Source organism: Streptomyces sp. NPDC056580 (genome assembly GCF_042793175.1).
Lineage (GTDB): Bacteria > Actinomycetota > Actinomycetes > Streptomycetales > Streptomycetaceae > Streptomyces.
Genome location: NZ_JBHTVE010000003.1, coordinates 1 through 57,671, shown reverse-complemented (window position 1 = coordinate 57,671; position 57,671 = coordinate 1). Strand labels below are relative to the sequence as shown.

Genomic DNA, 57,671 nt, shown 5'->3' with positions numbered 1-57,671 from the left:
CTGGAGGAGGCCGCGGCGGACGGCGGCCCGCCCAACCGGGGGCGCATCCGTTCGAGCCTGGACGACATCGCCATCGGCGCCCCGGCCGGCACCGGCAGTCTCGCCTTCACCCAGCAACTGGCGCACCTGCTGCAGCTGTGAAACGGCCGGGCCCCGCCGCCACGGGGTCCGGCGGCGCGTCGTCAGGCGCCGAGCGCCGCCCGGGCCGGCAGGCCCGCCGAGTCGTAGCGGGCCAGCAGGAGCCGTGCCACCTCGGGGGCCGGGCCCAGCACGTCCGCCAGGACGTCCGCGTCCGCCGCGCCGCGCGCGATGCGGTCCGGCAGGAAGCCGGGGGCGAGGACGTAGGGCGCCACGGCGACCCGTTCGCAGCCGAGGGCGCGCAGTTCGCCTACCGCGTCCTCGGTGCGGGGAAGGGACGCGGAGGCGAACGCGGGCCGCACGGCGCACCAACCGGTGTGCCACCACTCCCGCGCGATGTCGGCGATCACCGCGATCGCCTCCGGGTCGGAGGACCCCGCCGAGGCCAGCACGACCCCGGTCGAGGACTTGTCGGCGGGCGTCAGCCCCGCCTCGTACAGGCGCCGTTCCAGTGCCGACAGCAGCAGCGGCGACGGCCCCAGCACCTCGGCCTGCCGGATGCGCAGGCCGCGCGGCGCGTCCCGCAGGACCGCCGGGATGTCGGCCTTCGCGTGGAAGGCGCGGGTCAGCAGCAGCGGCAGCGCCACCACGTCCCGCACGCCCTCGGCGGCGAGTGACTCCAGTACCCCGTGCACGGACGGGATGTTGAAGTCCAGGAAGCCGGTCTCCACGCGCAGCCCGGACCGCAGCGACCGCACCCGCTCCACCAGGGCGTGCACGGTCGCGGCGTGCCGCGGGTCGCGGCTGCCGTGGGCGATCACCAGCAGAACGGGTCGGTCCGGCTTGCCGTACACGGGAATCAGCTCTTCACCAGGAGGCCTCGGCTGCGCAGCACCCACCGCTCGAGCGGGGAGAAGATGAGCAGGTCGATGGCGATGCCGACGAACAGGATCAGGAAGATCGCCTCGAACACCATGGACATGGAGCTGGCGTTGCGGCCGTTCTCCAGCAACGCGCCCAGGCCGATGCCGAGGTCGGGGGAGGAGGCGATGATCTCCGCCGCCATCAGCGAGCGCCAGGAGAAGGCCCAGCCCTGCTTCAGGCCGGCCAGATAGCCCGGCAGCGCGGCCGGCAGCACGATGTGCCAGGCGCCCCTCAGTCCTGTGGCGCCCATCGTGCGGCCCGCGCGCAGGAACAGCGGCGGCACCTGGTCGATGCCGGACACCAGGCCGTTGGCGATCGACGGCACCGCGCCGAGGAGGATCACCGCGTACATCATCTGGTTGTCCAGGCCCAGCCAGATCACCGCGGGCGGCACCCAGGCCACCGACGGCAGCGACTGCAGACCGGACAGCACCGGGCCGATGGCCGCCCGCACGAACCTCACCCGGGCCACCAGCAGGCCCAGCGGGGTGCCGATGGCCAGCGCGAACAGGAAGCCCAGCAGACCGCGCGAGACGCTGGTCCAGATGTAGCCGAGCAGCTTGCCTTCCAGCCAGGCACGCTTGAACTCGTCGCCCACGTCCGCGGGCGAGGGCAGCTTCGTCGGGTCGTCGACGATCTTCAACGAGATCAGTGCCTGCCAGACGGCCAGCACCACCACGGTGGCGACGATCGGCGGAAGGATCTTGCGGACGAAGGTCTGCCGGAGGGGAGCCCGGCCCGCGACGGAGGTCTCCAGGGCGTCAAGGCCCGCCTCGACGCTTCCCGCGTCCGTTGCGGCTCTCGTCTCAGTGCTGGCCATGGCGGCGGATCTCCCCACGTAGTACCTCGGTGATCTCCAGGGACAGTTCGGCGACCGGCGCGTCCTCGATGCGCCGCGGCTGCGGGATGTCCACCCGCCACTCCCGGGCCACCCGGCCCGGCCGGGACGACAGCAGCACCACCCGCTGCGCGAGCCGGACCGCCTCACGCACGTTGTGCGTGACGAACAGGACGGACACCCCCGTCTCCGCCCAGATCCTGGTCAGTTCGTCGTGCAGCAGGTCGCGGGTGATGGCGTCCAGCGCGGCGAACGGCTCGTCCATCAGCAGGAGCTGGCTGTCCTGTGCGAGCGCCCGGGCCATGGCCACGCGCTGCCGCATGCCGCCGGACAGCTCGTGCACCCGCTTGCCGTACGAGTCCTGCAGCCGGACCAGTTCGAGCAGCTCCTCGGCCCTGCCGCGCCGCTCGTTCTTCGGAACACCCCTGAGCCTGAGGGCGAGTTCGATGTTCTTGCCCGCGGTCAGCCACGGGAACAGCGCGTGCTCCTGGAACATCAGGGCGGGGCGTCCGTGGGTCGCGATGCTGCCGGCGGTGGGCCGGTCGAGCCCCGCCACCAGGTTCAGCAGCGTCGACTTGCCGCAGCCCGAGGCACCCAGGAGGGTGACGAACTCGCCGGGCGCGACGTCCAGTGTGATGTCGTCGAGGACGAGTTGCCGTCCGGCCGGCCCGGCGAAGGACTTCGAGACGTGCTCGATGCGGGCCGCGTACTCGGCTGCTTCTGCTTCTTCGGCCTTGGCGAGGGCGGTTGCCATGGTCGTCACCTCCTGGGAACGCTCGGATCCGGGCTCAGCCGACGCCGAGACCGGCGTCGTCGACGGTGCTCTCGCCCTTGGCCTTCAGGACCTTGTTCAGCGGGGCGAGGTCGTAGATGCCGTCCAGCTTCGGGTCCTGAAGGAGGCCCGCCTTGACCGCGTGCCGCGCCTCGGTGTCGAGGGTCGCGGCCAGCGGGTCGTCGGTGATCTGGATGGACTTCCAGGCCGGGTCGAGGACGCCGGCCGGCAGCTCCTTGCCGGAGTCGATGCCGAGCTGCTTGTTCGCCGCGGCCTTGGCCTCGTCCGGGTGGGCGTTGATCCACGCGTTGGTGTCGACCGAGGCCCGCAGCACCGCCTCGACGGCCTTCGGGTGCTCCTTCAGGAACCTCTGCGACACGATGATGTTCGTGATCACGAACTTCTTGCCAGGCCACAGCGACGCCTCGTCCAGCAGCACCTTGCCGCCCTCGGCGACCAGCTTGGACGCGGTCGGCTCCGGCACCCAGGCGCCGTCGACCGAACCGGACGCGAAGGCGTCCGGGGTCACCTTGTTGTCGGTGCGGACGACGGAGACGTCGCCCTTGCCGCTCTCGGCGTCGACCTTCCAGCCCTGCTCCGCGACCCAGTTGAGGAAGGCCACGTCCTGCGTGTTGCCGAGCTGAGGGGTCGCGATCCGCTTGCCCCGGACGTCCTTCAGGGACTTGATCTTCTTCGGGTTCACCACCAGCTTCACCCCGCCGGAGGCGGAACCGCCGACGATCCGCAGGCTCTTGCCGTTCGACTTGGTGTAGCCGTTGACCGCCGGGGACGGGCCGATCCACCCGATGTCGATGGAGCCCGAGTTCAGCGCCTCGATCTCGGACGGACCGGCGTTGAACACCTGGTAGTCCGCGCTGGTCGCGCCGAGCGCCTTCTGGAAGAAGCCCTTCTGCTTGCCCACCAGCGCGGTCGCGTGGGTGAGGTTGCCGAAGTAGCCGATCCGCACGGAGTCCAGGCCGTCGGTCTTCTGGGCTCCGGCGGCGATCCGGGCGTCCGCGTTGTCGCCCTTGGCCTCGGACCCGTAGCCGCAGGCCGCGAGCGTCAGCAGGGGGAAGGCGGCCAGCGCGGCCAGGCCGCGGCGAAGCAAGATGGAACCACTGGCAGGCACGGGAGGCTTTCCTCTCGTTGGCCCGGCGGTCACGGTCTCAGGCCGTGGCCGGGAGTTCGGCAAGGGGTCTTCGTCGCTGGGCGCGCGTGCGGTGCGCGTACGTCACCGCGCACATCGCGCCACTCCGCCCTGCCCGCTGCCCAGGGCGCCGCTGCCGACGCGGCCGCCCTCCTTGGCGAACGTCGAGTAGAAACCGAGTGAGTTCATGGTCAGAAGTCCCAGCCGTCCTCGTCGGACGGGTCCTTGACCGGCTCGGGGGCGGCGAACGACTCGCCGACCATGCCGGCGGTCAGCGTGGTCCCGTCGCTCGGGTCGATCAGGATGAACGAACCGGTGCGGCGCGAGTCGGCGTAGGAGTCGGCCGGCAGCGGTTCGGCGGTGCGGATCTTCACCCGGCCGATGTCGTTGGCGACGAGCTGCCCGGGATGCGGGTGCAGGGAGAGGTCGTCGAGCGTGAGCCGGGACGGGATGTCCTTCACGATCGCCTTGACGGTGCGGGTGCCGTGCTTGAGCAGCACCCGGTGCCCGACCGCCAGCGGCTGGTCGGCGACGTGGCAGACGGTCGCCTCCACGTCCTGGGTGACGGCCGGGGCGTCCTTCGCCGGCACGATCAGGTCGCCGCGCGAGACGTCCAAGTCGTCCTCGAGCAGCACGGTCACCGACTGCGTCGTCCACGCCACGTCGACCGGCCGGCCCAGCAGGTCGATGCCGGAGATCCGGGTGGTCCGCCCCGAGGGCAGCACGGCGACCCGGTCGCCGACCCGGAAGGTACCGGCCGCGATCTGGCCGGCGTAACCCCGGTAGTCCGGGTGCTCGGCGGTCTGCGGCCGGATCACGAACTGCACGGGCAGCCGCGCGTGGCAGTGCGCCAGGTCGTGGCTGACCGGGACCGTCTCCAGGTGCTCCAGCACGGTGGGGCCGCCGTACCAGTCCATGTTCGCGGACGGCTCCACCACGTTGTCACCGGCCAGCGCCGAGATCGGGACCGCGGTGACCTCCGGGACGCCCAGCTCGGTGGCGTACGCGGTGAACTCCTCGGCGATCGCGGCGAAGACGGACTCCTCGTACGCGACGAGGTCCATCTTGTTGACCGCGAGGACCACGTGCGGCACCCGCAGCAGCGCGGCGATCGCCGCGTGCCGGCGGGTCTGCTCGACCACGCCGTTGCGGGCGTCGACGAGGATCACCGTCAGCTCGGCCGTGGAGGCGCCCGTCACCATGTTGCGGGTGTACTGCACGTGGCCGGGGGTGTCGGCGAGGATGAACCGGCGCCGGGGCGTCGCGAAGTAGCGGTAGGCCACGTCGATGGTGATGCCCTGCTCCCGCTCGGCGCGCAGGCCGTCGGTGAGCAGCGCCAGGTCCGGGCCGTCCTGGCCGCGACTCGCGGACGCCCGCTCCACGGCCTCCAGCTGGTCGGCGAGGACCGACTTGGAGTCGTGCAGCAGCCGCCCGACGAGCGTGGACTTGCCGTCGTCGACGGAGCCCGCGGTGGCGAACCGCAGCAGGGTGGTCTCCGGGAGCGTCTCGGTCGTGGTGGTGCTCATGCTTAGAAGTACCCCTCGCGCTTGCGGTCTTCCATCGCGGCCTCGGAGAGCTTGTCGTCGGCGCGGGTCGCGCCGCGCTCGGTCAGCCGGGACGCGGCGATCTCGGCGATGACGGCGTCCAGCGTGGTCGCGTCGGAGTCGACGGCCCCGGTGCAGGACATGTCGCCGACCGTGCGGTAGCGCACCAGGCGCCGCTCGACGGTCTCGCCGTCCTTGGGGCCGCCCCACTCGCCGGCCGTCAGCCACATCCCGGCGCGCCGGAACACCTCGCGCTCATGGGCGAAGTAGATCTCCGGCAGCTCGATGCCCTCGCGGGCGATGTACTGCCAGACGTCCAGCTCGGTCCAGTTGGACAGCGGGAAGACGCGGACGTGCTCGCCCGGGGCGTGCCGCCCGTTGTACAGGTTCCACAGCTCCGGACGCTGCCGGCGCGGGTCCCACTGGGAGAACTCGTCCCGCAGGGAGAACACCCGCTCCTTGGCGCGGGCCTTCTCCTCGTCGCGCCGCCCGCCGCCGAAGACCGCGTCGAACCTCTCGCTCTGGATCTTCTCCGTCAGCGGGAGGGTCTGCAGCGGGTTACGGGTGCCGTCGGGACGCTCCTTGAGCACACCGCGGTCGATGTAGTCCTGTACGGACGCCACGTGGAGGCGCAGCCCGTGTTCGGCGACCACACGATCCCGGTACTCCAGCACCTCGGGAAAGTTGTGTCCCGTGTCCACATGCAGCAGCGAGAAGGGGATCGAGGCCGGGGCGAACGCCTTCAGCGCGAGGTGCAGCATCAGGATCGAGTCCTTGCCACCGGAGAACAGGATCACCGGGTTCTCGAACTCGCCCGCGACCTCGCGGAAGATGTGCACCGCCTCGGACTCCAGCGCGTCCAGGTGCGACAGGGCGTACGGAGTGTCCGTGCCCTCGCCACCGGCCGCGGTCTCGGCGACGGTCGTCATGCCAGTCCCCTCTCACTGAGCAGGGCATGCACCGAGGCCGCGGACTCCCGCACGGTCTGGTGCTGCGATTCGATCCGCAGGTCGGGTGTCTCGGGCTCCTCGTACGGGTCGTCCACGCCCGTCAGCCCCGACAGCTCACCCGCCGCCTGCTTGGCGTACAGCCCCTTCACGTCCCGCACCGAGCACACCTCGACCGGGGTGGCCACATGGACCTCCAGGTACGGCGTCCCGTTCCCGGCGTGCCGCTTGCGCACGGCCTCCCGGCTGTCCGCGTAGGGCGCGATCACCGGGACCAGCGCCTTCACCCCGTTGCGGGCGAGCAGTTCGGCGACGAAGCCGATGCGCTGCACGTTGGTGTGCCGGTCCTCGCGGCTGAAGCCGAGGCCCGCCGAGATGAACTCGCGGATCTCGTCGCCGTCGAGCACCTCGACGCGGTGGCCCTCGGCGCGCAGCCGGCCGGCCAGCTCGTACGCGATGGTGGTCTTGCCGGCGCTCGGCAGACCCGTGAGCCAGACGGTGGCTCCGGTGGTCACGTGGTTCTCCTGGGTGTCGGTGGCGTCGGTGCGAGCGGTGGCAGCCGGACCTGCGGGCGAGGTGTGGCCAGCTGTTCGCGCCGTCATCCGTGCAGCCCGCACTCGGTCTTGGCGCGCCCCGCCCAGCGGCCGGCGCGCGCGTCCTCGCCCTCCAGGACGCGGCGGGTGCAGGGGGCGCAGCCGATGGACGGGTAGCCGTCCGTCAGCAGCGGGTTGGTGAGCACGCCGTGCTCGGCGACGTAGGCGTCCACGTCTTCCTGGGTCCAGCGGGCGATGGGGGACACCTTGACCTTGCGCCGCTTCTCGTCCCACCCGACGACCGGGGTGTTCGCCCGGGTCGGGGACTCGTCGCGGCGCAGGCCGGTCGCCCACGCCCGGTAGCCCTTCAGGCCCTCCTCCAGCGGCCGCACCTTGCGCAGCGCGCAGCACAGGTCGGGGTCGCGGTCGTGCAGCCTCGGGCCGTACTCCGCGTCCTGCTCGGCGACCGTCTGCCGCGGGGTGAGGGTGATGACGTTGACGTCCATCACCGCCTCCACGGCGTCCCGGGTGCCGATGGTCTCCGGGAAGTGGTAGCCGGTGTCGAGGAAGACGACGTCCACGCCCTTGCGGACGCGGGAGGCGAGATGGGCGACCACGGCGTCCTCCATGGAGGAGGTGACGCAGAACCCGGCTCCGAAGGTGTCGGCCGCCCACTGGAGGATCTCCAGCGCGGAGGCGTCCTCCAGGTCCCGGCCCGCCCGCTCGGCGAGCGCCTTCAGCTCTTCCTCGGTGCGCTCCTGCTGAGTCGTCGTCATATCCGCTCGTCCCCTCCGTTGTCGGCCCGCTCCAGCCCCCGGGCGAGCAGCCCGAGGAACTTGAGCTGGAATGCGCGGTTGCACGCCGCGCATTCCCAGACGCCATGGCCCTGCTCGCCGGGACGCAGGTCCTCGTCCCCGCAGTAGGGGCAGTAGAAGGGCGCCGCCCGCTCACTCACGACAGCGCCTCCTCGGAAGCGCGGGCCGCCCAGGTGGCGAAGCGCTCGCCGTCCTCGCGTTCGGCCTGGTAGCGCGTGAGGACCCGCTCGATGTAGTCGGGCAGCTCGGCCGAGGTGACCTTCAGGCCGCGGACCTTGCGGCCGAAGGCCGCCTCGAGGCCGAGCGCGCCGCCGAGGTGCACCTGGTAGCCCTCGACCTGGTTGCCGTCCGCGTCCAGGACGAGCTGGCCCTTGAGGCCGATGTCCGCGACCTGGATGCGGGCGCAGGCGTTCGGGCAGCCGTTGAGGTTGATGGTGATCGGCTGGTCGAAGTCCGGCAGCCGGCGCTCGAGTTCGTCGATGAGCTGCGCGCCGCGCTGCTTGGTCTCCACGATGGCCAGCTTGCAGAACTCGATGCCGGTGCAGGCCATGGTGCCGCGCCGGAACGAGGACGGCCGGGCGGTGAGGTCCAGCGCCTCCAGGCCCTCCACCAGCGAGTCGACCTGGTCCTGCTCGACGTCCAGGACGATCATCTTCTGCTCCACGGTGGTGCGGACCCGGCCCGAGCCGTGCGCCTCCGCGAGGTCGGCGATCTTCGACAGGGTGGCGCCGTCGACCCGGCCGACGCGCGGGGCGAACCCGACGTAGAACCGGCCGTCCTTCTGCCGGTGCACGCCGATGTGGTCGCGCCACTGCCGCACCGGCTGCTCGGGCGCGGGGCCGTCGGTCAGCCTGCGGCCGCCCAGGTACTCGTCCTCCAGCACCTGGCGGAACTTCTCCGGGCCCCAGTCGGCGACCAGGAACTTCAGCCGGGCCCGGTTGCGCAGCCTGCGGTAGCCGTAGTCACGGAAGATCGAGATGACGCCCTCGTAGACGTCCGGTACCTCGTCGACCGGCACCCAGGCACCGAGCCGCACGCCCAGCTTGGGGTTGGTCGACAGGCCGCCGCCCACCCACACGTCGAAGCCCGGGCCGTGCTCGGGGTGCCGCACGCCCACGAAGGCGACGTCGTTGATCTCGTGCACGACGTCCAGCACCGGCGAACCGGAGATGGCCGTCTTGAACTTGCGGGGGAGGTTGGAGTACGCCGGGTTGTTCAGGACCCGGCGCTTCATCTCCTCCAGCGCCGGCGTGCCGTCGATGATCTCGTCCTCGGCGATGCCCGCGACCGGTGAGCCGATCATCACGCGCGGGGTGTCACCGCACGCGGTGACGGTCGACAGGCCCACACCCTCGAGCCGCTCCCAGATCTCGGGCACGTCCTCGATCCTGATCCAGTGGTACTGGATGTTCTGCCGGTCGGTGATGTCCGCGGTGCCCCGCGCGAACTCCTGCGAGACCTCGCCGATGACCCGGAGCTGCGCCGTGGTGAGCGCGCCGCCGTCGATGCGCACCCGGAGCATGAAGTACTCGTCGTCCAGCTCCTCCGGCTCCAGGATCGCGGTCTTGCCGCCGTCGATCCCGGGCTTGCGCTGGGTGTACAGGCCCCACCAGCGCATCCGGCCGCGCAGGTCACTGGGGTCGATCGAGTCGAAGCCCCGCTTGGAGTAGATCGTCTCAATGCGTGTCCGCACATTGAGACCGTCGTCGTCCTTCTTGACCTGCTCGTTGCCGTTGAGCGGGGTGAAGTGGCCCGCGGCCCACTGACCCTCGCCGCGGTGACGGCTCACCTTGCGGCGGGGCGCGGAGGCGGCAGGGTTCTGCGGGGTGGCGGCCATGGTTGTTACGTCCTTCGGGACAGGCGGAAAACGCGGCTCTGACCTGCGCATACGGGCGCATGGAGGCATGCGTGCGCGTCACTGCGCAGCAGGGGGAAAGGTGCGTGGAGGTCGGCGGTGCTGGAGCTGTCAGCTCGCCGGACAGATGGCGCTGGACATGCGGCCGAGGTCGACGTGCCGCCGACTCACCAAGGCAATTCCAGTTCCAGGCATGACGGAAGCGTGTCACGCGGATCTCCGGCCAGTCCACCGTTGTCCGCAATATGGACGGAACTATTCTGAATGGTGAGACAAGGTGCTCTGGGTCACGCTCCGGGGGTGTCGCGAGGTCAAGGGAACGGGCGGCCGGGGGTCACGCCCCGGGCCACGGGCCGGGCGTCGCCACCTCGGGCTCCAGTTCCACCTTGGTGTCGAACAGCCGGAAGCCGCGCCGCTGGTAGTTGTCCATGGCGAACTCGCCGTCCTTGCTGCACGTGTGCAGCCACACCCGCTTCGTGGGCGGCCGCCCCGGCCACCGCTCGGCCAGGTCCCAGGCGCGGGCCGCGCCGTGGGACAGCAGGTGGCCGCCGATGCGGCGGCCGCGGAAGGCGGGGATCAGACCGAAGTAGACGATCTCCACCACGCCCTCGTCCTGCGCCTCCAGCTCCACGTACCCGGCGGGGGTGCCGTGGTCGTACGCCACCCAGGTCTCGACACCCGGACGGCCGAGGAACTCCTGCCACCGCGCGTAGGTCCACCCGAGCCGGTCCGTCCAGCGGATGTCGCCCCCGACCGAGGCGTAGAGGAAGCGGCTGAACTCGGGGGAGGGAACCTCGGCGCGGACGATCCGGACGTCGCCCTCGGGGGCGGCGGCCGGCAGGAGGTCGGCCTGCGAGGTCTGTTCCAGGGACCAGGTGGTGACGGTGACGCTGCTCATGCGGGCCAGGGAACCATCCCACCGGCCCGCCTGTCGATCGGCCGGATCACAGGGCCCGGTCCGGGTCCGTCACCTCAGCGACCGGTCGAGCGCGGTCAGGGGCACCGCGAAGAGCATGTGGTCGGAGAGGGACCACACCTCGTCCGTCTGCGCCGAGTACGACAGGGAGCCCGACGACTCGGCCCAGCAGTGACGGGAGGAGTCGGCGCCGCAGCGCGCCGCCCTGGCGTGCGCGCTGTCCTGGCGCCACAGGCCGCCGTGCCCGTCTCCCGTGCCGGACGCGCGTCCCACGTACCAGGACGGCGAGCCCGCTCCGGGCCGCCGGTGGGACAGCGCGCCGCTGATGCCGCTCACCCGCGTCCGGTAGGCCTCGACGGCGTCCGCCCGCCCGGCGGAGTCGGTGGCGAGCAGTCCGCCGCGCGCGGGGTCGCTGTCGAACGCGTACCGCCACAGCCGGGCGGGCCGGTCGCCGCCGGGAGCGGTCCGCTCGGCGGCGACCAGGCTGTCCGGCGCGGTGCCGCGGTCCAGGGAGAGGGTGGCCGGGCAGGGCGGCCCCGAGGCGGTGCAGCGCCCGTCGGCGAAGCGGTAGGAGCCGACGGCGGGCATCACGTACCGGTAGCCGTCGGCGGACCAGCCGCCGGGCACCCGGCCGATGGCGGGCGTGTCCGCCGTGGTGCGCTGGATGCGGTCGAGGTCGTAGACGTAGAGCGCCTCGGAGCTGCCGGCGCGGGTGGTGACGAGCAGCTTGTCCTGGTACCAGACCATGCCGGACATCTCGGAGGACAGGCCGCGGTAGTCCCGGCCGCCGTCGACGGGCACCACCAGCAGCACCCAGCGGTAGACGGGCCGGGCGGGATCGTCCGCGTCGACGAAGGCGACCCGGGCCGGCTCCCGTCCGGGCCCGCCGGCGGCGGTCCTGGTCCAGCCGGTGAGGATCACCCGGTGGGTGCCCCAGACGCCGTCGTCGTCGGCGTCCGCGGAGGTGGTGACGGAGTGCGGCCGCCAGGAGGTGTCGGCGGTGTCGGCCCGGTCCCAGCAGTAGGCGCGGCCGGCGGGCGGGGCGACGGGCAGGCTCTCGCGGTCGTCCGCCGTGCAGTCCGCGGCCCCGCGCAGGGAGCGGTCGGCGCTCGCGAGGACGGCGCTCACCCCGACCGGGCGGCCCATGGACGCGGCGAGTCGTTTCAGGTCGCGGGCGGGCACCAGGTGTTCCTGGAGCCTGAGCCGGGCGGTGTCGGAGGCGGCGGTCAGCGGCTTGAGCGCGCCGGGGCTCTCGGTGACCTCCGCCTGTGAGGCGCTGATCAGCGTGGCCGCCGCGGTGAGCGCCAGCGCGGTTCCGGCGAGGACCGCGCGCAGGGCCGTGCCCCGTCTGCGCCGGCGGTGTCTGCCACGATGCCTCATGTCGCCCTCCTTCCGGGCTCCGTCGCCTCCGTGGCGTTCCGGCCGGTGCCGGGAGGCGGATCAACTGCGCCCGATGGTCCGTACGTTGACCGAGGAGCAGGTGGGGAGACCCACTGGGATGCTACGGCAGTAAGGGGCGGCGGAGGGTCAAGACCCCCAAATACGCGAAAGACACCCGCGCGAACCGGGCGGCCGGCCCGCGCCGCGGCGCCCGCGCGCGGCGTCCGCCACCGCTCGCCCGTCCCGTCAGCCGGCGCCCGCCGCCGCCCGCCGTCGCGCGGCCACGGCCGGGGCCACCGACTGGGGCAGCAGGTCACGGAGGTTGCCGGGCAGCAGCACCTCGATCTCGGCGTCCTCGCGGAAACGGTACGGCCGATGCTGCAGGAGGTCCCCCAAGTAGCGCCGTACCCTGGACATCTCGGCCCGCACCGTGACCGTTCTGGACGGATCGCCGAAGAGGTCCTCCGCGAGGGCGGCCGCGCCCCGCCCGCCGGGGTGTTCGGTGAGCACGTACAGCAACTCGGCGTGCCGGGGACTGAGTTCCCGGCTCCAGGAGCCGGCCGCCCCGGACACGGTCACCGAGGTACGGCCGGCCCGGCGCAGGTCCAGCCGGATCCGGCTCGCGGCGCCCGGCGGCGGCTCGTCCGCCACCCGCAGCAGCCAGCCCCCGGCCAGCGGCTCCACCGCGCAGTGGCCCAGCGGCGGCAGCCACCGGCGCCCCGGCGCCAGCGACTTGGGCAGGCTGAGCCGCCGCAGGTACGGCATCCCGGTCACGGCGGCCGCCCAGCCGTCCCGGTCCACCACCAGCGCCCGGCCGTCGAGCCGGGCCAGCACCGGAGCGCCCACCGCGCGCAGCCGCTCCAGCGAGTCCAGGTGCAGCTCCCGCAGCCGGGCCTCGGCGAGTTTGGCGACGGAGTCCACCCAGGACAGCGTCGCCGGATGCATGGTGCGCAGCGGGCCGCTGACGTCCACCACCCCGATGAGCCGGCCGTCCCTGGGATCGGCGATCGGTGCGCCGGTGCAGGTCCAGGAGGTGTGCGAGCGGACGAAGTGCTCGGCGGCGAACACCTGCACCGGCCGCCGCACCACCGCCGGGGTGCCCACGCCGTTGGTGCCGACGACGTCCTCCCGCCAGTCGGCGCCGAGTTCGAAGCCGAGGCCGTCGGCCTTGCGCAGCACCTGCGGCGACCCCTCCCGCCACAGCACCCGCCCCTCGGCGTCGGCGACGACCATGATGTGCTGGGCGACGTCCGCGACCGAAAGCAGTCCCTGGCGCAGCACCGGCAGCACGGGCCGCAGCGGTGACTCCTCGCGTCTGCGCCGGACTTCGTCGGCGGACAGCAGCCCGGACCTGAAGTCGTGGTCGGGGTCGACCCCGCTGCGCAGCATCCGCCCCCAGGACTGCTCGATCACCGGCCGGGGCGCGATCCGCGCACGCCGCCCGGCGAGTGTCGCCTCGCGCACCTCGCTCAGCATCCGTGCCGCCCGCGCCGTGTCCACGGCGGCCAGACGCGCCAGGTTCGTCGGCGGGTTCACCACTGGTGGTCCTTCCGGAAAGCCTCGAACACACTTGTCAAGCCGCACCGGGCGGCGCTTTCCGGTCGGCTTCGGTGCACATACTGCCGCCGGGGGCATGCCGGAGGCACAGACTCCGCGCACAGTCACCGATAAGTTGCAACCCCCTGCAACCCTGGTGAACCCGGCCAGGACGTCCGAGACTTGTCCACGGCGCCGCCCGAGGGCGGCGTTCTGGCCTTTCAACGGGCCTGTTCGGCGGGGGTGGTGCCGTGTCGGCGCAGCACCACCCCCGTCCGTTCCCGCGCGCGGCGCGGCGGCCGGATCAGGCCACCGGACGCGCCCGCTCCACCACCGGCGCCAGGTCCAGGCCCCCGGGCAGCGTGCCGAACGAGGCGCCCCGGTCGCCGCCGAGCCGTGAGGCGCAGAAGGCGTCGGCGACCTCCGGCGGCGCGAACCGCACCAGCAGCGACCCCTGGAGCACCAGCGCGAGCCGCTCCACGAGACGCCGGGCCCGGCCCTCGGCGCCTTCCATGTCGGCCAGTTCGGTGAACAGGCCCTTCACCGCCCGGTCCAGCCGGTGGTCGGCGCCGTGCGCCCGTCCGATCTCGGTGAGGCAGGCGTCCAGCGCGCCCGGCTCGCGCCGCAGCGCCCGCAGCACGTCCAGCGCCTGCACGTTGCCCGCGCCCTCCCAGATGGAGTTCAGCGGCGACTCCCGCACCAGCCGGGGCAGTCCCCACTCCTCGACGTACCCGTTGCCGCCAAGGCACTCGGCGGCCTCCACCGCGACCGGGGCGCAGCGCTTGGTGATCCAGTACTTGCCGGCGGGCACCGCCAGCCGCAGGAAGGCGCGCTCCTGCTCGCTTCCGTCGTCGTGGGCGGCGGCCAGCCGGAGCGCCAGCGTGGTCGCGGCCTCGGACTCCAGCGCGAGGTCGGCCAGGACGTTGCGCATCAGCGGCTTGTCGGCCAGCCTGCCGCCGAACGCCTCCCGGTGCTCGCAGTGGTGCACGGCCTGGGCCACCGCCTGCCGCATCAGGCCGGCCGAGCCGAGCGCGCAGTCCAGCCGGGTCGCGGCGACCATGTCGATGATCGTGCGGACCCCGCGCCCCTCCTCGCCGACCACGCGGGCCCAGGTGCCGTCGAACTCGACCTCGGCGGAGGCGTTGGACCGGTTGCCCAGTTTGTCCTTCAGCCGCTGGATCAGGAACACGTTGCGGCCGCCGTCGGCGAGGACGCGCGGCACGAGGAAGCAGGTGAGTCCTCCGGGGGCCTGCGCGAGCACCAGGAAGCCGTCGGACATGGGCGCGGAGCAGAACCACTTGTGCCCGGTCAGCTCGTACGTCCCGGCCTCGGCGAGCGGCCGGGCCCGCGTGGTGTTGGCCCGTACGTCGCTGCCGCCCTGCTTCTCGGTCATGCCCATGCCGAACAGGGCGCCGGCCTTCTCCGCGGCGGGCCTGAGATCGCGGTCGTAGACGGTGGACGTCAGCCGCGGCTCCCATTCGGCGGCCAGCGCCGGATCGGTCCGCAGCGCGGGCACGGCCGCGTGGGTCATCGACAGCGGGCAGCAGTTGCCCGCCTCGACCTGGGTCCACACCAGGAACGCGGCCGCCCGGCGCACATGCCCCGCGGGGCGGTTCCAGGCGGAGGTCAGCCCAGCCGAGACGCCCTTGCCGAGCATCCGGTGCCAGGCCGGATGGAAGTCCACCTCGTCGATCCGGTGTCCGTAGCGGTCGTGCGTGCGCAGCCGCGGCGGGAACTCGTTGGCCTGCGCCCCCCACTCCTGCACCTGCTGCGACCCGGCGGCCCGGCCCAGCGCGGACAACTCCGCGCGCACCTCGTCCAGCACCTCGGCTGCGGTGTGCCGCTCGACGGCCTCCACGAGGGCCCGGTCGGCGCCGAAGACGTCGTAGCCCACCAGCGCGGGCGGCTGGTTCGTCACCGTGTGCGTCGGGTTGCCTGCCATGACTGCGAACCTACCCGCGATCGCGCCGGTACTGCTTCCCGGAGCGCCGCCGTGCCGTTGTGGAACCGGCCGGGACCGGACCGCCACCCCCGGAAGGTGAGGGCGGTCCGGTACGGCGGATACCGTTAGGTCGTGCAGTCAGGAAGTGAATCCCCCGAGCGGCCCGCCGGCCGTCTCCACCGGGCCAGAGCCCTCTACCGGAACGTATCCAAGCGCAGGACGGCCTGGCTGCTTCTCAAGGACACCGTCAACTCGTGCATGGAGTACCGCATCCTGGGCCTGGCGGCCGAGGCGGCGTTCTTCACCCTGCTGTCGGTGCCGCCGCTGCTGCTGAGCCTCATCGGCCTCCTCGGCTACGTCGACGCCTGGACCGGCGCCGACACCATCCAGGGCGTGGAGCACAACATCCTGGAGGCCTCCCGGACCGTCCTGTCGGACAAGGGCGTCAAGGAGATCGCGGAGCCGATCCTGCGCGACGTGATGGCGGGCGGCCGGCCCGACGTCATCTCCATCGGCTTCCTGTTCGCTCTGTGGTCCGGCTCCCGCGCGGTGAACGTCTTCATCGACACCATCACCGTCATGTACGGCCTCGACGGCGTGCGCGGCATCGTCAAGACCCGGCTGATGTCGTTCCTGCTGTTCATCGTGGCCCTGCTGATCGGCTCGGTGGCGCTGCCGCTGATGGTGGCGGGACCGGACGCCGTCGTGCGGATCGTGCCCTGGTCGGAGACGCTCGTCCAGGTTCTGTACTGGCCGGTCGTGCTGATCCTCTCGGTCGTCTTCCTGACGACCCTCTACCACGTCTCCGTGCCCGTGCGCTCCCCCTGGATCGAGGACGTGCCCGGGTCCCTGGTGGCCCTCGCCATGTGGGTCCTGGGCAGCCTGCTGCTGCGCATCTACCTCACCCACACCATCGAGGGCGCCACGATCTACGGCTCGCTGGCCGCCTCCGTCGCCGTCCTGCTGTGGATCGGCGTCTCGGCCTTCGCCGTGCTCGTCGGCGCAGCGGTGAACGCCGCCATCGACCGGGTCTGGCCCGCCGCCGCCACGGCCGCCGCCCGCGAGGCGAACGAGCGGGTGCTGGACGCGCAGGTCGCCGAGTACGTCGCCCGGGCCGCCGCGGCACGCGAGAGCGACCCGGACGATCCCGACATGCCCTCGGAGTTCCCCGAGCGCTGGTCCCGCTTCCTGCCCCCGGATGACGTGACGGCCCGCCTGCGCAGCCACGCCAGGAACCCGCACCACCACGCCCACAAGGGGGACCGGGCGGCCGGCGGACCCCGCGCGGCCGGATCGGCCGGATCCGACGGGGTGAGCGGGGTGAACGGGGCGAACGGCGGTGACGCGAAGCACGGCGACACGCCCCCGCCCGGCGGGTGACCGCCGACGAGGGAGCACGGGGCGGTGCCCCTTCCGCCGTCCGCGGGTGGCTTTTCCGGCCGTGCGGGGTGCGGTCCGCGGGTGACCTTCCGGCCCTGCGGGGCGCGGACCGCAGGTGGCCCTCCCGGCCCTGCGGGGGCGCCGCCCGCGTGTGACCTTTCCGCTGCCAGGGGCGCCGCCCGCGGCGTAGCCTGGCCCCCGTGTACGAGGAACGGCCGTCCCGGCTCACCGGCGCCGTGGTGTGGCGCCTGGCCCCCGGGGACGCCGCCGCCCGGCCGGTGCTGCCCGACGGCTGCATGGACCTGCTGTTCAGCGAGGGCCGGCTACTGGTCGCCGGCCCCGACACCCGTGCCCACGTTCCACAGGGCCCGCCCCGCGCCTGGGTGGGCCTGCGCTTCTTCCCCGGCACCGCGCCCGCCCTGCTCGGCGTGCCGGCCACGGAACTGCGCGACACCCGCGTCGAACTGAACGACCTGTGGCCCGCCGCGCGGGTCCGGCGGCTGCGCGACCGCGTCACGGCGGCACCCGACGCGACCACGGCCCTGGAGGACATCGCCCTGGACCGGGCCGCCGAGTACGGCCGCCCGGACCCGCTGCTGCGCCAGCTGGTGGAGTCGCTGGACGCGGGCCGTCCGGTCGCGGCGACGGCCGCCGAACTCGGCGTCGGCGAACGCGCGCTGCACCGCCGCTGCCTGACCGCGTTCGGCTACGGCCCCAAGACCCTGGCCCGCGTCCTGCGCCTGCAGCGCGCCCTCGCCCTGGCCCGCTCCGGGGTCCCGTACGCCGAGACGGCGGCCCGCGCCGGCTACGCGGACCAGCCGCACCTCGCCCGCGACGTGCGGGACCTGGCGGGCCGGACGCTCGGCGAGCTACTCGGCGGCTAGGGGGCGCCCCTCCGCCTTGCGGTGCACGGCACGGACGCCGCGGGCTGATCCGACGCGAATCGTCAGACAGGCCCTAGCGGGGCGAACAGGTCGACGCCGTTGCCGTCGGGGTCGTGCACGACGGCGTACCGCTGCCCCCAGAAGGCGTCCCACGGCTTCAGCTCCCCGTGGTACCCGGCGCCCACCAGATCCTCGTACACGGCGTCCACCTCGGCCGGCGAGCCGCACCGGAAGGCGAGCGCGACCCGTCCGCCGGGGGCGGGAGGCCGCCACGCCGGGTGGAAGGACCGCACGGTCTCCTCGGTGTCCAGCGCGAGCACCAGCCCGCCCGGCAGCTCCGCCTCGACATGTGGCTGCGTCTCGGCCCCCTCGGGGAAGACCAGCCCGAGGCGGCGGTAGAAGGCGAGCGAGGCTGCCAGGTCGGAGGCCACCACGCCGATCACGGCGAATCGTGGAGTCATGGGCCCACGGTAGGCGGGAGCCGGCGCCCGGGTCTTGAAGGAATCGGACAGCACCCGTCGCACTGGCGGTCGCACCCCGGCAGGGCGGTCATCCGCACCGTGCGGAGCCCGGCGAGTGGGCAGGACGCGCCGTAGCGCTCGCTCCGTCCTGAGTGGCAGGTCCCCGAGTGCGGGCGACGCTGATGCGTCAGGCGCCCCTGGTCAGCTTCAGGAAGGCGGCCCAGGAGGCGTGGGCGACGGTGAGGTGGGGTGCGGCGGGGGTCTTGGAGTCGCGGATGTGGACGACGGTGGGGGCGGCGGCTACTTCGAGGCAGTTGCCGCCGTCGCTACCGCTGTAGCTCGACTTGAACCATCGAAGTACGGTGCTCATTGCTCTCCTAAGAGACGGTCCAGCAATTCCCGCGTGTCCTCGGGGGTGAGTGCCTGTGACCGCAGCATCGCACACCTTTGCGTGAGGATGGCCACCTCGTCGGGATCGGCGATCAGTTGGCTGCCGCGTTGGGTCTCCGTGTAGGCGAGCCGCTGGTGATCCGGGGTCTCCAACAGGACGAACGGGCCGTCGAGGGCCGCGTGGGCACTGCGCCCCAGCGGCAGCACCTGCAAGGCGAGGCCCGGCATCTCGGAGCACTGCCGCAGATGCCGGAGCTGATCGCAGTACACCTCTTTGCCGCCGAGGAAGTCACGCAGCACCGGTTCCCAGATCACGAAGCAGGCGATGGGCGGGTCCGTGCGCTGGAAGATCGCCTGGCGCTCGGTACGCGTTTGCACATACCGCTCGATCTCGTCCTCCTTCAGGACGGGAATCCGGCTGCGGAAGACCGCCTGCGCGTAGGCGGTCGTCTGGAGGAGACCCGGCAGCACCTGGTTCTCGTAAGAGGAGATGACGGTCGCCTCCCGTTCGCAGTCCAGGTACTCCTCCGCCCACATCGGAACCAGATCCACTTCCGGCATCCTGCTCAGGGCGACGGACAACGCGCCCCTCGTGTCGAGGAGTTCGTCGAGCTGTTCGGCGAGGTCCGGCTTCAGCGGACGTCTGCCCTGCTCGATCGACGCGATCTGCTGTTCGCCGACGACGAACCGCTCGCCCAGCGACCTCTGCGTGTACCCGGCGGCCTCGCGGTGGAGGGCGAGCAGCGCACCCACCATCCGCATCGCCGAGGCGTTCCTCCGTGCCCGTCGGCTCGTTCCCATGCGGTCGAACTCCCCATGTGTGTGACCGTGTTCACCAACCCGCACCCGTACAAACGAGCTGTACGGGCGCAGGTGGCGGCGGCCGCGGGCGGCCTGCCGCGGACGGGTCGCCGCCCGGCCTGGGCAGGACGGCGCACCGAGTGACGTTTCTGCGGTGAACCCGTTCGGCCATCGAGGTGAGTGGAGCGCACGCATTGCGGGGGCCGGCCGTCCGTCCGGGGGAAGCTTTCGGCTCGGTGAAGGGCCGCACCCAGGCCCGCGGCGATCGCGGTGGTCACGGCAGTGGTGCTCGGGGCCGGTGCCGTGACCGGCGGGGGGTCCCCCGGCCCCCCCCCGCCCCGGCGCGCGCGGGGTGGCCCGGGGGGTGGGGGGGGGGCGGGTGGGCCGTGACCACCGCGATCGCCGCGGGCTCTCGTGGGGATCCCGGGTCACTCGACTAGGTCTGCGCCCCATCCGACTCGTCCCGGATGACAAGGACATGACCGGTATTGCCCTGCCCATCACCGGGGGCGTCCAGCAGCATCCAGAGGTGGCGGTGCGGGGGGTCCGAGGCCATGGGGCCGCCCGGACCGCGGCTGCCAGGGGGACCACAGGGGACCCCGGCACTCCACCGAGGGGGAGACATGAACATCAGGAAGACCGTCACCGCGTCCTTATTCTCGGCGGTGCTGCTCGGCGGCGCTCTCGCCGCCGCGCCCACCGCCCAGGCCCAGACCGACGGCGGGACGGGGGCGCTGTCCTGCTACGGCAGTGCGAAGTCGTACTCCAAGCCCGCCGGGAACCGCTGGTACCCGCAGGGCGGTCCGTACCTGACGGCCACCACCAACTGCGCCGACATCAACATCAAGCCCAACAGCACCACCAGTATCGCGGTGTGCTGGCTGCCCAGCTCCGGCGGCTCGTACTGCCAGAGCGGGTTCAAGACCGCCCCGGCGGGCCAGTGGACCGTCGTCGCGACGGACGTCCTGGCAGGCACGCACTTCTACTTCGACTTCGGTTCCACGGCGGCGAACTCCGGAGTCTGGGCGGCCTGACCACCGCTCCGCGCACGTCCGCACGTCCGGACGTCCGCACGGCCGGGGGAGGCCGGTGAAGCCCCGCAGGGGAGCGCCGGCTTCCCCCTCCGGCGTCCGCCGCGCCCCGCCCGAACGCGTCCCGCCTCCCCCGTACGGCCCAGCCCGAACTCCGTGCACCGGAATACAGCCGCGCGGTGTGGTGCTCTGAAGTGAGCGGTGCTTGATCGGTGCCCGGGCGGCCGTACGGCACGGTCCGGGCGTGGTGAAGGGCTGGTGGGCGATGACGGCAGAGCAGCCGACGGGGCCCGTGGTCGGGACACCCCACGGGGCCGTACGCGGCCGGTACGAGCAGGGTGTCGCGGTGTTCCGGGGGATTCCGTACGCGGCTCCGCCCTTCGGTCCCCGGCGGTTCCGGCCGCCGGAGCCGCCCGACCCGTGGGACGGGGTGCGGGACGCCGGCGCCTTCGGGCCCACGGCGCCGAAACCGCCGTACTCCGAGGCGTTCGCCCGGTACCTGTCCGATCCCGTGGTCGCCGGCGACGACTGCCTCAACCTCAACGTGTGGACCCCGGAACCGGGTCCCGGCGCCCGTCTCCCGGTGCTGGTGTGGCTGCACGGCGGCGCCCTGACCAGGGGATCCTCCGCCGTACCCGTCTACGGCGGGCACGCGTTCGCGCGGGACGGGGTCGTCCTCGTCTCGGTCAACTACCGGCTGGGCGTCGAGGGTTACGGACTGTTCCCGGACGCGCCGCCCAACCCGGGCCTGCGCGACCAGCTCGCCGCCCTGCGCTGGGTCCACGACAGCATCGCCGCCTTCGGGGGCGACCCGGACAACGTCACCCTGTGCGGCCAGTCGGCCGGGGCGATCAGCGTCGGCGCCCTGATCGCGGCGCCCCAGGCCCAGGGCCTGTTCCGGCGGGCCGTGCTGCAGAGCGGCGCACCGGAGGTCTCCGAGCGCGACCGGGTGCGCCGCATGGTGCGCCGCATGTCCGGACGGCTGAAGATTCCGGCCACCGCCGAGGCCTTCGCCGCCGTCGACCGCGAGCTGCTGCTCCGCACCCAGGCCGAGGTGGGCCGGCTGAGCAGCCCCGTGCTGGGCGGCCCCGCCTTCGGCATCGTCGTCGACGGGGACCTCGTGCCCCGCGACCCGCTCAGGGCCCTGATCGACGGGGAGGCGGCCCGGGGCGCCGACCTGCTCATGGGCTGGACGCGGGACGAGTACCGGCTGTGGCTGGTGCCCGGCGGGCTGGTCGAGCGCGTCGACCGGCTGGGCACGGTCGCCCTGGCCGGGGCCATGGCCCGCTGTCACGCCGGTCACGAGGTGCCGCGCGGCTACCGCGCCGCGCGGCCGGGCGCCGGCACCGCCGAGGTCGTCGGCCAGATGGTCACCGACCACCTGCTCCGGCTGCCGCTGCACCGGCTCGCCGACGCCCGCCCCGGCAGCTCCTACCTGTACGAGTTCGCCTGGCCGTCCCTGCTCCCCGGACTCGGCGCCTGCCACGCGCTCGAACTCGGGTTCGTCTTCGGCACCGGCGAGGTGCCGGAGTCGGTCAAGCTGGCGGGGGTGGGCGCGCCGCAGGAGCTGTGCGACGCGATGCACTCGGCCTGGGTGCGGTTCGCCGCGACCGGGGACCCGGGCTGGCAGGCCTGGGACACCTCGCATCCGGTGCGGATCTTCGACGGCGGCGAGCCCTCAGTCGTGTACGGCCCGAGGGACGCCGAACTGGGTCTGTGGCGGGCCCCCACCGCCATCCCCGAGCCCGCGTCCGCCACCGGCGCCAGACCGCCGGGAGCCACCCGTGCCTCGGCGGTGAGACGCCTGCGCCGCTCGGTCGGCGCCCGACGCCGGTGACGCGGGGGGCGGGGCGGGGGCGCGGCGTGGAGGCCGGTCGCTGGCGACGTCCGGATGGCGCCCGGGACGACGCGACGGCGACGGCGTCCGTGTGGAGGCCCGCCCCCTGTTGACGCGCCGGACGAGGTCTGAGGCGGCGAAGCCGTCGCCGGGGGCGGTCGTCCCGCTCCCGGGAGCACAGCGCCCCGTTCACACCGTCCCGGCGATCGCGGTGATGTCCTCCGGTCCGACCCGGCAGCAGCCGCCGATCAGGCGTGCCCCCGCGTCCAGCCACGCCCCGACCTGGTCCGCGCCGAACCTGGACCGGCCGGTCCAGGCGTGCATCGGCGGGTCCCAGGACTCGCCGCTGTCGGGGTGGCAGCGCCCCGTTCACACCGTCCCGGCGATCGCGGTGATGTCCTCCGGTCCGACCCGGCAGCAGCCGCCGATCAGGCGTGCCCCCGCGTCCAGCCACGCCCCGACCTGGTCCGCGCCGAACCTGGACCGGCCGGTCCAGGCGTGCGTCCGCGGGTCCCAGGACTCGCCGCTGTTGGGGTAGACGACGACCGGCTTCCCGGTGACCCGGGCCGCGGTCCGGGCCGCGTGCGGCACCTCCTCCGGCGCGCAGCAGTTCACGCCGACCGCGATGATCTCGTCGGCGTCCGCCGCGGGCGCGAACGCCTCCTCCAGCGGCTGCCCGGCACGCGTACGCCCGCCCTCGACGGTGTAGGAGAGCCAGGCCGGCACCCCCAGCCCGCGCACCGCCCGCACCAGCGCCGCGCCCTCCTCCGCGTCCGGAACCGTCTCCAGGGCCAGCACGTCCGGCGCGGCGGCGGCCAGCACCTCCAGCCTCGGCCGATGGAACCGTTCCAGCTCCCCGGCGCTCAGTCCGTAGCGCCCCCGGTACTCGGAGCCGTCGGCGAGCATCGCCCCGTACGGACCGGCGGAGGCCGCCACCCACAGCGGGCGGGCCGCCCCGGCCGCCCGCGCCCGCCGGGCCGCCTCCCGGGCCAGCTCCACGCTGAGCGTCAGCAGCCGGGCCGCGCGCGCCCGGCCGATCCCGTGCCTGCCGAAGCCCTCGAAGGTGGCCTGGTAACTGGAGGTGATCGCCACGCTCGCGCCGGCCTCGTAGTAGGCGAGGTGCGCCTCGGTGATCGCCTCGGGCTGCTCGGCGAGCAGCCGTGCCGACCACAGCTCGTCGCCGAGGTCGTACCCGGCCGACTCGAGCCGGTTGGACAGGCCGCCGTCGAGCACGACCGGACCGGCGGCGAGGGCCTCGGCGAGGGCGGGGGTGGCGCCGCCGGGCGGGCTGCTGGTCATGTCCCGACGCTAGTCCAAGTACGCCGCGCTCACGGCGCGCGGCGGGGCGAGGGGTGGAAAGGGCTTGCTCCCGAGCGGTACGGTCTCGGGCGGCCGGGTCTCGGGTCGGCCGGGACGGCTCCGCCGGTACGAGCGGGAGCCGGTCCGGGGCGTCCGCCACCACCCGGCGCCGACGTCCGGTGCCCGGAAGCCGGGCGCGGACGGGACCGACCGCGCAGGAAGGAAGGCCACCGCCGTGATCCGACTGCCGCCCGACGACCGCTCGTCGAGCCCGTACACCGGTTACACCCGCGCCCACTGGGAGGCCGCGGCCGACGCCCTGCTCGCCGCCGTCGAGCCCTTCGCCACCCCAGACCGCGCGCTCTACCACTTCCCCGGCCGCCGCGTCAGCCACTCCGGCCGCCTCTCCGACGGGCTCGAAGGGTACGCCCGCACCCTGCTGCTGGCCGCCTTCCGCCGCGACGAGACCGCGCTCGGCCGCTACGCCGAGGGCCTCGTGGCCGGCCCCGGCGGAGTGTGGCCGCGGGTCACCGACCGGAGCCAGCCACTGGTCGAGGCCGCCTCGATCGCCCTGGCCCTGCGGCTGACCAGGCCCCTGCTGTGGGACCGCCTCGGCCAGGGTGTGCGCGAGCGGACGGCGGCCTGGCTGGAGGACGCGCTCACCGCCGAACCCTGGCCCTGCAACTGGGAGTTGTTCCCGGTCACCGTGGGCGGTTTCCTCGCGGAGGTCGGCCACCGCCCGGACGCGGCCCGCAAGGCGGTCGACCGGGGCCTGGACCGCATCGAGGGCTGGTACGCAGGGGGCGGCTGGTACACCGACGGCGACGGCCGCAAGTTCGACCACTACAACGGCTGGGCCATGCACCTCTACCCGGTGCTGCACGCCTGGCTGGCCGGCGACTCCGCACTGCTGGACCGCTACGGCGGCCGGCTCGAAGCCCATCTCGCCGACTACGCCCGCCTGTTCGGCGGTGACGGCGCCCCCGTGCACCAGGGCCGCTCCCTGACCTACCGGTTCGCGGCCGCGGCCCCGCTGTGGCTGGGCGCGCTGACCGGCCGCACGCCGCTGGCGGCCGGTGAGACCCGGCGGCTGGCCTCCGGAGCGCTGAGGTACTTCCTCGACAGGGGAGCCGTGGACTCCCGCGGGCTGCTGACCCTCGGCTGGCACGGCCCCGACGAGTCCGTCCTGCAGTCGTACTCGGGACCGGCCTCGCCGTACTGGGCGAGCAAGGCCTTCCTCGGTCTCCTGCTGCCCCCGGACCACGCGGTGTGGACGGCGCCGGAGCAGCCGGGACCGGCCGGGCGCGCCGACGCGGTGACCCCGGTCGAGGGCCCCAACTGGTTGATCCAGTCGACGTGTTCGGACGGTGTCGTCCGCCTGCACAACCACGGCAGCGAGGACGTCCGCTACGACCCGTACTACACGCGGCACGCGTACTCGACGGTCACCCGGCCCCGGAGTTCCCCGCCCGACAACACCGTCACGGTCGGCGGCGACCCCCTCCGTTCGGACATCGTGCCCCTGGGGGTGGGGGAGGACTGGGCGGCCTCCCGGTGCACGGCGGGCCGGGGGGCGTCGGTGACCAGCCTCGTCGTGGCCGACGGCGCGGTGGAGGTGCGGGCCCACCTGGTGACCGGAGCGGAACCGGGCGCCGAGGTGCGCGTCACCGGATGGGCCCCGGGGGAGGACGAGCGGGCCGAACTGGTCCCGGCGCACGGCCTGGCGGAGGAACCGGGACCCGCGCTGCGCGGCGTGACCGGTGACGGCGCCACCCTGTTCGTCGCCCTGGTCCGCCTCACCGCGGAAGCCGGCCCCGCGCCGCTGCCGGACCTGGTGACCGTGGAGACGCCGGAGCGGTACGACCTCACCGTCCGCTGGGCCACGGGCCGGCGCCGCCGGTTCCGGTTCGCGCCCGGGGGAAACTCGGTTGCCCCGCTCGACGGCCCTGCAGAACACTCCCCCGCATGACTTCCAGGATCCGTCATGTGACGATCGACAGCGCCGACGCACACGCCCTCGGCAGCTTCTGGTCGAAGGTGCTGGACCAGCCGCTGCACGAGGACGACCACCCCGGCGACCCGGAGGCGCTGATCGAGGGCGCGGGTCTGCTGTTCGTCACCGTGCCGGACCCCAAGACCGTGAAGAACCGGCTGCATCTCGACCTCCAGCCCCAGGACCGCACCCGGGACGAGGAGGTCGAGCGGGTGATCGCCCTCGGCGCCGGCCTCGTGGACGACCGGCGCAGGCCCGACGGCACCGGCTGGGTGGTCCTCGCCGATCCCGAGGGGAACGAGTTCTGCGTGGAGCGCGGCGCCGCCGAGCGCGCCGGGTAGGACGGCGCAGGACGCCGACGCGGTGGGCGACCTTTCGTGACCGCGTCCGCCCGCGCCCCCGGGGCGTCCCCGCTCAGTCTCCCGGCTTCGCCTCGCGGGGCCAGTGGGTGAGGGCGATGTGGAGGGCCTCCACCGCCTTGTCCCAGGAGGCCTGGACGTCCCGGGGGGAGCCGAAGCCGCCGGTCGACTCCAGGGCGCAGTAGCCGTGGAAGGTGCTGCGCAGCAGGCGTACGGCGTCGGTCAGGTCGGGCTCGGCCAGGCCGTAGGCGCGGAGCATGCCGTAGGTGATCTCGGCCGTGCGGCGCAGGGCGGGGGAGTCGGCGACCAGGCGCTGGTCGACGCGGATCTGGGTGGCCGCGTAGCGTCCCGGGTGCTCCAGGGCGTACGCGCGGTAGGCGCCGGCGAAGGCGGCCAGCGCGTCCCGTCCGGCCCGGCCGGCCACGGCGTCCGCGATCCGGTCGATCAGCTCGCCGCCCGCGTGCAGCGCCAGCCGGGTGCGCAGGTCGTTCAGGTTGCGGACGTGCGAGTACAGGCTGGCGTCCTTCACCCCGAAGCGCCGGGCCAGCGCGGAGAGCGTCACATTGGGGAAGCCCGCCTCGTCGGCGAGATCGGCGGCGGCCGAGACGATCCTGTCCACGGTGAGCCCCGCACGGGCCATGGGGCACCTCCTTGGCTGCCAAGCGGGCATCCTAGGGCATCCAGGCTGGGCGTCCAGGACGCGGTGCGCGTCCGGCGGCCCGTGCGGAACCGCTGGTCCGTCAGGCGGGAGCCTCCGAGAAGACGAACGAGAACCGGGCGGGCTCGGCCCGCAGGAAGTACCGCGGCAGCGGGCCCGGGCCGCAGGACTGGGACCCGAGGCCGTGCAGGCCGTGGTCGAGGTTGACCCACACCGTGTCACCGGGGACGAGGTCGGTCAGGTGGGCCGCCGCGTCCAGGTGCTCGGTGGTCCAGCGCCGGGCGGTGAGGGAGAACTCCGGGTCTCCCTCGACGCGCAGGCCGCCGAGCTCCGCCCAGCGGACGCCGGCCCGGGCGCCGTTCTCCTGCGGACGGACGTACGGCGTCTGCAGCTCGTCCACGCTCGACTGCCAGCGGCCGACCTGCGACGCCGTCACACTGTCCGGGTACGCCTCGCCGGGGCCGCCGCCGTACCACCGCACCCGGTCGGCCGCGGCCAGCCCGAAGCGGACGCCTAGCCGGGGCAGAGGTACCGTCCAGTCGCCGTCCGGGGTCACGGACACCGTCAGCCCGAGCCGCGTTGCGTCCGACGTCCAGCGGTACACGGCCGACAGCCCGAACTCCCGGGCCGCCGGCGCCACCCGCGTGCGCACCGTCAGCGCGTCGTCGTCCACCTCCACGGCGTCCAGCCGGTGGCGCATGCGGTGCAGGCCGAGCTCGCGCCAGAGCGGGCCGTGGCGGACGTCGCTCTGCCAGGGGGCGCCGTCGTCGTTGTCGGTGGTGGCCCGCCACACATCCAGGCGCAGCCCGGTGACCGCCACCGGGCCGATCGCGCGCAGGGCGCCGGTGCGGGCATCGAAGCAGGCCGGGCCGAGGGTGATCAGTGACCCGCCGCGCACCGGGCCGCCGGACACCGGGACCGAGGGGCGGGGGCGTGCGGACACCGCGAACTGGCCCCAGGCGACGACGTGTCCCTCCGGCGCCCAGGCGGTGCCGGCGGCGAGCAGCGCCCGTACCGTCCAGTGGGCCTCGCCCGCCGGGGCCGCGGCCGGCGGCTCCGGCAGCTTCACCTCGGCCGACTCGCCCGGCGCCAGCGGGGGCACCGGCAGGGCGCCGGACGCCACCGTCTCGCCGTCCACCTGGTAGGCCCAGGCGAAGGCCAGGGCCGAGAGGTCGGCGAAGTCGTGCTTGTTGGTGACGCGGACGCCGCCGAGGGGGCCGCCCTCGATCGCGACCGGCTCGATCACCTTCTTGTACTCCACGAGGCCGGGGGAGGGCCGCCGGTCCGGGAAGACCAGCCCGTCGCAGACGAAGTTGCCGTCGTGCAGCTCCTCGCCGAAGTCGCCGCCGTAGGCGTAGCCGAACCGCTCGTCCCTGATGCCGTGGTCGATCCACTCCCAGACGAAACCGCCCTGCAACCGCTCGTGCGCCTCGAAGACCCGCTGGTAGTCGGCGAGCCCGCCGGGGCCGTTGCCCATGGCGTGCCCGTACTCGCAGAGGAAGAAGGGCAGTTCGCGGCGCCGTCGGGCACCCCCGTCCAGGCCCCGGCCGATCCGCTCCACCTCGGCGTGGGGGAGGTACATCCGCGAGTACACGTCCGTGTCCCGGCAGTCGAAGTCGCTCTCGTAGTGCACCGGCCGGGAGGGGTCGCGGCCGTGGATCCACTCGGCCATCGCGGTCAGGCCGCGGCCGGTGCCGCACTCGTTGCCCAGCGACCAGACGACGACGGCGGGGTGGTTCTTGTCCCGCTCGACCATGCGGGCCGCCCGGTCCAGCAGCGCCGGGGTCCAGCGGTCGTCGTCGACGGGGTTGTCCCGCCAGCCCTGCTCGACGAAGCCGTGCGTCTCCAGGTCGCACTCGTCGACCACCCACAGGCCCAGCTCGTCGCACAGGTCGAGGAAGGCCGGGTGCGGCGGGTAGTGGGAGGTGCGGACGGCGTTGACGTTGTGCCGCTTCATCAGCAGCACGTCCTCCCGCATCGTCACGAGGTCGAGCGCGCGGCCGTGCTCCGGATGCCACTCGTGCCGGTTGACCCCCTTGAACAGCACGGCCCTGCCGTTGACCTTGATCAGCCCGTCCGCCAGCTCCACCGTGCGGAAGCCGATGCGCAGCGGCACCCGTTCGCCCCCGGTGGCCAGCACCCCGTCGTACAGCCTCGGGGTCTCCGCCGACCACGGCTCGACGGGCACCGTCACCGGCTCCCCGGTGGCGATGTCGATCCCGAGGCCGGGCACGCTCACCCGGCCCCGCGCGCCGGAGTCGACGCGCAGGGTGCCGGTGCCGGCCGCGTGGTCGTAGGAGGCGTGCACGAAGAAGTCGGGGGCGCTGCCCGCCGGGCGGTGCAGCAGCGTGACGTCACGGAAGACGCCCGGCAGCCACCACTGGTCCTGGTCCTCCAGGTACGAGCCCGACGACCACTGGTGGACGCGGACCGCCAGCACGTTGCCGGCCGGCTTCAGCAGCCGGCCGACCGCGAACTCGTGCGGCAGCCGCGAGCCCTTGAACTCGCCCAGCTCGGCGCCGTTCAGCCAGACGCGGGCGCAGGACTCCACACCGTCGAACCGGAGCACCGCACCGCCGTCCGACCGGTCCGGCCAGTCCGCGGGCAGGTCGAAGACGCGCAGGTGGTCGCCGGTCGGGTTCTCGGTCGGGACGCGGGGCGGGTCGACCGGGAACGGGTAGAGGTGGTTGGTGTAGGCGGGTGACCCGTGGCCCTGGAGGACCCAGTGGCCGGGGACGGCCAGCTCGGCCCAGCCGGACGCGTCGTACCCCTCGCGCGCGAAGGAGTCGTCCTCGGCGTCCGCGGTGTCCGACAGCCGGAAACGCCAGCTTCCGTTGAGGGAGAGGGACTTGGCGTCCGAGGCGGCGTACCAGGCCCGGGGCGGCAGCACCCCGGAGCCCGGTGAGACGTCCTCTACGTACTCGGTCTCGGTGCGGAAGGACATCGGTCTCCTCGCTCGTCGGGAGTCAGGTGGCCCGGAGCGCGGTCGCGGCGCGCCTGGCGCCGGCGCGCGGTCCGCCGGCGGACCGCAGCGCCCCCTCCAGCGCGAACGTGGCCGCGCCAAGGGACACCGGGTCGGTGGGGATCGGGGAGAGGACGATCTCGGCGGCCGCCAGCGGCCGCCGCAGCGCGCGCCGGGCCACGGCCGCGCGCACCCCGGCGAGCAGCGGCTCGCCCAGCCGGGACGCCACCCAGCTGCTCAGCACGACCACTTCCGGGTTGAGCAGGTTGATCAGGTCGGATATCCCGGCGCCCAGATGACCGGCGGTCTCGCGCACCACCTCGAGCGCCACGGGGTCCGCCGCGGCGGCCGCCGCGGCCAGGGCGTCGATGGTCGCCGTCTGGTCCCCGGGGTGCAGCAGCGGTGACCGCGGGCTCAGTTCACGCAGGTTCCGCATGATGCCGGGGGCGCCGACGTAGGTCTCCACGCAGCCGCGGCTGCCGCAGTGGCACAGCCGGCCGTCCGGCACGAGCGTGGTGTGCCCCCACTCGCCCGCGCTGTTGCTGACCCCCCGGTGCAGTCCGCCGCCGAGCGCGAGACCGGCGCCGACCCCCGTACCGAGGTTCACCACCACCGCGTCCCCACGGCCCCGCGCGGCCCCGAACCACAGCTCGGCCACCGTGCAGGCGCGCAGCGGGTTGTCCAGGTACAGCGGACGGTCGATGTGCCCGGCGAGCAGGTCGAGCAGCGGGACGTCGTGCCAGTCCCAGTTGGCGGCGTATTCGGCGACACCGCGGTCCCGGTCCACCTGGCCCGGCACGCTCACCCCGACGCCGAGCACCCGGGCCGGCTCGATCCCGGCCCGGGTCACCACCGTGCCGACGGCGGCGGCGACCCGGGCGGCCACCTGCTCCGGGGCGCTCTCGCCGGGCCGCACGTCCTCGTCGGCGCGGGCCAGCACGTTCAGCGCCACGTCGAACAGCTCGACGTGGACGTAGGTCTCCGCGATGTCCACGCCGATCAGCGCGCCGCCGGAGGCGTCGACGGCGACCAGGCCCCGGGGCCGGCCGCCGGCCGAGTCCTCGAAGCCGACCTCGGTGATCATGGACAGGTCCATCAGCTCGCCGACCAGCGTGGCGACGGTGGCCAGGCTCAGCCCGGTGGCGGCCGCCAGCTCCTGCCGGGAGGTGGGGGACCCGGCGATGATCTGGCGCAGCACCTCGTAGCGGTTCGCGGTGCGGATGTCGCGTGACGTGCGCTTCACGGGGGCCGCCCCTCCCATCGCGTCGGGCCGGACCGGGTACGGGACCGGCGCCGGCGCGGCGACAGGCTATGGACTGGCGGCGCTTTCGACAAGGGGTTGGGAAAGGGGGTGGGAAAAGCCGGATCCGGCCGGTCCCGCTGATGAAGCCGGGCGCCGTCGTCCTCACCCTGGACCCGGCCGCCGCGACGCCCACCGTGTGCACCGTCTCGTGGAGCGCCTCGGTGAGCAGCGCGCCCACCATGCAGGACGCGGAGCTGGACAACGTCATCACGCATGCTCAAGACCAAGCGGATCAACCGCTGACCCCACCGCCGCACGATCTCCTCGGCCCTCCGCCGCCCCCTCGGGGGCGGCGGAGGCGCCCGGGCCCTTTCCCGGGGAGGGCGCCCGCGGGCTCAGTCCCCCAGGATCTCCCGGACGAAGGCGTTGCTGAACTTGCCGGTGGGGTCCAGGGACCGGGCCAGGGCGCGGAAGCCGGCCAGGCGCGGGTACCGCCGGCGCAGCTCGGCGGGCGGCACGGTGAACACCTTGCCCCAGTGCGGGCGCGCGTCGAACGACTCCAGCGCCTCCTCCACCCGGCGGACCACCGGCAGCACGGCCGCAGTGTCCTCGATCCAGGTGAAGTGCAGCGCCACCGAGTCCCGGCCGTGCGCCGGGCTGAGCCACTGCGGGTCGGCGGCGACGGTGCGCACCTCACAGGTCTGCAGGACGCCGGCCACCGTCACCCGGACGGCGTCGAGCGCGTGCAGCGCGTCCAGGGCGGCCGGCCGCGGCAGCAGGTACTCCGACTGCAGCTCGGCCCCGCTGCTCGGGGTGAACTCCGCCCGGAAGTGCGGCAGCCGCTCGTGCCAGGGGCCCGGCACCCCGAACTGCGCGGTGCAGTTCACCGCCGGCATGCCCGGCACCGGGTGCATCGCCCCGGTCGCGGCGGCGGCCCACGGGAAGTCCACCGGCCCCTGGTCGGTGCGCCGCTTCACCCACACCTGCCGGAAGCCCGGCTCCCGCCAGTCGGTGAACAGACTCACGCTGTAAGCCGCCCCCGCCACCGCCTCGTAGTCCAGCCCGGCCAGGGGCAGTTCGGTGAACACGTACTGCTCGACCTCGTACGCCGGCTCCAGCTCCAGGGTGAGGGCGGTGACCACGCCCAGCGCGCCCAGCGAGGTCACCGCGCCGTCGAAGCGGGCGTCCCCCCGGGCGATGACGGCCGTGGAGCCGTCCGCCGTGACCAGCTCCACCTCCCGCACCGCCGCGGCGAGCGGCCCGTTGCCCACGCCCGAGCCGTGGGTGCCGGTCGCCACCGAGCCGGCCACCGAGATGTGCGGGAGCGAGGCCATGTTGGGCAGCGCGAGCCCGTGCGCGTGGACCGTACGGGCGAGTTCCGCGTACCGGACACCGCCGCTCACGCGCACCGTACGGGCCGCGGTGTCCACGTCGATCACCGGCGGCAGGCCGGCGAGCGACACGAGCACCCCGTCGCCGCCGGGCTCGGCTATCCGGTTGAAGGAGTGGCCACTGCCCAGCACCCGCACCCGCGCGCTGCCGGCCACCAAGGACCGCAGCGCGTCCTCCGTCCCGGGGCGGTGGAACTCCTTGGCCTGGTAGGTGATGTTCCGGGCCCAGTTGGTGACCGTCCGTGCCGTCTGACTCATCCTTGCCGTCCCTTTCCGGGGTGCGTCTTCGTTGACCCTCTCATCCGCCGGGACCTACCGTGGAGAGCGGTTGCTGTCCCAGCGCCCGCGGTCCGCGCGCCGACGAGACGGAAGGTTGCTGCGTTGCCCGAGCGCCCCAAGGCACTGTTCGCCATGACGGCACGGAACGTGCCGCGCGTCTTCCCGCCGGAGCTGCTCGCCGGGCTCCGTGAGCACGTGGACATCGACCCGGGCCTGGTGGCGGAGGACTTCACCTGCCCCCGGGTCCGTGAGGCCCTGGCCCGCACCGAGATCCTGATCACCGGCTGGGGCTGCCCGCTGCTGGACCCGGCCGCCCTGGACGCCGCGCCCCGGCTGCGCGCCGTGCTGCACGCGGCCGGCTCGGTCAAGGGCTTCACCACGCCCGAGGTCTGGAAGCGCGGCATCGCCGTCTCCTCGGCCGCCGCCGCCAACGCCCTGCCCGTCGCCGAGTACACCCTCGCCATGATCCTGCTCGCCGGGAAGGACGTCTTCGCCGCCCGGGACCTGCTGCGCACCCGCGGCTCCGCCGCCTACGGCGACATGCTGCCGGGCACCGGCAACCACGGCCGCCGGGTGGGCGTCGTCGGGGCCTCCCGGGTCGGCCGCCGGCTGATCGAGCTGCTGCGGCCCCACGACCTCCGGGTGGGCCTCGCCGACCCCTACGTCGACGCGGCCGGGGCCGCCCGGCTCGGGGTCCCCCTGCTGGCCCTGGACGACCTGCTGCGCGCATCCGACGTCGTCACCCTGCACGCCCCGGACACCCCCGAGACCCGGCACCTGATCGGCGCCCGGGAACTGGCCCTGATGCCCTCCGGGGCGGTGCTGATCAACACCGCGCGCGGCGCCCTGGTCGACCACGACGCCCTGGTGGCGGAGCTGCGCACCGGCCGGCTCGGCGCCGTGCTGGACGTCACCGACCCGGAGCCGCTGCCGGCCGACTCGCCCCTGTTCGGCCTGCCCAACGCGTTCGTGACCCCGCACATCGCCGGTTCGCAGGGCAACGAGGTCGCCCGGCTCGGGCGGACGGTGGTGGCGGAGGCGGCGCGGCTGGCGGCGGGCGGCCCCCTGGAGCATGCCGTCGATCACACCGTTCTGGAGCGGACGGCCTGATCCGGGGCGGACGGCACGGCGACACCGCCGTAGCGGGGGACCCGGCCGGGCCGGCGCGCGGACGGGGGCATACGGTGAGAGCCGAATGTCCGAGCCGGGAGGAGATGACGGAATGGGCAGCCGCACCGCGCTGGTCGAGGATCTGATGGAGCGCTTCCCGCATGTGCCGCGGGAGGCCGTCTTCAAGGAGGACCTGCTCCGGGGTGGAGTCGCCTTCGACGCGTCGGCGCTCAGCGACAACGAGAGCGGCGAGGTCAAGCCGAAGTCGTACTTCATCTTCTCCTTCGACCACGGCACGCTGCCCGAGTTGGGCGAGGCCGCGCTGCGCCGACCGCCGGAGGAGATCATCCTCACGGGCGGCCCGTACGACCTGCGGCGCACCGTCGTCTCCGTACGGGTGAACCCCGCCTCGCCGTACCGGGTCGCCGCCGACGAGGAGGGGCTGCTCGGCCTGTACCTCGACGGCAGCCGGATCGCCGACGTCGGCGTGCCGCCCATGCCCGAGTACTACCGACACAAGCTCTCCAACGGGAAGTCCGTGATGGAGGTCGCTCCCACCATCCAGTGGGGCTACCTCATCTACCTGACCGTCTTCCGGGTCTGCCAGTACTTCGGCGCCAAGGAGGAGTGCCAGTACTGCGACATCAACCACAACTGGCGCCAGCACAAGGCGGCCGGCCGGCCCTACACCGGGGTGAAGGACGTCGAGGAGGTGCTCGAGGCCCTCGAGATCATCGACCGGTACGACACCCAGAAGGCGTCCACCGCCTACACGCTCACCGGCGGCGCTATCACCAAGACGGTCGCCGGGCGGGACGAGGCCGACTTCTACGGCCACTACGCCAAGGCCATCGAGGAGCGCTTCCCGGGCCGCTGGATCGGCAAGGTCGTCGCCCAGGCGCTGCCCAAGGCGGACGTGCAGCGCTTCAAGGACTACGGGGTGCAGATCTACCACCCCAACTTCGAGGTGTGGGACCGCCGGCTCTTCGAGCTGTACTGCCCCGGCAAGGAGCGCTACGTCGGCCGGGACGAGTGGCACAGGCGCATCCTGGACTCCGCCGAGATCTTCGGCGCGCGCAACGTGATCCCGAACTTCGTGGCGGGCGTGGAGATGGCCGAGCCGTTCGGCTTCACCACCGTCGACGAGGCCATCGCCTCCACCACCGAGGGCCTGCGCTTCTTCATGTCGCACGGCATCACGCCCCGCTTCACCACCTGGTGCCCGGAGCCCACCACCCCGCTCGGCAAGGCGAACCCGCAGGGCGCGCCGCTGGAGTACCACATCCGGCTGCTGGAGGCCTACCGGGCCACGATGGACGACTTCGGGCTCTCCTCGCCGCCCGGCTACGGCCCGCCCGGACCCGGCCGTGCGGTGTTCTCGGTCAGCTCCTTCATGGACAGCCTGCCCGCCGAGGAGCCGGTGGAGGTCTGATCGGCCGGGAACCGGCCGGCCGCACGGTGAGCGGATCGGGGCCCGCGTCCGTATGAGGGACGGGAGTGGCGGGCCCGGCCGCGGTCACGGCGCGCGACGCCGCGATCACTCGGTCCGAACACGGTGCTTGTCAGTCGTGTCGGAGGCGTGAAAGGCTCCTGCCCGCCGCGGGGTTTTCCCCAACTCCCTTCTTTCTGCGGTGAGTTGACCCTGTTCCTGGATGCAGGAGTGCCATGCCCGACCTGCCGGCCCCGGCCCCCAAGGACGCCACCGAGGCGGAGCTGTTCTCGGAGTGCTGGGACGCTGTGCTCAGCTACGCCGATCTGTGCACCTCCGGATCGCTGACGGCCCATCAGCTCGCGACCGAGGCCTTCACGCTGGGCATGCGTGAGCTGCGGGCCGGGGACGGCGCCGTACCCGGGCGCGGCCCGGGCCGGCGTCCGGGCCGGCTGCCGGCGATCCCGGAACTGCTCACCGCGGTACGGAACACGGCCGCCGGCTGGGAGGCCGGCGGGCAGGGGCACAAGCTGGACCCTGACCTGCGGCTGTGGCTCAACTCCGGCCAGGCGGCCAGGTACGCCGGGCCGCCGCCCGGGCGGCCGGTCGCGCTGCGGGGCCTGAGGGACCTGCAGCAGGCGGACGCCGCGCTGCTGTGGCTCGTCGAGGTGGAGGCGCTGCCGTTGCCCGCCGTGGTCCGCAGGCTCGGCCTGGACCCGGCCACGGCCGCCGGCGAACTCGAGGAGGTCCGGGGGCTGTTCCGGGGCCGCTGCCACCGCGCGCACCTGGACTCGCCGCTGGAGCCGGAGTGCCGCGCCTACGCCGGGCTGCTGGACGCGGTGACCCGGTCGGCCGGCGCCGAGACCCCGGCCGACCTCTCGCGGCACCTCGCCACCTGCGCGCGGTGCGCGGAGGCCGCGGCCTGTCTGCGGCCGCACGGCGGCGGCCTGCCCGCCGCGATCGCCGGCGGGGTCGTCGGCTGGGGCGGCCTCGCCTACCTGGAGCGCAGACGGCGCGCCGCCGAGGTCCGGCTGGGCGCCGGCCGCCCGGGCGCGGCCGGCGCCGACGCCGGCCCGGAGCAGCGCGCGGGCCGCGGCCGGACGCTGCGGGGCGGCCTGCTGGCCGCGGCCGTACTGCTGTCGGCGCTGGCGCTCGGGGTGTCGATGATGCCGTTCGGCGACTCCGGCGACGACGAGGCGGCGGCCCGCGACGACCGGCAGCCGGTCGCCGACCCCGGCACGTTCCCGCCCCCGGGCGGCTCCCCGGCGTCCCGGGAACCGGCGTCCGGCGACTCCGCGTCCGGGACACCGGCCTCCGCCGCGCCCTCCGCGACCGCTCCCCGCACCCGGCGCGGGACCCGCAACCCGGACCCCGAACCCCAGGGCACCCCCTCCGGCGCCACCGCCACCGGCCCCGCCCGGCCGGAGGCCCCCGCCCCCGCCCCCGTCTGCCGGGTCGCCTACGACCTGGTCAACCAGTGGCCCGACGGCTTCCAGGCCACCGTCACCGTCACCACCGACGAGGCGCTCGACGGCTGGCGGGTCGCCTGGAGCTTCCGCGACGGCCAGCAGGTCGGCCAGATGTGGGACGCGACGGCCCACCAGGACGGCTCCCGGGTCACCGCCACCGCCGCCGACTACGACAGAGCGGTCGCCGCGCACTCCTCGCTGTCCTTCGGCTTCATCGCCTCCTGGCAGGGCCGGAACCGGACACCGTACGGCTTCACGCTCAACGGGAAGACCTGCGCCGCAGGCTGAAACCCGTGGCGCCGGGCCCGCGGAAAACCTGAGTTTCCGCCAATTCACCCCGCTCGCCGACTTGGCGCATTTATGCGAGGTGTCACCCGCACGGGGTGCTGACCTCGCCGTAGTCGATCGACGCCGGCGAGCGGCACGGCCCCGCACCACCGGGCCGTGCGGCCGCTGCGCGCCCGGGACACGCGCCGCCAGGACGACCTACCTGGCAGTTCCGTCATTACCGGACGGTACCCCCGATGTGGCGCAATTCATCCGCCCGAAAACGGCGTTCTGCCACCATCAACGCCATCGAAAAACCGGCCATCGGCACTGCGGCGGGGGGCGTGGCCATGGGACTGCTCGGCAATGACCTTGCGTTCGCGCAGGCACTGTCCGCCCAGGAGCGCGAGGGCGTCATGGCCCTCGGCAGCCGCAAGCACTTCACGCCCGACGCCCACCTCCTGACCGAGGGGGACCGATCCAGTCATGTGCTGATCCTCATCGAGGGCTGGGTCACCGTCTCCGTCTCCACGGACCGCGGCGCCACCCGGCTGATACTCGGCCTGCGCGGGCCCGGGGAGCTGCTCGGCGAGATGGCCGCGCTCGACCCGCACCCGCGCAGTGCCACCGTGCGCGCCCTCGGCCCGATAGAGGCCCAGGTCATATCCGGGGACGCCTTCCGGCGCTTCCTCGCACTGCACCCCCGCGTCAGCGGACTGGTGATACGCCAGCTCACCTTCCGGCTGCGCAGCGCCGACCAGGAGCGGTCCGCGCTCGCCTCCCTCACCGTCCTGCAGCGCCTGGCCGGCCGGCTCAGCGAACTCGCCGCGGCCGAACCCGCCGGCCCCTACGCCCCCGCCGCGGCGGGCCGCCCGTCCGGCCCCGCGCCCGCCGGCTTTGTCGTCCACCTGGCCCAGGACGAGCTGGCCGCCACCATCGGCGCCACCCGGGAGGCCGTCGCCAAGGCCCTGCGGCTGCTGCGCGGCCAGCGCATCGTGCGCACCGGCAACCGGATGGTGGAGATCCTCGATCCGGCTCTGCTCGCCCTCCTCGCGGACGGCCATCACGAGTAACGCACCGCCCGCCGTGTGTAAACGGCTACAGACGGCCCCGCGTCCCGGGCCCGACGCTGATGGGACGACCACCTCTTCTACGAGCGGACAGCACTGCAGGGGGCACGGGTGAACCACGACGCACCGGAACTCGCCGAGGAGCACTACGAGTTGGTGATCAGCGTCGACGCCAGACGGTCCGGGGACTACGACGACGTCGACAAGCTGCGGATGCGCGCCCGGATCTACCGGGTGCTGGAGACCGCCTTCACCCACGCCTCGGTGTCCCGCGACGCCCTCCACCTGGAGGACCGCGGGGACGGTGTGCTCGTGGCCGTGACGGGCCGCGTCGCGGTGAGCCGGCTGCTCGGCCTGTGGCTGGTCGAGGTGCGCGAGAAGCTCCGGGACGAGAACCGCGGTCTGCGCGTGCCGCTCGGACTGCGCATCGGCATGCACGTCGGCCCGGTCCGCCACGACGAGCGGGGCATCAGCGGCCGCGCCGTCGACCTGGCCTGCCGGCTGGCCGACTCCGCCGTCGCCCGCGACCTGCTCGACGCCAACGGGGCCGACCTGGTGCTGGTGACCTCCCAGTCCCTGTACGAGGACGTGGTCAGCGGCGGCGGCAAGTTCATCGAGCCCGGGCAGTACTCGCGGGCCCGGCTGCGGCTCAAGGAGGGCGAGGTCACCGCCTGGTGCCATCTGCCGGGCCTGCCCGCCCCGCGGATCCCCGCCGCCGCCCCGCCCGCGCCGGCCGGCGGCACCCCGCCCGCGGACCCCGCCGGCGCCCCGCGGCCGGTCCCCGCCCAGGACCCGGACACCGGCACGGCCGCGCGCGCGGCCGGCCCGGCCCGGGAACGCCCGTCCGGGGACCAGTACACCGTGCACGGCGACATGTCCGAGCACCACGACAACGTCTACCAGCAGCCCGTGCACATCGGCCGGATCACCGACCGCGACAGCGAGCGGCGGAAGGGCGGGGACGCGTGAGCGACGACAGGCAGCCGGCCGGCCCGGCCGAGGACACCCCCGACAGATCCGGCCAGGACCGCTCGCCCGAACCCGAGGACAGGAAGGGGCCCGAGGACAGGAAGGGCCGCGGCGAGCAGACCCGCGACGACGGCAAGGGCAAGGCCGACGGCAAGGACGACGGCAGGTCCGGCAGGGACGACGGCGGATCCGGCAAGGACGAGGAGGCCGAGGACGAGGCCGCCGAGCGGGAGAAGGAGCGCGAACGCGAACGGGAGCGCGCCGCCGGGCGGTTCAAGGAGTACACCCGCGACCCCCTGGGCGCCGAGGAGAACGAGGACGGCCCCACCGACCTCGCCGCCGCCGCGCGGACCCGCCGCGCCACCCGGCTGCTTTTCGACGTCGGCCGCGACCTGACCAGCTTCGACCGCTCCTACTTCGGCAACGCCCACATCGGCGACATCAACCTGCGCCTGGACGCCCGCCGTTCCGGCGCCGGGATGCGCAGCGGGCCCGTGCCCGACGAGGAACTGCGCCGGCTGCGCCGCGTCCACGTGGAACCGGCAGGGTACATACGGCTGCGCAACGCGCTGCGCGCCCGGCGGCTGCTGGTGCTCGGCGCCGCTCCGGGCACCGGGCGGACCAGCACGGCGCTCTCCCTCCTCGACGAGGTCACCACCGCGTCGGCCAACGGCGACGACCCGGAGCCCGGCATCGGATCGCGGGTGCGCCGGGTCGACCCGGACGGCGGGGTGCGGCAGCTCGCCCGGTCGCTGGGCGACTCCCACGGCGACGGCGAGGAGGCCCGGCGCGGTACCGGCTACCTCCTGGAACTCTCCCTCACCCGGCCCGGCGCGCTGCCGCCCGCCGAGATGGACCTCGACGAGCTGGCCGCCGCCCTGGACCGCCGCGAGGCCTTCGCGGTGATCGTCGTCACCGTCGGATCGGCCGCCAACGCGCTGCTCGCCGGCCGGTACGGCATGCTCTGCCCGCCCGCGCCCACCCGGGAACTGCTGCGCACCCGGCTGCTGGAACGGCTGGAGCGCCACGCGGCCACGGCGCCGGACGAAGACGCCGGCCCGGCCGGACTGCTGGCCCGCGCCGAGGAGCTGTGGGCCCGCGAGGAGGTCGAGAACGTCGTCGGGCTGAAGGACCTGCGCCCCGCTGAGGCCGAGCTGCTCGCGTCCCTGCTCGCCGGCCACGTGCTCGGCGACATCTCCTACGAGGAGATGCTGGCCGGCTGCCGGAGCCTGGCCGCCAGCCAGGCCCAGGAATGGTTCGCCGGGGTGGACCGGGCACTGACGGCACGGTCCGCAGGCGCGGACGCCGACACGCAACGCCCGGACACGGCGAACCTGTTCCACCCGGTGGCGTTCCGGATCGCCCTGGCCGTGCTCGGCGGCGCCTCGCACAGCGCGGTGGCCGCCGCCGCCCACTTGCTGACCTGGGAACTGTCCGTCCAGTGCGATCCCGACAACACCCCGGCCCGCCCGCTGTTCTGCGACGACCCGGAGGCCGACCTGGCGCTCTCCCGCGCCGAGGTGACCGACGGTCAGGTCGAGGTGGCCGGCGCCGAGGTCCCGGCCCGGCTGATCTGGTACCGGGGCGCCGCCCTTCCCTCGGCGGTGCTGACCGAGCTGTGGGACCGGCACTTCCCGGTCCGGGCGCCGGTGGTGCGCTGGCTCAGGCTGCTCGCGGACGACCCGCGCTCCCAGGTCTGGATGCGCGCCGCGGTGGCCGCCGGCGAACTGTGCGTACGGGACTTCGACTACGGCTACGCCGAGCTGGTGCGGCCGCTCGCCGAGGCGGCCACGCCCCGCCGCCGGATCTTCGCGGCCACCACCCTGGACCAGGCCGCCGGCCACGACACCCACCGCAAGACGGTGCACCGGCTGGTCGGCGACTGGAGCCGCACCGGCGCCCCGGCGCTGCGCTGGACGGCGGCGATGGCGCTCGGGTACGGCAACGCGGCGGCCACCATGGACGACACGCTGGACGCCCTGGCCCGGATCGGGGTCCGCGACGACGGGGAACAGCTCGCGGCCGCCTCCTTCAACGTCGTACGGCTGCTGGCGCTGCCGGACGCGGACCAGGTGCTGGCACGGATGGCCGAGTGGACCCACCACAAGCGCGAGCCGTACCAGGACCTGGGGCTCGTGACCACCGTCCGGCTCGCGCTGACCACGGTGGACGAGCTGCTGACGGAGGACCTCGGCGCACCCCTGGCCGGCCGGGGCGACTGGCCGCTGCCGCTCGCCCTGGCCGCCACCCGCCCCGAACTGGTCGTCCCCATGGCCGACCTGATGTGGACGGCGCTGAACACGGCACGGGCCAGGGACGTGGCGATGGACGCGCTGGAACGCCTGCTCCGGTCCGCCGTCCGCAAGGACGGCGCCGAGTGGACCCGGCCGGGGCTCGCGGCGCTGCTGCCCGCGCTGGCCACCGAGGAGTACGACCGGCGGCGGCTGGACTGGCTGCTGCGCCACATGATGAACGACCCCGAGAACCCCCTCCCCGACGCGCGGGCGCGCGACCTGTGGTGGCTCGCCGTCTCGCCGCAGCGGCCGGACCGCCGGGAGCGGACGCGCCGGGAGAGGACCCGCGAGGAGGACACGCATGGCTGAGGACGAGGACGAGACGGCGGCCGGGGGCACGTCGCCCGCTGGACCGTTCCTGCGGGAGTACGCGCCGCTCGGCGCGTTCCCGGCGGCGAGCGCGCAGAAGGCCTCCGTGCTCTTCTACCGCAACGGCGGCCACAGCGTGATCACCGTCGCCGGCGTGCGGCACGTGGACAAGCGGGCGCTGGCCCGGCCGTACAACGTCTGCGAGATCGCCCAGGGCACGTACGTCTCGCCGCTCCAGCTCGAACTGCCGGCCGCCGGCGGCACCAGCTTCTTCAAGGCCGAGGTGGACATCGAGTGGGAGGTGACCGACCCCTATCTGGCCGCCGTCCAGGTCGTCACCGACGTCGCGGCCCGGCTCACCTCCCCGGTGCTGGAACGGCTGCGCGAGATCACCCTCACCTACCGGGTGACCGACGCCGAGCAGGCCAACCGCGTCATCACCCGGGAGTGCGTCGGCGGCCGCTGGAGCGACCTGGGCAGCGAACTCGGCCTGCGCGTACGGCTGTACGTCCGGCTCGGGGTGGACGACGAGGCCATCGAGTACGCGAGGCAGCGGCGCGGGGCGCAGGCCGACGCCGAGGTCACCCGGGTCCGCCAGGAGTCGTTCCGGCGCATGCTGCAGGGCGGCGAGCTGGAGCAGCTCAGCTTCATGCTGGCCGCCGACCCCGAGGGCGCCAAGGACTTCCTGGAGAAGATCCGCCAGGAGGGCCGGCAGGACGAGCGGGAGCGGGTCGACCGGCTCTACACCATGGCCCTCAGGGGCGAGCTGCACTCGGCAGACGTGGAGACCCAGGTCCTCAACCTGCTCAACCAGGAGCAGCGCCGCCCGCTCCAGGGGCCCATCGGCGCGGTCCCGGCCCGCCGGGAGACCCGGCAGCTCGAGCCCGCCGCCGACGGGCCGTTCACCCCGGACTGGGTGTCGGACGAACCTCCCCGGCGGCAGTCGCACCGGGCCGAGTCGCACCGCGCGGAGACCTACCGGACGGAGACGTACCGGTCCGAGTCCACCCGCGAGGAGGTGCACCGCGCCGAACTCCACCGGGACGACGGCACCGTCATGGACGAACCGCCCTCCCGGCCCCGCCGCGCCGAGCCCGGCCCGGCCGACGACTACGACCGGCGGCCCGCGCGGAACCGGACGTACCGGCCGGAGGACTCCGCCGGGGACTACGCGCCCGACCGCCACGACGGCGAGCCGTACCGGCGGACCGAGCGCCGTCCGGCGGACGACTACGACGCCGGATCCCGGCGCGAGCGCGCCCACCGGCCCGGGCCGTACCCGACGGACGACTACGACCGGGAACCGGGGCGCGGTCGCGCATACCGCCAGGAGGTCGAGCCCGCGGACGACTACGACCACCAGCCGTCCCGGGGCCGGATGTATCGGCCGGAGCTCGAAGATGCCGACGACTACGACCGCGGGCCGTCCAGCGGCCGAATCTACCGGCCGGAGCTCGAACCGGCGGACGACTACGGCCGCGAGCCGCGGCGCGGCCGCGCGTACCGGCCCGAGCCCCTTCCGGCGGACGACTACGACCGCGAACCGCCCCGGGGCCGGACGTACCGGCCGGACCATGCCGGCGACTACCCGGCCGACGACCTCGACCGGGAGCCGCCGCGCGGCCGCAGGCGCCCGCGGGACGACGGCTGGTCCTGGGCGGAAGGGGACGGATGACCGCCGAGGACGAGGCCGCCAGGACCTCCCCCGCCCCGATCGTGCTCGTGCCGGACGGGGGTCGGCACAGTCACGACGGGGCGGGGGAGCGCATCGCCGAACGACTGCTGAGCACGGTCCGCGAGGACGTCGGACGAGCCGACTCCAAGGCCGCCGTGCTGCTGTCCGGGACACTCGCGCTGCCCGCCTTCCTGCTCGGGCGGCACGGCGCACCGGGCTGGCACGGCCCCGCCGACGTGACGCTGGTCCTGGCCGGGGCGCTGTGGGCCTGCGCGGTGATCGCGCTGATCGGCGCGGTGATGCCGCGCACCGGCACCCGGCGCGGCCGGGACGGGGTCACGTACTTCGGCGACCTGGTGGCCGCCCGCGACCTCGCGGGGCTGTCCGCCCGGGTGGCCGAGGCGGGGCGCGACCCCGCCGGGTGGCTGCTCGTCCAGGCCGTGGACGTCAGCTCCATCCTCTCCGCCAAGTACCGGGCCATCCGCTGGGGCATGGGCTCGCTCGCCCTCTCGGCGGCACTGGCCCTGGCCTGGGGTCTGACCCCGCGCTGAGCGGGTCCGCCCGCACCGAGCACTCCATGCAGAGACGAACGAGGAATCAGGGGACAGCCGTGGAAACAGTCACGGGAAGACGGCAAGCGCGATGGGGCGGGGCACGCCGCGCCGCGGTCGCGGTGCTGGCGGGCGCCGCGTTGTCCGGCGCCCTCATGGCGCCACCAGAGCACGACCCGGCGCCGGCGGCGGACACGCGGCCGGCGTTCCCGGCGGTCAACTACGCCGTGGCCGTCGACGAGTCCGCGAGCCTCGCCGCCGCGGACATGGCGGCCGAGAAGGCCGCCGCGGCCCGGATCGCGCTGGGCGACGTCTCCTCCCAGTCCCACGTCACCGTCTTCGGCTTCGCCGCCGCCGAGTCCGACGGCCAGCGCGCGGTGGACCCGGTGTGCCCGCGGACCGCGCTGGACGCGGCGGGCCGCGACACCGTCGGCGCCTGCGTCACCAAGCTGCGCGGCCGCACCAGGAGCCAGGGCACCGGCACCGACTTCCCGAGCGCGATACGCCAGGGCGTGCACGACCTCACCGACGGCACCGACCCGTCCCAGCCCCGTGTGCTGTTCCTGCTCACCGACGGCTACATGGACGTCAGCGACAGCCCCAAGTACGGCGACCCCGCGCACCGCGACGCCGAAGGCGACCGGCAGCTCGGCCTGGCGCTGAAGGAGGCCAGGAACGAGCACGTGCAGGTGTGGCCGCTGGGCTTCGGGGACCAGCCGCGCATGGACGAGCTGAAGCGGATGGCCGCCGGCGGGTACCAGAAGGGCTGCGTCGACCTGCCGTCCGCGACCCCCGGACCCAGGAAGGTCGAGCCGGAGGCCATCGGCACCACCCTCGAGGACATCTTCGCCGCCGCCCACTGCCTGCGGCACGAGCGCGGACCCGGCCCGAAACGGCCGCCGTCCACCCAGGAGATCGACATCTCCCCGCTGGCGACCGTCGGCAGCATCGTGGTCGACAAGGGCGACCCCGCGGTCGAGATCACGTACTACGACCCCAAGGGCCACAAGGTGCCCACGCACGGCACGTACCACAAGTCGTCGTTCGAACTGGCCGGCGGCAGTGGCGTGGTGGAGGCGCTGAAGATCGTCGACCCGCTGCCCGGCCGCTGGAAGGTGAGGGCCGAGGCGCCCGAGGGACACCGCTCGCTGCCCGTCTCCGTCAGCGTGCTGTGGCAGGGCGAACTGCGCGGCGCCATCACCATGGACCCGCCCTCCCCGCAGGCCGGGGACGAGGTCGAGGTGACCATGCGGCTGCAGACCCGCGAGGGCTACCAGATCAAGGACCCCCGCGACTACGCCGGGCTGCGGGTGCGCAGCACGCTCACCGGTGACGGCTTCGCCCCGCTGAAGCTGGACCTCGCCGACGACGGCAAGGCCGCCGACCCGACGGCTGGCGACGGTTCCTTCACCGGCTCCGCGCGCGTCCCGAGGGGCGCCGACGGCGCGCTGAAGGTGAGCGCCACGCTGACCGCCGCCGGGCTCAGCGCCGACACCCGCAGCGAGACCGGCGAGGTCGCCCCCGGACAGCTGCCCGTCACCACCTCGCTCGACCTGCCGGCCGCCGGCGTCCACCCCGGCGACAAGGTCACCGGCACCCTGGCCGTGCACAACACCAGCGGCGCCGCGCACACCCTGCGCCTCGCCGTGACCGACCTCCGGCCCGGTCTGCTCTCCGTCGGCCCGACGCGGATCACGCTCGCGCCCGGCGAGACCGGCACCCGGAAGGTGACCGTCGAGGTCGCCCCCGCCGGGGTCTTCGGCGACCGCCTCGGCGACGACGGGCTGAAGCTCGCCGGCACCGTCACCGTCGCCGACACCACCGACCACGACCGGACCCTGGTACGCGCCCCGCTCTCGGTGCGGGTGACGCCCCGGCCGGGCGTCTGGGACCAGTACAAGTGGTACTTCCTGGGCGCCGCCGCCCTGCTGGTGGCGCTGGCCCTGGTGGCCGCGGCCCGGGTGCGCCAGCGCCGGCGCGCCAGGGACCCCTACGGCCTGACGCTGCAACTGGTCGCGGAGGACGGCAGTTTCCTGGCGGAGCACCAGGCCGGGCACGGCCACAGGCAGTGGTACGAGTTCACCGTCGCCGAAGCGCACCGCAGTCCCCGCATCGAACGCCGCCCCCAGGGCCCGTACGCCGTCCAGCGCAATCCCAGGGGCGGCGGGGCGGTCCTGCGCAAGAAGGGCGGCGGCCGGACCCTCGTGCCCGCCCGCGGCCAGGTCCCCCTGACCGAGACGCTGCAACTGGCCCTCGGCGAGGACAGACGCCCCCCGAAGAAGCAGAGCCGCCGCCCGCAGCCGCCCGGCAGCCGCCCCGCGCCCGGCACCGCCGACAGCGCCGGCGTTTCCGGCACCACCGGCACCGGCGCCTACAGCTCCTACGAGTGACGCCGGGGCGGGCGGGGGCCGACCGCTCACCGCCCGCCCGGCACCCCACCGCGGCCCTGGCGCCGCACGCACCCACAACGGACGTTCCCAGCACGAACCCGCGGCCGCCCCGGCCGCGAGCGGGGAGGAAACCATGAAGATCTTCCAGCCGATGCTCTTCGTCGGCCTGGGCGGCACCGGGGGACTCGTCGGCGCCGAACTCGAACGCAGGCTGCGCACCGAACTGTGCGGCCCCGACGGCATGGCACTGACCCGGCAGAGCGGCCACGCCCCCTACCAGCTCCCCGACTGCCTCCAGTTCGTCTACGCCGACTACAGCGAGACCGACCTGCAGCGGCTGCCGCAGTTCAACGTGGACCCGTCGCTCAGGGCCGCGTACGCCAGGACCTCCCGCGCCACCCACAACCTGCTGCCGAACTTCGACAGTTCGCCCGAGGTCACCAAGATGCTCCGGGCCAGCCTGCGCGAGGAGGTGGCCGGCTGGCTGCCGCCGGTCATCGGCGAGCCCGAGGTCACCCCGCTGCACAACGGCGCCGGCCAGCTCCCCACCGTCGGACGGGCCGCCCTGTTCGCCACCCTCCGCTACGGCCTCGCCCCCGTCCTGGAGCCGCTGCTGCAGGCGATCGACGCCATGGCCAAGTCGGCCGGTGAACTCAGCGAGCTGGGCGGCGGCAGGGTCACGGGCTGCGACGTGTTCGTCGCCTTCTCGGTGGCCGGCGGCACCGGCGCCGGGATCTTCCTGGACTACCTGCACCTCATCAACCACGCCTTCCAGCTGCGCCGGTTCGACGGGGTGAAGATCTACCCGCTGGTCGTGATGCCGTCCTCCTTCGCCGCCGCCACCGGCGGCGGACGCGAGGCGGAACTCAACGCGGCCCGTGCCCTGGTGGACCTGTTCCGGCTGGTGGACCGGCAGAACGCGCCGACCGAGGGCGCCGAGATCGGCGACCTCGACCACGACGCGGGCTTCGGCATCCGCTACCCCGGCACCACACCCGTCCGGCTGCGCACCGGAATCCTGCCCACGGCCTTCCTGTTCAGCCCGACCGCCGGCATCCGGGCCGACGACCTGCGTCGTTCCATCGTCTCCCTGATGATGTCGCTGATCGGCACCGAGCTGGGCGACGGCCGCTCCCGGGGCCGCAAGACGGCCGCCGACGACGACTACCAGACCTTCTCCGCGAGCTTCATCAACCGCGGGGTCGCCCGCAGTTCGCTGTCGCCGACCGGCATCGGCCGGCAGGGGGTCTCCACCAGCCTGGTCGCCTCCATGACCGCGCCCATGGACCAGCTGGCGGACCTGGTGGCCGGCCGGATGCTGCGCGAGGCGGTCACCGAGCTGGTGGAACGGCCCCGGGCCGCGCTGCGCGGCGACAACGGGGTGCTGATGATCCGGCAGTTGTTCGCCGACTCGCACCTCGAAGCGCTGTGGGAACGGCGGCAGTTGCCGGTGCCCGAGCCCGAACCGCTGCCGCGCGGCGGCAAGAACGTCGAGCAGGCGCTGGGCGAGCGCATCGGCGACATGCAGCGTCAGCTCGCCGCCCTGCGCTCGGACGCCGAGCACCAGACCGCGGTCATGGCCGAACGGTTCGCCCCGCGCCCCGCCGTCGACAAGCTGCTGCAGAGCGCCGACCCCTTCCTGGTGGAACGCGTCGTGCGCGGCACACCGGACAGCGACAACGGGATCGTCCGGCTCGGCTTCCTCGGCATGCTGGACAGCCGCGCCCGCGCACCGCAGCGCCCGGCAGGGGTCACCGAACAGCCGCCCAAGATCCCCCGGATCAAGGGCCAGCTCGCCGGCATGGCCCCAGCCCGCTGGGGCGACGAGGCCGTCCAGGCCGCCATCCAGGAGCAGGACGCCTGGTACGAGTGGCGCTGCCGCCTGATCTGGCACGAGGCCTGGCGCGACCAGCAGCAGCTCTGGCAGCCGCAGGCGGACGCGGCCGGCGCCGACCTGGACCGGCTGGTGCGGGCCTTCCGCAACCACGGCGACCAGGAGCGCAAGGCCTCAGCGCAGAAGGGCCACGAGCTGTACGAGGACCGCACCGGCATCTCCTACCTGCTGCCGCCGCAGCGCACCCTCAACCACTTCTACGAGGACGTCGTCGCCCGCCTGATCCGGCGTGAGGGCCTGCGGGAGACCGACTACGAGGCGGCGCTGCTGCTCAAGCTGGTCGACGGGGACACCTGGCGGCGCGTCCACACCCGCAGCCGCCGAGACCCGGACGGCGCCGTCGCCCAGGTCAAGGGCCAGCTCGAGGCCCGGATCACCCGGCTGTTCGCCGAGAGCGGCACCCACCTGGAGGAACGGCCGCTGCTGCCGTCCATGGGGACCCTGCTGTCCGCCGCCGCGGGTGACCAGGAGGCCACCGACCAGGTCAGCAAGGAGGCGCTCGACCTGTTCGGACGCAAGCTCGCCGGGCTGCTGCCCGTCGGGTTCACCCCGGAGGGCACCGGACCGCTGCGGGTCCTGGTCACCCACCCGCGGGTGCAGTCCGGGGAGGAGGTGCAGGAGTACCTCGCCAAGACGCTGCGGCTGCCCTCGGACGCCAAGAACTCCGTGGAGTACCGGGGCGTGGAGAGCGACTCCATCACCGTCGTCCTCTTCCGCAGCGAGATGAGCCTCACCCAGGTCCCCGAGGCCCGCAAGGTGCTGCGCCAGTGGGCCCGGGCGAAGGAGTCCGAGCAGGCGCAGGACGTGCTGCGCTGGAGGCAGCGCCTGGGGCACCGCGACAGCTGGATGGTCAGCAGCGAGGAGGACCGGCGCACCATCCTGCACCGGCTGCTGTGCTGCATGTGGAACGGCCAGGTGGACGTGGTCGACGGGGACCCGGCCTCCCCGGAGCGGGTGAGGCTGCGGCTGTTCCCGGAGACCGGCCCCCATGTGCCCGGCGTCCGGCTGCGCCTGGGCGACTTCCCCGGCGGGGTGTCGAGCTGGGCGGAGCTGCTGCGGTCGTACGAGCGCTGGACGGTGCTGGACGACGAGCGGACGGTCGAGGACTACTGCCGCGAGCTGATGGGCGCGCAGCCGCTGGGCCTGGCCCGCACCGGCAGCGAACCGCACCCGCTCTTCGTCGAGCTGGTCGAGAAGATCGCCCCGCGCCAGGTCGAGCTGCTGGCCGACCGCCGGGAGCGCGGCGGCGAGCGGGTCGAGGGCTGGGTGCGGCCGCTGTGGGAGTTCTGGGCGGAGACCCTGCCGGCCGCGCTGGACCAAGAGTTCGGCGACCAGCGCGCCGTCCAGCCGACCCTGCGCACCCTGCTGGAACACGTGCGCGGCGGCGCACCGGGCCGGCCCCGCCAGGACATGCCGGATTCCCGGCGCGCGGTGGCCGATGACGACGACTGGGGCACCGCCCCCGTCTCCTCCTACGACACCCACCGGGGAGCGCCCGACCGAGGGGACCCCGCCGACGGCGACACCGCCCGCCCGCGCGGCTACGACCGCGCGTACGCGGAGGAGCGGCCGTACGCGGAGGAACGGCCGTACGCGCAGGAGCGGTCGTACGCGGCGGAACGGGCTTACGGTGAACGGCCGTACGGCGAGCGGCCCCATGGCGAGCGGCCGCACGGCGACGAGCGGCGGCGCGGCGAGGACCGCGGCGACCGGTTCCGCAAGGACGACGACGAGGGCTGGGGCGGCGACCGGGAAGGCGCCCGCCGGCGCGGCTACGAACGCCCCCACGGCGAGGACCGCGACGCCCGGCCCGGCGCCGAGGACGACGGGGGCCGGGAGACCTGGACCGAGCGGGAGGGCCGCCGGGACGACCGCGCCCCCGCCGGGAGCGGTGCGGAGGAACGGCCCCGCCGCGAGGACGTGCCCGCGGTGCCCTGGGACGACCCCGCGAGACCGGGAGGGTACGGCGGCGACGACCGCGACCGGACCCGCCGCAACCCCTGGGACGGTGACGCCCAGTGAGCACCGCTCAGGACTTCGCAGCCGTCATCCACCTCGACCTGCGCGCGGGGGCGGCGGAGCTGGACAGCGCCTCGGCCCTGCGCTCCCGGGTGGCCCGGCAACTGGGCCGGGCCGGACTGCCGGAACCCGACGACCCGCTCTTCCTGGTGGTCGACACCCCCGCCGGGCTGACCGACCACCAGCTCCAGTACGAACTGCTCACCGGCTACCGCGCGGTGGGCGAGGTAAGGCTCCTGGTGCTGCTGGTCGGCAGCGCGCCCGGCTCGTACGCCGGTGAGGACGAGGCGTTCCAGCCCGACCGCAGGCTGGTGCGGCCCGCCGTGCTGCGGACCTCGGGCACCGGGCTGCTGTGGGCCGGTGACCTGCGCTCGGCGCACACCGCCCTGGAGCAGCCCGCCGCCGACGACCCCGACGCGCTGGCCGTCCTGGTCGACGTGCTGTCGGTGCCCGACCTCTACCGCGGGGTGCTGCGGGCGATCGGGTCGCTGCCCGAGGCCGTAGCGGCGCCCGGCGTGCGGCTGCTGGAGCAGGACCTGCCGCCGGAGGTGCGCGACCGGGCCTGGCGCGACGCGCTCACCCGGTTCGCGGGCGAGGACACCGAACTCGCGCCGGACGTCCTGCTGACCGCCTCCTCCGGCGCCGATCTGCCGGAGCCGCTGCGCCGCCTGGTCGCGGCCCGCGGCGGCCGGGACCAGCGGCACCGGGTGCCCGGCGGAGCGGCCGACGACGCCCACCGCGCCTGCGCGGAGGCACTCGACCGCGCCGAGGAGTCGCTGGCCGGGCTGCAGGGCCTGCCCGGGCTGCTGCGGCCCGCCCGCCGGGACGCGTTCGAGGCGGACGTCGACCAGGCCCGCCGGGCGCTGGAGGAGTACCGGGACCTCGTCGGCACCGCCCTGCGCGGCGGCGGCGCGACCGCGTCACCCGCCGAGTCGGCCGCGCGGCTCACGGCCCTCGGCCTGCGGGTCCCGTCCGCCGAGGGCATCGGGGACCGGATCGGCGAGGGCCTGCGGGAGTTCGCCGGGAAACTGCTCGGCCAGGCGCTGCCCATGCGGTCGGTGGCCCAGCGGTTCACCGGTCTGGCCGGCCGGGTGGAGCCGGTACCCGGTTCTGCACTGCTGCCGAAGCTGGCCGCCGTCCCCGGCGGCGACGCGCGCACGGGCGCCGCCGGGGACGGCACCGGGGCACGGCGGTCCGGGACGGCGGACGGCGCCGAGGTGCCCGGTCTCCTGGCCGCCACCCCGCTCGCGGCCCTCGCCGGGCTGCTCGGCGCGCTGTGGCGGGGGCCGCTCCTGCCGCTGGCGCTCGTCGTCCCGCTGCTGTTCGTCGGCGTGGCGGCGCTCGGCGCGGCCCGGCTGCGCGACGCGGGACGCCCCGGCCGCTGGGCCGTCGCCCCGCGCGTCGCGGCGTTCGCGGGCGCCGCGGCCGGGGTGGCCGTGGCGTACGCGGCCGAACCCCCGCTCCTGGCGTCCGGTCTCGCCCTGGCGGCCGGGTCCGGCGTCGCCGTGGAGACGGCCCGCCGGCTGTGGCGGGCGGCGGCCGCCGCCTGGGAGCCGGGGCGTACCACGGCCGGGCTGCGGCACACCCTGGACCGGCTGGACGCCCTGCTGGCCGAGGCGGTCGGCGAGCACTGGGCCGTCGAGGAGCGCCTGTACTGCGCCGACGCGGCCCGGTCCGTCGCCGGCATGCTGCGCGCGACGGCCGCTGCGGCCGAGGCCGAGGCGGCACCCGAGGCCGAACGGTTCGACGTACCGGCCGCCTTCACCGCGCCGGACTCCGGCCCGCCCGCCGAGGACGACTGGCTCACCGGCCCCTCCGCCCTGGAGCCGGACGACGCCGGCCCCGACGACGCCGAGGGCGACTGGGCCAGCGTGTACGCCTGGCAGGACGGCCCGGCCTGGCAGGACGGGCCCGCGTGGGAGGAGCCCGCGGGGGACGAAGCGCACGGGAAGGGGCTCAAGGAGAGCCGGCGGAGGACTTCGGGCGGGTCACTGGGGGACCGTGCCAAGGGGGTTCCGCGCTGGCTCGAGCGGGACAGCGGCGAGGGTGGACCGGAGCTGGTCGCCACCCTGGCCGCCGACCTGACGGACGCCGCCCTGGAGGCGATGAAGCCCTACTGGGGCGCCGTCGAGCGCGGCCAGGCCGGCGCCCTCGCCGTGCGGCGCACCGAGGAGCGGGTGCGTGAGGTGCTGTCGACGGCCCGCCGCCACCTCCAGCACAACGGGGTGCTGGCCGCACCGCCGTTCGCCGCCCCGCGCCGGGTCCGCGCCACCTCCGCGAACCTGCTCGGCACGGACCCGCACCGGCCGGCCGAACTGGTCGGCGCGGAGACCGGGCGGCAGTCCGTGGTGCAGCTCTCCACGCCCGAACAGGGCGCGCTGCTCAGCCGTGACCCGGCGGCCGCCGTGTGGCTCAGGTTCGCGCCGCTGGCCGTGCGCGACGAGGTGGAGAAGGCGTGGCGGTCCAGCGGCTCGGCCCAGCCGGAGGACGTCCTGTGGACCTCCTCGGGACGGTACGCCGGCCTGGTCCGGCTCACCCCGCTGCGGATGGGCGTGGTGGAGACCGTCCGCCCTCGCTACGGCTCCGGCCCCGACGACGGCACGGACCCGTACGGCCGAAGGACCCCGGACGAGCCGGGGGACCCGTACGACCGCCCGCGCACCACCGGCAGGCAGGAGCCGTACGACCGTCAGGAGCCGTACGACCGTCAGGAGCCCTACGACCGTCGGGACGCCTACGACCGTCGGGACGCCTACGACCGAACGGACGCCTACGACCGAACGGACGCGTACGGGACGGACTCGTACGGGACCGAGTCCCACGCGTACGACCCGCCGTCCACGGCGTACGAGCAGGCGCCCCGCTACGACCGCCCCGACCCGGAGGACCGAGGGGACGGCGACCGCTGGTGACCCGTACCCCGCACCCCGGCCGCACGCCCGCGCACGGGTACCGGCCGGCGCACGCGCACGAAGGAGAGGACCGCCGGTGACCAGCCCGCCCACGGACAAACTCGCGTTCAACCTGCCCTCGGGCCGGCGCCGCGTCACCCCCGCCCGCTTCGGGCCCGAGTCCCGGCGCGACCGGCTGCTGCCCCAGCTCATCCGCAACTGCGTGCTCGACGACGAGGGGCAGCAGTGCCTGCAGGTGCGCCTGGGCGCCGCCGAGGCGGCCAACCCGGCGGCCCGCGCCCTGCTGGACACCGAGGCGGGCACCGCGCTGCATCTGCACCGCGTGCTCGACGACACCGAGTACGCGGCGCTCTTCCCGCGCATCATCGGCTACGAACCGGACGCCGCCGAGCCCTTCCTGCTCTACGCGGCGCCCAGGGGTGTCCCCGCCGCCCGCACCCACGTGATGGCCGCCACCGACCAGCAGCGCCTCACCCGGGACCTGATGCTCGCACTGTGCCTGCTGGCCGACCGGGGCCTGGTGCCACGCGGCGTCTCGCCCGCCACCGTGCTCTGGGACGGCGCCCGGGTCCAGCTCTGGGGGCTGGAGGCGATGACCCGGACCGGACGGCCGCGGGCCCCGTGGGGCCGGCCCCCCTACTGCTCGCCCGAACAGCGCCGGGGCGAGGGGCCGGCCGACCCGCGGGACGCGGTGTGGAGCGCGGCCCAGGTGCTCTACCGGCTGGTGACCGGACGACCCGGACCCGCCGACCGGGCCCCCGCCGACCTCGGCGAACACCGGGCGCTGGACGGGACGTTGCGGCAGGCCTTCGCCCCGCGCGCCGCCGACCGGCCCACCCCCGCCCAGCTGCTCGAACTCCTCGCGCCCGGCGCCGCCCGCCGGGTCCGGCTCGCCCTGCCCGCCGACGAGGAGCGCCCGCACCGGCAGGCCTTCGAGGAGGCCCTGCGGCTCAAACGGCACGCACCGGTGGCCCGCCCCGCGAACGGCCCCGGGGCCGCGGCGGACGGCCCGGGCGCCGGCGAAGTGCTGTGCCCCTACTGCCTGGAGACCATCCGGCTCGACCTCGGCAAGCTGTTCGTCACCGACAGCAGGATGCAGTACAAGCCGCTGGACCTGGCCGGCATCAACAACCCGGTCCGGCGGCACGACGTCATGCGCGGCGCCGTGCAGAAGTGCACCGCCGACCCGGACTTCCCCGAGCACTTCATCCCAGTGCCCTACCTGACGTACGGCCGCCCGCTGACCGTCGCGATGGTCGGCCAGTCCTCCACCGGCAAGAGCCATCTGCTGACCCAGATGATCGCGGCCGTCACCGACGGCGGCCTCGAGCCGTTCGGCCTCAAGTGGCAGTCGGTCAACCCCGAACAGCACGCGCGGTTCGTACGGGAGCGGGTGCAGCCGCTGCGCAGCGGCCGGGTCCTGGACCACACGGCCGCCCTCGGCCTGGACGACTTCGCCCGCTTCGTGGAGTCGCTGCTGATCACCGACGCGAGCGGCCGGGTGCGTCCGGTCGCCTTCTTCGACCTCGGCGGCGAGGACCTCGTACGCACCGACGCGGCGCTGCGGTTCCTGCTCGGCGTCGACGCCCTGATCTTCGTCGTCGACCCGGCGCTGGCCCTGCCGCTGCCCCAGCTCGACCACGTCAGGGAACGCCTGGACGTCGAGGTGAACCGGGACGGCGACCTCGCCTTCGGCACCGTCCTGGACCGGCTGCCGAAGAACGGCCCGTACCTGGACGTGCCGGCCGCGATGGTGCTCGGCAAGGCGGACCTGCTCAGGTTCCAGCCGCCCGTCGACCGCTGGCTGGCCCGCCCGCCCGCCACCTCGCTCGACCCCGCGCGGGTCCGCGAGGAGAGCCGGGACGTCTACGGGCTGCTGCGCCGGCACGCCGGCCAGGCCTGGCTGCGCCCCTTCGACGCGATCCGCCGGTGCACCCTGCACGTCGCCTCCGCCACCGGCGGACAGGAGGCGCACGGCCGCTATCCGGCCGGCGCCGGGCCGCGGCGGGTGCTCGAGCCGCTGCTGGCGCTGCTGGCCATGCACGGACTGATCGACGTGCCGGGCGGCGCCGAGGCGCTGGCGACCGGGGAGACTCCCGTGCTGGAGACGGTGCCGTGGGAGGAAGCGCAGAGAGCCGGGGGTCCCGTGGGCTCGTCCGGGGGAGGGGAACATCAGTGAACGGCTTCCAGGACCGGGGTGCGGTGCACCAGGTCGTCTTCCGCTGGGACGGCAACCACGGCCGTCAGGGCACCGGCATGAGCGCCGTCGCCCACTCCTGCTCGCCCGAGCGGGCCGAGCGGCTGGGCCGGGAACTCGGCCGGCTGCTGTGGGTGTCCGGCACGGCGGCGGCCCGGCCCAGCGTGGTGCGCGCCGTGTCCCGCGACGGCGACGTCATGCTCGTCCAGCGCTGGCCCACCACCGACCGGGGCGGCCGGCCGTCCACGGTCAGCCATGTCCTCTTCGGCGATCCCCGGGCCCTGATGACCCGCCAGTGCCTGGGGCTGGCGTACCGGGGCTGGGGCACCCAGGAGAAGGCCGAGCAGGTGAAGGGCCCGCAGCCCGTGATCGACTGCGCGGACCTCGACGAGCTGGCGCGCGGACGGCTGCGCGGCATGCGGGACGCGCTGCCCGGCGTACAGCACGCGCTGATCCTGGCCACCGCCGAGCTGCTCCGCGATCCGGCGCAGCGGGTGTCGCTGCTCCTGGAGGACAAGCCGCCGCGCGACTGGCCGGACGCGGACCAGGTGCCGCTGGTCTACCTCGGGCTGTTCCTGATCTTCCACTCCTGGCTGCGGCAGGAGTGGACGTTCGCCACCTACGACACCGTGGACACCCACCCGCTGCGGCTGATGGCCGTCCCGCGCTGGGAACCGGACACGGGCGGGTCCGGCCCGCTGGCCCGGATCAGGGGCCGCCGGACTGGGGAGCCCCAGTTCGAACAGCGGGCGGCCGCGCGGCTGGTGGAGCACCTCCTCGCCAATCGCGACGCGCCACCGGGCGTGCCCCAGCTCGTCGTGGAACTCGCCGACGGGGCGACCCTCGACTGGGAACGGCGGCGCGCCCGGCTGCACGACATCCTCGGCCCCGACCGCCCACCCGCCCGAACCCGGCACCAGCCCGCCCCGGAGCCCGCACCGGTGCGCGAACCCGATCCGGTACGCGAGCCGTCACCGCACGACCCGGCGGTTCTGCGTGAACCGTCGTCACGGGGCTCGGAGTCACGGCGCGAGCCGTCACCGCACGATCCGGCGGTTCTGCGTGAGCCCCCGTCGCATGGCTCCGCGCCTTCGCGTGAGCCGTCGCCGTACGACCCGGCGGTCCTGCGTGAACCATCGTCACGAGGCTCCGAGTCACGGCGTGAGCCGTCGCCGTACGACCCGGCGGTCCTGCGTGAACCATCGTCACGCGGCTCCGAGTCACGGCGTGAGCCGTCGCCGCACGATCCGGCGGTTCTGCGTGAGCCCCCGTCGCATGGCTCCGCGCCTTCGCGTGAGCCGTCGCCGTACGACCCGGCGGTTCTGCGTGAACCATCGTCACGCGGCTCGGAGTCACGGCGTGAGCCGTCACCGCACGACCCATCAGTACTGCGTGAGCCACCGTCACGCGGCCCCGCGTCACTGCGGGAACCGTCGCCGCACGACTCCGCGTCACTGCGTGAGCCCCCGTCCCGTGACCCCGGGCCACTGCGCGGGTCGCCGCCGCGCGACCCCGCGGTACAGCTCCCGCCACGTGACCCCGCACCGGCGTCCGGGTACGAGCCTCGTCCCGTGCCTCCGTACGAGCCGCCGCCCCAGCCCGTGCCCGCACCCGAACCCGAACCCGCGGCCCCGCCCCGCCCGGTGCGCGCGCCCGAACCGGTCTCCCCGCCCCGTCCCGCGCGCACGCCCGGCCTCGCACCCGGACCCGCACCCGGCGAGTACTCGCACGCGTCCGGACCGGACCGCCGCGATCCCGCCCCCGGCGCCTCGACCGGGTACGGGACCGGCGGGCGCCCGGTGCCGTCGCTCCCCGACGGGTTCGGCACCGTGGCGGCCGACGCCGCCGGAGCCGTACCGGGCGCCCCGGACACCCGAGCCCTCCACCGGGACCCGCGCGACCACCGGCGCGGGGACGGCACGGGCCACCGGATCCCGGCAGCGGAACTACGCAGACAGTCCGACGAGGTCCTGCTGGACGAACTCCGCTCCCACCGACTCCCACCGGACACGCTCGACCTGGTCCTGGCGGAGCTGGGCAGGACGGACCGCCTCCGGGCGCGCCGCCCGGACACCCAGCACGCGCTGTGCGCCGAAGTGCTGGCCCGGAACCTCTACTTCGCGCCGCACCCGTCCGGCACCGAGCCCACCCTGTCGAGGACCGCGATGGCCGACCGCGCGGCCCGGGTCTTCCAGTGGGCCGTGGCGCCGCTGGCCCGGGACGACCGCTACCTGGCCGATCTGCGGGAGCTGCTCTACAGCATGAGCCGGGACCGGCACCCCACCACGGGCAACTGGCTCTGGCAGACGGTCGTCGAACCGGCGAACGGAAAGGTCCCCGACCTGCCGCCGGAGCTGTGGAGCATGCTCCTGCGGGAGGCGATCCGCAACGGAGCGGCGTCCGCCGCCCCGCCGGCACCGCCCACGGCGCAGTCCCCCACAGCACAGGCGGCCCACCGGACCCCCGCCACGCCCCCGGACTCGCTCGGGCCGCCGGCGGGCACCGGACGGCTGTCCTCCGTCCGGGCCCGGCTGGGCGAGCTGACGAGCAACCCGGGTTGTGTGATCGGGGGTCTGGTCGGCCTGATCGCCGCGATGATCACGGCCGTGGTGTTCATGGTCTGAGCACCGGGCGGTCGCGCCGTACGGTGCCCGGTGGGCAGGTGTGGCCGCCTAGGTGGCCGTGGAACGGCGGCCGCCCCGGCGGTCGGTACCGCGGCCGCCGGTGCCGGCCGCGCCGCCGGTGGCTCCGCCGCCCGCCGCCCGGCGCCGGGATCCGCGTCCGTCCTTGCCGGCCGTGGCGCCGGCGGCCGCGCCTGCCCCGGATCGGCGTTCGGCGCCGCGGCCGCCCGTGCCGGAGGCAGTGCCCGCGGCCCGGGCGGATCCGGTACGGCGGCCGGAGCCGCGCCCGCCGGTCGCGGA

At 74.4% G+C, this 57,671-nt stretch carries 44 protein-coding genes and 2 pseudogenes (1 of these 46 running past the window's edge); 20 read left to right on the top strand and 26 right to left on the bottom strand.

The genetic code is table 11. The features are described 5' to 3' along the window. A protein-coding gene (locus ACFQ9Z_RS07005) for a hypothetical protein (RefSeq protein WP_383012007.1) crosses the window boundary here: on the top strand, positions 1-141 show its 3' portion. The gene continues 267 nt to the left of window position 1, outside the view; 141 of the gene's 408 nt are visible here — the last part of the coding sequence; the start codon falls outside the window, past its left edge; it ends in the stop codon at positions 139-141. A gap of 41 nt (positions 142-182) precedes the next feature. On the opposite strand, the gene ACFQ9Z_RS07000 is transcribed toward ACFQ9Z_RS07005, so the two are convergent. From ACFQ9Z_RS07000 to ACFQ9Z_RS06930, 15 genes are all read right to left on the bottom strand, one after another. After that, positions 183-932, bottom strand: coding sequence for a sirohydrochlorin chelatase (locus ACFQ9Z_RS07000; protein ID WP_383012005.1), 750 nt, complete (start codon positions 930-932; stop codon positions 183-185). 5 nt (positions 933-937) lie between these two features. Beyond that, on the bottom strand, positions 938-1,822 hold the full coding sequence (locus tag ACFQ9Z_RS06995; protein WP_383012002.1) for an ABC transporter permease: 885 nt from the start codon (positions 1,820-1,822) through the stop codon (positions 938-940). Then, on the bottom strand, positions 1,809-2,594 hold the full coding sequence (locus tag ACFQ9Z_RS06990; RefSeq protein WP_383011999.1) for an ABC transporter ATP-binding protein: 786 nt from the start codon (positions 2,592-2,594) through the stop codon (positions 1,809-1,811). Before ACFQ9Z_RS06990 ends, ACFQ9Z_RS06995 begins: the two co-directional genes overlap by 14 nt. Positions 2,595-2,628: 34 nt before the next feature. After that, complete coding sequence (locus ACFQ9Z_RS06985; RefSeq protein WP_383011996.1) at positions 2,629-3,741, bottom strand: aliphatic sulfonate ABC transporter substrate-binding protein; 1,113 nt, start codon at positions 3,739-3,741, stop codon at positions 2,629-2,631. Positions 3,742-3,950: 209 nt separating this feature from the next. After that, entirely contained in the window at positions 3,951-5,285 is a 1,335-nt protein-coding gene (locus tag ACFQ9Z_RS06980; RefSeq protein WP_383011993.1) for a sulfate adenylyltransferase subunit 1, read from the bottom strand. A 2-nt stretch (positions 5,286-5,287) separates the two neighbouring features. Then, entirely contained in the window at positions 5,288-6,232 is a 945-nt protein-coding gene (cysD, locus tag ACFQ9Z_RS06975; protein ID WP_383011990.1) for a sulfate adenylyltransferase subunit CysD, read from the bottom strand. After that, positions 6,229-6,852 (bottom strand): adenylyl-sulfate kinase, encoded by a 624-nt coding sequence (cysC, locus tag ACFQ9Z_RS06970; RefSeq protein WP_383011987.1) that lies wholly within the window; start codon positions 6,850-6,852, stop codon positions 6,229-6,231. The genes cysD and cysC overlap by 4 nt, the downstream gene beginning before the upstream one ends. Next, positions 6,849-7,559: a phosphoadenylyl-sulfate reductase gene (locus ACFQ9Z_RS06965; protein ID WP_383011984.1), complete on the bottom strand. Its 711-nt coding sequence runs from the start codon at positions 7,557-7,559 to the stop codon at positions 6,849-6,851. The genes cysC and ACFQ9Z_RS06965 overlap by 4 nt, the downstream gene beginning before the upstream one ends. Next, entirely contained in the window at positions 7,556-7,738 is a 183-nt protein-coding gene (locus ACFQ9Z_RS06960; RefSeq protein ID WP_143630657.1) for a hypothetical protein, read from the bottom strand. Before ACFQ9Z_RS06960 ends, ACFQ9Z_RS06965 begins: the two co-directional genes overlap by 4 nt. Continuing rightward, positions 7,735-9,435: a nitrite/sulfite reductase gene (locus ACFQ9Z_RS06955; protein WP_383011981.1), complete on the bottom strand. Its 1,701-nt coding sequence runs from the start codon at positions 9,433-9,435 to the stop codon at positions 7,735-7,737. The genes ACFQ9Z_RS06960 and ACFQ9Z_RS06955 overlap by 4 nt, the downstream gene beginning before the upstream one ends. Positions 9,436-9,564: 129 nt before the next feature. After that, the gene (locus ACFQ9Z_RS06950; RefSeq protein ID WP_310739661.1) at positions 9,565-9,648 is read right to left on the bottom strand and encodes a putative leader peptide; all 84 of its coding nucleotides are present in this window, start codon (positions 9,646-9,648) and stop codon (positions 9,565-9,567) included. A gap of 139 nt (positions 9,649-9,787) precedes the next feature. Next, positions 9,788-10,351 (bottom strand): GNAT family N-acetyltransferase, encoded by a 564-nt coding sequence (locus ACFQ9Z_RS06945; RefSeq protein ID WP_143630655.1) that lies wholly within the window; start codon positions 10,349-10,351, stop codon positions 9,788-9,790. 69 nt (positions 10,352-10,420) lie between these two features. After that, positions 10,421-11,749 carry a hypothetical protein gene (locus ACFQ9Z_RS06940; protein ID WP_383011977.1) on the bottom strand — a complete coding sequence of 443 codons (1,329 nt, stop codon included), beginning with the start codon at positions 11,747-11,749 and terminating at the stop codon, positions 10,421-10,423. 246 nt (positions 11,750-11,995) lie between these two features. Further along, the gene (locus tag ACFQ9Z_RS06935) at positions 11,996-13,288 is read right to left on the bottom strand and encodes a GAF domain-containing protein (RefSeq protein ID WP_383011974.1); all 1,293 of its coding nucleotides are present in this window, start codon (positions 13,286-13,288) and stop codon (positions 11,996-11,998) included. Positions 13,289-13,589: 301 nt separating this feature from the next. Then, complete coding sequence (locus ACFQ9Z_RS06930; RefSeq protein WP_383011971.1) at positions 13,590-15,227, bottom strand: acyl-CoA dehydrogenase family protein; 1,638 nt, start codon at positions 15,225-15,227, stop codon at positions 13,590-13,592. A 132-nt stretch (positions 15,228-15,359) separates the two neighbouring features. Here ACFQ9Z_RS06930 and ACFQ9Z_RS06925 point away from each other — a divergent pair, with 132 nt between their 5' ends. Both ACFQ9Z_RS06925 and ACFQ9Z_RS06920 read left to right on the top strand, forming a co-directional pair. Continuing rightward, the gene (locus ACFQ9Z_RS06925; protein ID WP_383011968.1) at positions 15,360-16,607 is read left to right on the top strand and encodes a YihY/virulence factor BrkB family protein; all 1,248 of its coding nucleotides are present in this window, start codon (positions 15,360-15,362) and stop codon (positions 16,605-16,607) included. A 200-nt stretch (positions 16,608-16,807) separates the two neighbouring features. Beyond that, a complete protein-coding gene (locus ACFQ9Z_RS06920; protein ID WP_383011965.1) occupies positions 16,808-17,491 on the top strand; it encodes a helix-turn-helix domain-containing protein in 684 nt (227 codons plus the stop codon). Positions 17,492-17,553: 62 nt separating this feature from the next. Here ACFQ9Z_RS06920 and ACFQ9Z_RS06915 read toward each other — a convergent pair whose 3' ends face one another. The 3 genes from ACFQ9Z_RS06915 to ACFQ9Z_RS06905 form a co-directional block, all read right to left on the bottom strand. Continuing rightward, positions 17,554-17,952: a VOC family protein gene (locus ACFQ9Z_RS06915; RefSeq protein ID WP_383011962.1), complete on the bottom strand. Its 399-nt coding sequence runs from the start codon at positions 17,950-17,952 to the stop codon at positions 17,554-17,556. Positions 17,953-18,139: 187 nt separating this feature from the next. After that, a complete protein-coding gene (locus ACFQ9Z_RS06910; protein WP_383011959.1) occupies positions 18,140-18,322 on the bottom strand; it encodes a DUF397 domain-containing protein in 183 nt (60 codons plus the stop codon). After that, entirely contained in the window at positions 18,319-19,143 is an 825-nt protein-coding gene (locus ACFQ9Z_RS06905; RefSeq protein WP_383011956.1) for a helix-turn-helix domain-containing protein, read from the bottom strand. Before ACFQ9Z_RS06905 ends, ACFQ9Z_RS06910 begins: the two co-directional genes overlap by 4 nt. 623 nt (positions 19,144-19,766) lie before the next feature. Between ACFQ9Z_RS06905 and ACFQ9Z_RS06900 the strand changes: the two genes are divergently transcribed. Beyond that, the gene (locus ACFQ9Z_RS06900; protein WP_383011953.1) at positions 19,767-20,177 is read left to right on the top strand and encodes a hypothetical protein; all 411 of its coding nucleotides are present in this window, start codon (positions 19,767-19,769) and stop codon (positions 20,175-20,177) included. 262 nt (positions 20,178-20,439) lie between these two features. Beyond that, entirely contained in the window at positions 20,440-22,011 is a 1,572-nt protein-coding gene (locus ACFQ9Z_RS06895; protein ID WP_383013099.1) for a carboxylesterase/lipase family protein, read from the top strand. Between the two features lie 189 nt (positions 22,012-22,200). Here ACFQ9Z_RS06895 and ACFQ9Z_RS06890 read toward each other — a convergent pair. Next, positions 22,201-22,329: pseudogene (locus ACFQ9Z_RS06890) on the bottom strand (homocysteine S-methyltransferase family protein); the annotation flags it as partial. Between the two features lie 51 nt (positions 22,330-22,380). Beyond that, entirely contained in the window at positions 22,381-23,310 is a 930-nt protein-coding gene (mmuM, locus tag ACFQ9Z_RS06885) for a homocysteine S-methyltransferase (RefSeq protein ID WP_383011950.1), read from the bottom strand. A 238-nt stretch (positions 23,311-23,548) separates the two neighbouring features. On the opposite strand from mmuM, the gene ACFQ9Z_RS06880 reads away from it, so the two are divergent. Together ACFQ9Z_RS06880 and ACFQ9Z_RS06875 are read left to right on the top strand one after the other, a co-directional pair. Continuing rightward, positions 23,549-25,279, top strand: coding sequence for a DUF2264 domain-containing protein (locus tag ACFQ9Z_RS06880; protein WP_383013096.1), 1,731 nt, complete (start codon positions 23,549-23,551; stop codon positions 25,277-25,279). Then, a complete protein-coding gene (locus ACFQ9Z_RS06875) occupies positions 25,276-25,644 on the top strand; it encodes a VOC family protein (RefSeq protein ID WP_383011947.1) in 369 nt (122 codons plus the stop codon). Before ACFQ9Z_RS06880 ends, ACFQ9Z_RS06875 begins: the two co-directional genes overlap by 4 nt. A 73-nt stretch (positions 25,645-25,717) precedes the next feature. Here ACFQ9Z_RS06875 and ACFQ9Z_RS06870 read toward each other — a convergent pair whose 3' ends face one another. The 5 genes and pseudogenes from ACFQ9Z_RS06870 to ACFQ9Z_RS06850 form a co-directional block, all read right to left on the bottom strand. After that, complete coding sequence (locus tag ACFQ9Z_RS06870; RefSeq protein WP_383011944.1) at positions 25,718-26,302, bottom strand: TetR/AcrR family transcriptional regulator; 585 nt, start codon at positions 26,300-26,302, stop codon at positions 25,718-25,720. 100 nt (positions 26,303-26,402) lie between these two features. Continuing rightward, entirely contained in the window at positions 26,403-29,264 is a 2,862-nt protein-coding gene (locus ACFQ9Z_RS06865) for a glycoside hydrolase family 2 TIM barrel-domain containing protein (RefSeq protein ID WP_383011941.1), read from the bottom strand. Positions 29,265-29,286: 22 nt separating this feature from the next. Beyond that, complete coding sequence (locus ACFQ9Z_RS06860; RefSeq protein ID WP_383011936.1) at positions 29,287-30,525, bottom strand: ROK family transcriptional regulator; 1,239 nt, start codon at positions 30,523-30,525, stop codon at positions 29,287-29,289. Between the two features lie 166 nt (positions 30,526-30,691). Further along, positions 30,692-30,790 (bottom strand): annotated as a pseudogene (locus ACFQ9Z_RS06855) (oxidoreductase); the annotation flags it as partial. Positions 30,791-30,920: 130 nt separating this feature from the next. Next, positions 30,921-32,174: an FAD-binding protein gene (locus tag ACFQ9Z_RS06850; RefSeq protein ID WP_383011932.1), complete on the bottom strand. Its 1,254-nt coding sequence runs from the start codon at positions 32,172-32,174 to the stop codon at positions 30,921-30,923. Between the two features lie 123 nt (positions 32,175-32,297). Between ACFQ9Z_RS06850 and ACFQ9Z_RS06845 the strand changes: the two genes are divergently transcribed. The 13 genes from ACFQ9Z_RS06845 (at position 32,298) to ACFQ9Z_RS06785 (ending at position 57,374) form a co-directional block, all read left to right on the top strand. Further along, positions 32,298-33,305, top strand: a complete 1,008-nt coding sequence (locus tag ACFQ9Z_RS06845) for a hydroxyacid dehydrogenase (protein WP_383011929.1) — start codon at positions 32,298-32,300, stop codon at positions 33,303-33,305. Positions 33,306-33,417: 112 nt separating this feature from the next. Further along, positions 33,418-34,737, top strand: a complete 1,320-nt coding sequence (locus ACFQ9Z_RS06840; protein ID WP_383011926.1) for a radical SAM protein — start codon at positions 33,418-33,420, stop codon at positions 34,735-34,737. A 233-nt stretch (positions 34,738-34,970) separates the two neighbouring features. Next, a complete protein-coding gene (locus tag ACFQ9Z_RS06835; RefSeq protein WP_383011923.1) occupies positions 34,971-36,491 on the top strand; it encodes a cellulose binding domain-containing protein in 1,521 nt (506 codons plus the stop codon). Between the two features lie 329 nt (positions 36,492-36,820). Further along, positions 36,821-37,543, top strand: a complete 723-nt coding sequence (locus ACFQ9Z_RS06830; protein ID WP_383011920.1) for a Crp/Fnr family transcriptional regulator — start codon at positions 36,821-36,823, stop codon at positions 37,541-37,543. A 108-nt stretch (positions 37,544-37,651) separates the two neighbouring features. Beyond that, positions 37,652-38,509, top strand: a complete 858-nt coding sequence (locus ACFQ9Z_RS06825) for a hypothetical protein (protein ID WP_383011917.1) — start codon at positions 37,652-37,654, stop codon at positions 38,507-38,509. Then, positions 38,506-41,112, top strand: a complete 2,607-nt coding sequence (locus ACFQ9Z_RS06820) for a hypothetical protein (RefSeq protein WP_383011914.1) — start codon at positions 38,506-38,508, stop codon at positions 41,110-41,112. Before ACFQ9Z_RS06825 ends, ACFQ9Z_RS06820 begins: the two co-directional genes overlap by 4 nt. Then, positions 41,105-42,787: a hypothetical protein gene (locus ACFQ9Z_RS06815; protein WP_383011911.1), complete on the top strand. Its 1,683-nt coding sequence runs from the start codon at positions 41,105-41,107 to the stop codon at positions 42,785-42,787. Before ACFQ9Z_RS06820 ends, ACFQ9Z_RS06815 begins: the two co-directional genes overlap by 8 nt. Continuing rightward, positions 42,784-43,338 (top strand): Pycsar system effector family protein, encoded by a 555-nt coding sequence (locus ACFQ9Z_RS06810; protein WP_383011908.1) that lies wholly within the window; start codon positions 42,784-42,786, stop codon positions 43,336-43,338. Before ACFQ9Z_RS06815 ends, ACFQ9Z_RS06810 begins: the two co-directional genes overlap by 4 nt. Before the next feature lie 59 nt (positions 43,339-43,397). Continuing rightward, complete coding sequence (locus ACFQ9Z_RS06805) at positions 43,398-45,728, top strand: VWA domain-containing protein (RefSeq protein WP_383011905.1); 2,331 nt, start codon at positions 43,398-43,400, stop codon at positions 45,726-45,728. 133 nt (positions 45,729-45,861) lie between these two features. After that, positions 45,862-49,644 (top strand): tubulin-like doman-containing protein, encoded by a 3,783-nt coding sequence (locus ACFQ9Z_RS06800; RefSeq protein WP_383011902.1) that lies wholly within the window; start codon positions 45,862-45,864, stop codon positions 49,642-49,644. After that, positions 49,641-52,553 (top strand): hypothetical protein, encoded by a 2,913-nt coding sequence (locus ACFQ9Z_RS06795; protein WP_383011899.1) that lies wholly within the window; start codon positions 49,641-49,643, stop codon positions 52,551-52,553. Before ACFQ9Z_RS06800 ends, ACFQ9Z_RS06795 begins: the two co-directional genes overlap by 4 nt. Positions 52,554-52,629: 76 nt before the next feature. After that, complete coding sequence (locus ACFQ9Z_RS06790; protein WP_383011896.1) at positions 52,630-54,732, top strand: hypothetical protein; 2,103 nt, start codon at positions 52,630-52,632, stop codon at positions 54,730-54,732. Continuing rightward, entirely contained in the window at positions 54,729-57,374 is a 2,646-nt protein-coding gene (locus tag ACFQ9Z_RS06785; RefSeq protein WP_383011893.1) for a hypothetical protein, read from the top strand. The genes ACFQ9Z_RS06790 and ACFQ9Z_RS06785 overlap by 4 nt, the downstream gene beginning before the upstream one ends. A gap of 48 nt (positions 57,375-57,422) precedes the next feature. Here ACFQ9Z_RS06785 and ACFQ9Z_RS06780 read toward each other — a convergent pair. Continuing rightward, positions 57,423-57,671: hypothetical protein (locus tag ACFQ9Z_RS06780; RefSeq protein WP_383011890.1), on the bottom strand; the 249-nt coding region annotated here is incomplete at its 5' end.

Excerpts from the sequence above, each read along its gene's own strand:
- ACFQ9Z_RS06995 (WP_383012002.1), bottom strand. The coding sequence starts at position 1,822 with ATGGCCAGCACTGAGACGAGAGCCGCAACGGACGCGGGAAGCGTCGAG.
- ACFQ9Z_RS06990 (WP_383011999.1), bottom strand. The coding sequence starts at position 2,594 with ATGGCAACCGCCCTCGCCAAGGCCGAAGAAGCAGAAGCAGCCGAGTAC.
- ACFQ9Z_RS06980 (WP_383011993.1), bottom strand. The coding sequence starts at position 5,285 with ATGAGCACCACCACGACCGAGACGCTCCCGGAGACCACCCTGCTGCGG.
- cysD (WP_383011990.1), bottom strand. The coding sequence starts at position 6,232 with ATGACGACCGTCGCCGAGACCGCGGCCGGTGGCGAGGGCACGGACACT.
- cysC (WP_383011987.1), bottom strand. The coding sequence starts at position 6,852 with ATGACGGCGCGAACAGCTGGCCACACCTCGCCCGCAGGTCCGGCTGCC.
- ACFQ9Z_RS06965 (WP_383011984.1), bottom strand. The coding sequence starts at position 7,559 with ATGACGACGACTCAGCAGGAGCGCACCGAGGAAGAGCTGAAGGCGCTC.
- ACFQ9Z_RS06955 (WP_383011981.1), bottom strand. The coding sequence starts at position 9,435 with ATGGCCGCCACCCCGCAGAACCCTGCCGCCTCCGCGCCCCGCCGCAAG.
- ACFQ9Z_RS06950 (WP_310739661.1), bottom strand. The coding sequence starts at position 9,648 with ATGCCTGGAACTGGAATTGCCTTGGTGAGTCGGCGGCACGTCGACCTC.
- ACFQ9Z_RS06945 (WP_143630655.1), bottom strand. The coding sequence starts at position 10,351 with ATGAGCAGCGTCACCGTCACCACCTGGTCCCTGGAACAGACCTCGCAG.
- ACFQ9Z_RS06940 (WP_383011977.1), bottom strand. The coding sequence starts at position 11,749 with ATGAGGCATCGTGGCAGACACCGCCGGCGCAGACGGGGCACGGCCCTG.
- ACFQ9Z_RS06930 (WP_383011971.1), bottom strand. The coding sequence starts at position 15,227 with ATGGCAGGCAACCCGACGCACACGGTGACGAACCAGCCGCCCGCGCTG.
- ACFQ9Z_RS06915 (WP_383011962.1), bottom strand. The coding sequence starts at position 17,952 with ATGACTCCACGATTCGCCGTGATCGGCGTGGTGGCCTCCGACCTGGCA.
- ACFQ9Z_RS06910 (WP_383011959.1), bottom strand. The coding sequence starts at position 18,322 with ATGAGCACCGTACTTCGATGGTTCAAGTCGAGCTACAGCGGTAGCGAC.
- ACFQ9Z_RS06905 (WP_383011956.1), bottom strand. The coding sequence starts at position 19,143 with ATGGGAACGAGCCGACGGGCACGGAGGAACGCCTCGGCGATGCGGATG.
- ACFQ9Z_RS06900 (WP_383011953.1), top strand. The coding sequence starts at position 19,767 with ATGAACATCAGGAAGACCGTCACCGCGTCCTTATTCTCGGCGGTGCTG.
- ACFQ9Z_RS06895 (WP_383013099.1), top strand. The coding sequence starts at position 20,440 with ATGACGGCAGAGCAGCCGACGGGGCCCGTGGTCGGGACACCCCACGGG.
- mmuM (WP_383011950.1), bottom strand. The coding sequence starts at position 23,310 with ATGACCAGCAGCCCGCCCGGCGGCGCCACCCCCGCCCTCGCCGAGGCC.
- ACFQ9Z_RS06875 (WP_383011947.1), top strand. The coding sequence starts at position 25,276 with ATGACTTCCAGGATCCGTCATGTGACGATCGACAGCGCCGACGCACAC.
- ACFQ9Z_RS06870 (WP_383011944.1), bottom strand. The coding sequence starts at position 26,302 with ATGGCCCGTGCGGGGCTCACCGTGGACAGGATCGTCTCGGCCGCCGCC.
- ACFQ9Z_RS06865 (WP_383011941.1), bottom strand. The coding sequence starts at position 29,264 with ATGTCCTTCCGCACCGAGACCGAGTACGTAGAGGACGTCTCACCGGGC.
- ACFQ9Z_RS06850 (WP_383011932.1), bottom strand. The coding sequence starts at position 32,174 with ATGAGTCAGACGGCACGGACGGTCACCAACTGGGCCCGGAACATCACC.
- ACFQ9Z_RS06840 (WP_383011926.1), top strand. The coding sequence starts at position 33,418 with ATGGGCAGCCGCACCGCGCTGGTCGAGGATCTGATGGAGCGCTTCCCG.
- ACFQ9Z_RS06835 (WP_383011923.1), top strand. The coding sequence starts at position 34,971 with ATGCCCGACCTGCCGGCCCCGGCCCCCAAGGACGCCACCGAGGCGGAG.
- ACFQ9Z_RS06830 (WP_383011920.1), top strand. The coding sequence starts at position 36,821 with ATGGGACTGCTCGGCAATGACCTTGCGTTCGCGCAGGCACTGTCCGCC.
- ACFQ9Z_RS06815 (WP_383011911.1), top strand. The coding sequence starts at position 41,105 with ATGGCTGAGGACGAGGACGAGACGGCGGCCGGGGGCACGTCGCCCGCT.
- ACFQ9Z_RS06810 (WP_383011908.1), top strand. The coding sequence starts at position 42,784 with ATGACCGCCGAGGACGAGGCCGCCAGGACCTCCCCCGCCCCGATCGTG.
- ACFQ9Z_RS06800 (WP_383011902.1), top strand. The coding sequence starts at position 45,862 with ATGAAGATCTTCCAGCCGATGCTCTTCGTCGGCCTGGGCGGCACCGGG.